Raw genomic sequence first — 57,671 nt, forward strand, 5'->3', positions numbered from 1 at the left:
TAGAGAACTTCTTTTACATATTCATCCTCAAGTTCTGGTGGCAGTTTCATAAAATAATATTATAAATTCATCATATTTTATCGTTTTTTGAGATTTTATGATTATGTTTAATTTCCTTTTAGAAGATTCCATTTACCCGATTTGTATTGATATAGAATATCTAATCTACTAAGCTCTTTCCCGTCAATACCAATAATAACTTTCACATTATAAACATTAGAATATTCACTCACGACAGGAAATATACTCATAATGATGCAGCATATTACAAGGATTGTACGCAATAAAATGGTTTTTAAGTGTTTAGAGGGTCAGATTTCTAAGGGTAATACGATTCGCTTTATAGATCGTTTTTTATACTTTCCAATATTCTGAATCTACAAAATTCATCAAACATTTAGCAAGTAAGCATAAAGGTATTTAAATTTTTGATGATTTATTTTCTTAGTTTTGTTGCCTTGATCCTACGAAAATGGAATCTTTACGATCTATTGTTGGAAAAAATACAATCTAAAAACTGAAATAAAATAATACCTATGAAAAAACAACTTTACTTGATATCATTCGCATTACTGTCTATTTATGGAATGGCACAAGATAATAATGTTGAAAAAAATATTACCGGTGCTCAAATAGGGCTTTTCGGTTTAGATTTTTATAATGAGACAAAGATTGCCAACAGAACAACTTTGCGGCTGGAGGCTAGTTTGTTTCCTGCGATTTGGGGCGGAGATCTTTATGGAAAAACGGGCTTTGCATTCTATCCTTCATTTACTTTACAGCCAAAATACTATTACAATATTTCAAAGCGTGCTGAAAATGGAAGAAATACGAAAAATAATTCTGCTAATTATGTCGGATTACAGATCCGTTACATACCGGATTGGTTTGTGATCTCCAATGCTAACAATGTGAGTCTTTCAAACCAAGTCAATGTGATTCCAACATATGGATTCAGAAGAAATTTTGCCAATAACTTTAATTATGAGTTTAGAGCAGGATTAGGTATTGGTACAGCATTTACAACTAATAACAATGTAACCGAAGCAGTATTTGATTTAAGTTTTAAAATTGGATATGACTTTTAAAAATTAAAAACAAGGTAATCAAGCTGATGTTTTCTAAATAATTGATTTTTTAATTAGTATTTAGAAATTTCAGCTTTGAAAACTTTTATTATCAAAATGAAATATTTTATGCAATATCAAAGCATCGATAAATTACTTATTAGTGCTTGCTTCTTCTTTGCATCCTTCCTGTGCTATTCTCAAAATTATCCTTTGAAATTTGGTATTAAGGCTGGATGGAACTATTCTAATGTAAATGCCATCGATGAAATAGGAGAACGTTCGGGATATCTAAGTAACGGAGGGGAATTATTTGGAGGGATAGCTTTAGAAAAACAAATTTCAAAAAAAACATACATTCAAACCAGTTTTCTGGTTTCGTACACTGATAGAGTCACTTTTTTAGAGTTACCTCTTTATTATAAATACAATTTTTATAAAAAGTTCTCTTTGCTGGCAGGTCCAAAATTAAACTATATTCCAGACGATGAAATAAGTCAGCCATATGATTTTAAGAGAAGAGTAGGAATAAGTGGTGATTTAGGGATAGATTACAAAATATCAAATCATTTTATTATTGAGGGTACCGTTTCTAAAGGCTTTACTAAACAGTATGATGATCTCATTCTAACGTATTATGATGCCAAAAGAAATGTTTACAGATTGGGCGTAGCCTATTATTTTTAGCCCGTTCGAAATTAAAAATTCAATTAAACTTTCCTTTAATAATAAAATTTTAAAAGTGTAGATAAGTAAGATGGTAATTTTAATCTTTATTTTTAAAAATTTAAAGTGTTAAAAAAACCGACAAATAAATACCGAAATGAGAAAAATTGCTACTCTGAAGGTGACATTTGTTTTCGTTCTGATTCATTAAAATTGACAGAGTAAATCCGAATTTAATATAATCCGAATTATGTAAATCATTTAGAAGGTCGTTTTGTAACATTATCTAATGAGAATTCTAATCACCAAATAATAAAGCGTCTGAAATTTCACGACGCTTTTGTTTATTATAAAATGCAGTTCTTTTTTAAAGATTAATCAACCGAAAATTCTGTTCTCCCATCATCTAAGTTATTGTCCTTGATATTTGTTGTGACGTTAATGAGAGCACAGTTAAAATCATTCTCGCCGAGATCTCGGAAAGTTGCCATTGATTCAAAAGAGTAAATTCCCACCCGATTTAATTTGATGCTTATTTCCAGCTCATATGAATCGGTAGCATTATTGTAAACCGGTTTAAATCTTGTGTCGTCCACCTTGTCACCCTTTAGAAAAATGACCGTGTTGCCCTTGAAGAGTTCAGATAAATTGACTAGCAACAGGCCGGAGTTTAGTTTTGTTTCCTCATAAATATCAACTTGTTTTCCACTCATTGAGAGTTTTGACTTGACTGCAAATTTAAAATTTACTGTCTCGCCTTGATCATATTTAATTTTACCGGGCAACAATTCACAAAGATTATCTTCAATGGTATAACGGGTATATGTATCACAGGGACCACCGCGTCCATCTTCACACTGCATCATAAGAGGAACCAAAAAGATGGAGAAAAACACATTTAAAAAGGATAATTTAAGCATATAGTATTTTTAAGTTCGTTCCCGAGTAGTTTTTAATATCATGCAAATTATTTTACTGCTAAAAAATCACTCCGAGTTTGGAGTGATTTTAAAATCAAAGTAAGATGTTATTTTTTGCTAAATTTTGCACTAAAAGTTGATTGTTTCGTTTTTACTTTTATAATGTACGTCGCTGTTTTTAAAAATGATACAGAGATTTCATTTTTTCCTGACCTATCTCTTATTACCAATTTTCCGGATAGATCATAAATTTCAACATCTTCTATATTTTCTTTTGTAAGAATATGTAAGTAATCAGTAGTGGGATTAGGATATACATTGAGGTGATTAACTTGAGAAATTTCTGCTGTCGAAAGATTATCAGCATTTAGGATTTTGATGTTATCAACTGTAAATCCCGAATCGAAATCATCATAAGCAAAATCAATGACTTGGAAACCCGTAGTTGTGGTCAGGAAATTTTTACTGCCAAGTGAAGTGTTATTAAGGAAATATTGTACAGAGTGATTTGTCATATCGACGACCATTTTAAAATTGTACCAGGTATTAGGGGTTACATCAATAGAGGTTTCTATTGCATCATCAATGATACCGTCGTAAATCGCCACATTACCCTGCTCGTAATTGATAACAAAAGCAGCTAATATTGTATTTGAATTATCCCTAACTGCGATAAAATAGTCTGATTCATCAAGAGCGGATATCTTATAGTCAAAGGAAAATTCTGTTTTATTAAAACCAACAACGTTCTTTCTAATTCCGCCATCATCAAAACTGTTTGTTCCCAAAACATTCGCTGAGTTTGTACCCAATGTAGAGGTAGTGTTAATAATCGTTGCTGTGTTGGGGGTAGTGGTTCCGTAATAACTCCAGCCCTGTTGATTGTTGATTTCTCCTAAAGTGTAGCCTTCAGCAGACTCAAAAGAAATGTTTTGGCCGTAAGCAGCTAAACTTAGACCTAGACTCAAAGCAGTAAATAGTAATTTAAATTTCATAAGTTTTGTTTAATTTATAAAAATATATATAGAACAATTGGACACTTAAGATTATGCTCATATTATAATACACAAGAAATTTTGTTCATTTTGGTATTAATATTCCTGTTATACTCCATCTTTGTTAAAACGTTGCTGGACATTCATAAATGAGGAATTTTTTGTAGTACTAAGTGTGTTAATTTTCAGCGATAAAACTAATAAAATATTTCATATTCTAAAGAATATCTTTTTCATCAGATAAGTCACTTGATTGATTGTGAATTATAGTTAATCTTGACGGTGACTCACGGACTTTATGTAGTATTTTACGTGTGGAACATTATTCCTCATATATAAATAAAAGTCATATTTCCATTGAATAGTTGCTGTGATTTTTCATGTAATTTTACTATGATTTCTCTAATAATAAAATTGATCGTTTTTTGAGACTTATTCTATTGAGTATTAAAGTTGTGGCTTTGGCGACATTAACGGAAATAAAGTACAAAATTTCTATTTTGCACAATTGTAAAAATAAGCTATTTACAAAAATGAGAGAAAAAGAAATATTAGATGGTTTAAGCGAAAATATAATTACTGACTATGAATTTATCTGTGGAAGAAATTTTAAAATTGTCTAAACTTTTTAATCTTTCTACAGACCAAATTTTAAATTACGAAAATATTGTTCCCGAAGATATTACCATCGAAGATAAACCCGATTTTGAAAAACTCCATCTAATAAACCAATTGGATGAAGAAGACAGAAGTATGATTTTTAGAATGGTGGAAAAAATGCTGCCGCTTTATAATAAATATTTTTGTGTTTTTTTTGACTTCAAATATTCATAAAATTTCTTCTGATTATCAGCCTCAATAACGCTTAATGTTATTTTGTCTTTTTTAACAAGAATAAAATATTTCTTTTTTTGAAATTTCTTGATATCTAAATATTGTTGATTTATCATATAGCCAATGTTTGATATTTTATAAGAGCCATCTTTTTGTTTTACTACAACCGCATCTTTTGCTTCTCCATATTTAAATTTTAAAAAAAAACTACCATCACAATTATATATTTCTTCTAACATTGAATCATTTTTATTCGAGGATAAATAAAGAGTACAAATTTTTCCCGTTTGGGAAAAAATATTTATACAACTAAATAACAATATCAATAGTATATTTTTCATTTTATTTATTTTCTGTGTATTATTTCACCGTTTTTATAAATTATTTTCATCCATCTTCATCCCATATACCGTCTTTTTTATTATTTTGATTAAAAAATCCACTCCCAATACCATAATTTAATTTTGGTTTTACTGGGATTGTTTTAAAATAAAATATATCATTTTCAATGTCTAGCTTTTCTAATAATGCCGGGTTTTCATTGTATAAAAGATATTTGGAGGCATTTGCAAATTCTATTAAATTGTTTTTGATTAAATCATCATTAATTTCAAAATATTTAATTTTCATGTTTTTGTTTAATTTAATTAAAAACAAAGAAGGTGGTTGTTATCTTTTATTGGGAACGGTCGAAGTTGATTTTCACTTTCCGACAATTACGATCCAGAAAATGGCAAAAATGCCGTTCATTCCTGACCCAAGATATTCAATGGATGAATCCAAATCATTAGAAGTTGCTAGAACTTTACGGGAGGACGTCAGTATGACGCAAAGAAAACCTTATCCGCAGGAACATGAGATTGGTCTGCCCAGAAATAAGTTTTCTGTATAAAGTTAATATTCCCTGATTCTTTATTTTTGTTCTTTTGCTTTTCCTATTCTTTTTACATATTTGTAGATCTCGAACCATAAAACAGAAACCGCTGCAATGATAACGGTCATCCCCAATTCACTTACATTAAGTGCTGTTACTTTAAAGAATAGAGAGATCGGCTTTACATATAATATTGCAAAAAGCAACCCCAAAACCAAGGCAGAAATGCCGATAAGCAAGGGATTACGGTTTCTGAAACTTTCCAGCACACTATAAAAGAATGACCGGTTGACAAAACTCAGTAATATGTTGGCAAAGATCAATGTACTGAATACCATTGCCCTTGTCTTTTCTTCATCACCTCCGTTTTGAACAGCAAACTGATAGGCAAACAAAACTCCGAGAGTGATCACCAATCCCTGAATAATACTGATTCCCAACTCTTTTAGACTTAAAAAAGTATCTCCCATAGCTCTTGGAGGTTGTTTCATTGTATTTTTTTCCATAGGCTCATTCTCATAAACAATAGAACAGGTCGGTCCCATAACCAGCTCGAGGAAAATAACATGAACCGGAGTAAATATGTGCGGAAATATCCATCCTAAAAACAGAGGCAAAGAAACCGTCAGTATAATAGGAATATGAATGGAAATAATATACTGGATCGCCTTTTTAATATTGGTGTAAATTCTTCTACCAGCGGCAATTCCGACAATCAGTTTTTCCAGATCATCATTCGTAATCACCAGCGCAGCAGCTGATTTGGCAATTTCAGTCCCTTTATTTCCCATAGCTACGCCAATATGGGCAGCTTTTAATGCTGGACCGTCGTTTACGCCATCTCCAAGCATCGCTACCACTTCCCCTTTCTTTTTCAGGGCATTTACTACCGCAAGCTTGGCATCAGGAAACATTCTGGTAAATAGAACGGTATTCTCCGAGATCTGCATCAGCTCTTTTTCAGAACTTCCTATAATATCACTTCCATTGATTGCGGGAGTAGTATTGATAATTCCTGCCTGAAGCGCAATGGCATTCGTTGTATCTGCATTATCACCGGTAATGACCTTCACTTTAATACCTGCATCGTAAATACTTTGAAATACCTCTTTGATTCCTTTTTTTGGGGGATCATAAAATACAGTCAGCCCTAAAAATTCAAAATCAAGATCCTGTTGGTTTTTTGGAAAGCTGTTTCCTTCAAAATGAGACTTGGCAACTCCCAAAACACGGTAGCCTTGCTGTCCAAACGTTTTTATAATATCTCTTATCTTTTCTTTTTCAGTCTCTGATAGCTTGGAAACACTCAAAATAGCTTCGGGAGCGCCTTTTGCTGCAATGATCCTGTCTTTATCTGTGTTTTCAAAAAGATGGGTCATCATCGGAGGTTTCCCTTCAAGTGGATATTCGTGAAACATCTGATATTCTTTTCTTACATCATTCTTTTGAGTTTCCTCATATGTTTTGTGCAGAGTTATTTCCATAGGGTCAAAAGGGACTGGCTCACTGCTCCACATTGCATAATTAATCAATTCACTTAAATCATCATTTTTGAATTCCTTTTCTTCATAAATCTTATCGGAAAGGTAATTATATAAATGTTGAAGCTTCATTGAATTTTCAGTAATAGTCCCTGTTTTATCGGTACAGATGACCGTGGTGCTTCCCAAGGTTTCCACAATACTGCTCCGTTTGATAATAATACCTTCACGCATCAGTTTCCAGGCACCCAAAGCCATAAAAGTTGTAAAGGCTACAGGAATTTCTTCGGGAAGTACAGACATCGCGAGTGTTAATCCACTAAGAAGACTCGTTACCAGATCTCCGGTTTTAATATAACTGAAGATGCAAACCATTAGAAAAATAACGATACCAATAACAGCCATCCCTTTTACAAATTTCCGGATCTGGATCTGCAGTGGCGAAATTTCTTCTTTTATATTCAGTATGGATTCTCCAATTTTGCCGACACGCGTTTCTTTGCCTATTTTATTGACTTTAAAAACGGCTAACCCCGAAACCGTTACCGTTCCACTGTAAACAAGATGATCCTCAGATCTGCTATCCTTGAAAACAGAAAAACTTTCGCCGGTAAGCGAAGATTCATTCACGGAAAAATCATTGCTGTGAACAATGACCCCATCAGCATTGATAATCCTTCCTTCCTCGGTAATGCATAGATCACCAACGACAATTTCATAGGTCGGAATTTCTACTGCCTTCGAGTTTCTGATGACCCTACTTAAAGGCTCATTAAGTTTTTCAAGTTCCTCTAAAGCTTTTTTACTTCGGTTATCCTGATAAAAAGAAATCGCCGTCACCGCAACAATTGCCACAAACATAAACGCAGCCTCTCCATAATCCCCCACGATAACATAAATGACCGAGATAATGATAAGCAGGATCAGCATCGGTTCTTTTAAAATACCGATAAGCAGATCAAACCACGTGTTCTTATGGATACCCTCTAACCGGTTATATCCATATTGTTGTCTGGAAGCTGTCACTTCATCGCTGATGAGACCAGTAAGTCCTTCGGGTATATTGTAAGACATATCAAATAAATAAGTTATTTAAAAGTAAGCAATTATTATGTAGAAATTGGATCTCCCTGCCTGAACCATATCAGTTAATCATCTGTATGGATAAAACTGTGATTAGCAATTGGAGCTTTGTTCTAGTGATATTGCATCATTACAGATTCAAAACCAGACCCAAACCGACAGACTTCGATTGAATGACCGGATAGATGAAAGTGACGCCTTTCGATTCGTTATTTTTGAAGATCTTATTGACAATGGGGAATATCCAATAGGCGATCTCGGTGCTCAGGATACCAAATCCAGCCCCTGCAACCACATCGCCTACCCAATGTTTATCATTTAATGTCCTGTAAACACCTGTAAAAATGGCAATGGGATATCCTGAAAGGGCAATCCAAATATTCTCATCCTGATATTCTCTGAAGAGAAAATGTGCGGAAGAAAAAGCAGTCGCTGTATGGCCGGAAGGAAAAGAAAGATGATTGGTACTATCCGGACGTTCCTCTTTTACCAGATGCTTTAAAGGCAAAACAAATGCAGCAGAAATCAGCTGAGAGGTTCCGTAGATAATAGTTCGCTCCTTAAGATTATGCTTTCCTTTTATGCCTGCAAGATTATAACCATAGACCATTGCTGCAGGCAAATATTGGGTGTAGTTATCAAGAGTGATATGCTTGGGTTGATGTTCTCCGATCTCATACTTTGTGGAACTGTTTAGATTTTTGAGCGCATCAGAACTTAGGCTTACTACTCCGAAGCCAATAAACACTGTTGGAATAATGAGTTTTTTGTAGCTTGGTTTGTACACTGAATCACTGTAATTCTCTACATCGAGTTTTTTCAGTCCGGCTGAATCAGATCTAACCTGTCCAAAACAAATGTTTGAACAGGTTAAAACAATGATTATTAATAATTTCATGGTCAGTTATTTAAACATTAAATTTAAAGAAATAATATAAGATTTCAAGGATCCTATGTGATGATTGATCAAGAATGAGTTGAAATTAAATCTGAACATCTATTTGATCCCTTTTTTTGTTTCATAGACCCACTTTTCTATTTCAGCCCGATCAGAAGCAGATAATTTTGCATCCTGATGAATAACCGTGTAAGAAGCAAGCGGCATTTCGCCTTCTTTGACGGTTTCTACGATCTCATCGAGTTTCTTAAGCTTTTTTTCACGGCTGTAAGAATTGAATTCATCAAAGTTCAAATGTCTTTTACCTGAATTCACGTGATCTGCCAACCACCATTTCACAGGCTGTACTTTACTGTACCACGGGTAAGAGGTATTATTGGAATGGCAGTCATAGCAACTTGTTTTCAAAATTGCCTGAACTTTTTCAGGTATTTTATAGTGATTTTCGATAGCGTTGGCAGATTGACTCTGACTGATATTTTTTTTAACATCAATAAACTGAATACCGATAAATAGCAACAACAATATTGTTAAAATATTTTTTAAATTAAAAAATGACTTATTCATAATTTTTTATTTTTTGGATTAATATTTATTGAAGCGGAATTATTCCTCTTCACTCGCTGTATTTTTAAGCTTCATCAAAAGCGTGTACGCATTTTTGGTGACGATTTTTCTGTTCTTAAAATCTTCAATATTTTTGATTTGAATGAAACCGTTTTCAGCTTCTCCCAGCGTTACCGGAATCATTTTATAAGTTTGCTTTTTTTCCTCAACAAAAACATAATCTTTACCTTCAAAATTGACAATACTTTCCTCTGGTAGCGCGTTGGAAAAAGATGTTTCGGTTTCTACTTCGGCGTTCATATACATCCCGGGAGTCAGGTTTTGGTCATACTGTTCAAAATGGCAATGCACATCTGCTGTACCATCTGCATTGATATCTTTGCTGATCAGAATAATTTCTCCGCCATATTTTTTCTCCGGCTGCGTATTGGTATTGGCGGTAAATCTTTGTCCAATTTTCAGCATTTGCAGGTCTTTTTCATAGACTTTTAGGTTCAGGTGAATATCATTAGGATTGATGAGTTCAAACAAAACATCAGACGGATTCACAAACTTTCCGATATTCACATTCACTTTGCTTACAAAACCGTTGATCGTGCTGTAAACCGGAACACTTTTCCTGATATTTCCCGAAGTCAGACTTCCCGCATTGATGTTCACGAGCTGAAGCTGTTCCGCCAAAGTATTCATCATAATTCTCTGGCTGTTCATCTCAGACTGCGCCATCTGCATTACTTTATCACTGCTTGCCTGGCTTTGGTTCAGCTTTTTTTGTCTGTTAAAATCCAGTTCTGCAAAATGAAGTTTTGATTTTGCCATCAGATAATCCTGCTGCAGCTGTATAAATTGAGGATTTTCTATCACGGCGATCACCTGTCCTTTGATTACTCGCATTCCCGGAAGGAGATTGGTGCTTTTCAGATAACCGCCCAAAGGCACACTTACGGAAACCAGATTCTGTGGCGGCACATCTATTTTTCCATTGATCTTGAGCACCGTAGAAATATTTTTCTCAGACAATGGCATTGTTTCGATAGCCGTATTTTTGAGTTGAGCATCAGTAAGCATAACGATACTTTCATCTTTAGGATTTGATGGCTTTATAACAACTTCTTCTTTTTGATTACACTGAACCGAAAAAAAGAGAGCAAATATTAATAAAACCGAATATTTATTTTGAATTGATTTTGACATAATTTATTGATTTAAAGTAATATATTCCAGCTCAACAATGCTTTCATTAAGATTCCAAACGGCATCTGTATAATTATTTTTGATGCTGATCGCCTGATTGGCGAGCATTACAAATTCCAGATAATTAATTTCTCCGTTGATGAACTGTTGTTGAGCGGTTTCCAGAATCGTATCGGCATTTTTCAGTTCATATTTCTCGTACTGGGAAACAATTTCCAGGTTCTTCTGCTGAATCTCTGCTAGTTTTTTATATTGATTTTTTAAGGTAAACTCCGCATTCTGAAAATCATTTTCACTTACAGATTCTGCAATTTTTGAAGCTTCAATCCTTGCTTTTTGTCCGCCAGAAAATATAGGAACCGAAACGCCAACCTGAACCGAATGAAATTGTGGTGAAGCATTGTACACCTTATCATCTGCACCCATTCCACGGAAACTGTTAAGATTATAAGCGAATTGTAAACCCGGCAATAATTTGGATTTTTCCAAAGCCGTTTGTTGTGCTGCAATGGTTTTTTGCTGTTCCAATATTTTTAACGAAGGATTACCGGAAACATCATTTTGCAGATTGGAAAGAGAAAAAATACGCACTCCATCAGGAATGATTTCTGTTTCTGAATTCAAAAGCCATTGCAATTGCAACTGCAAAGTTCTGAGTTCCTGTTTCACCTGTTTGATCTGGATTTCAATAGCTGATTTTTGGTTGGAAGCAGTTGCTTTTTCCAAAATATTGCTCTCACCACTTTTTAATCTTAAAGTTGCCTTATCCAGAAATTGAGCATAAAAATCCAAAAATTCATTCAGAATTCTTTCCTTTTCCTGCCAATACAAAATGTTGTAGAAAGTCAGCGTGACGCCTTTTTTCAGCTGATATTCTTTCAATGAAATATTCAACTTGCTTTTTTTCCATTCTTCTGTGTACAGATTTTTCTGTCTTTTGTAAACATTGGGAAATGCAATATTCTGGGAAACCCCGAATTTCATATCACTGTAAGCGCTGTTGATTTGCCCGTAGTCCGCAGAAATGCCTGTCTGAGGAATGTCAGAAGACGTCTTGATGAGTGCTTTTGCATATTCTGATTTCAATTTCTCATTTTTCAGACCTCTGTTGTTTTTCAATGCGATGGCAACCGCTTCATTTAAAGTGATCTTGGTTTGAGAATTCATCATATTTCCTGTTAAAACAAAGAAAATAATGAGAACAGGCGTTATTAAATTTTTTCGGTTATTTTTCATTTTTAATCCTTTTTCAATAGTTACGTAAAGCAGCGGAAGCACAAAAAGTGTGAGTAATGTGGCAATTAAAAGTCCGCCGATGACAACGGTTGCCAATGGTCTTTGGACTTCTGCACCAGCACCGTTACTCACTGCCATCGGGATAAAGCCTAATGAAGCCACAAAAGCGGTCATCAACACAGGTCTTAATCTGGCTTCTCCGCCGTCTACCACAATTCTTACAATATTTTTAATTCCTCCTTTATACAATCTGTTGAATTCCGAAATCAGAACGATTCCATTAAGGACAGCTACTCCGAAAAGCGCGATGAATCCAACACCAGCACTGATGCTGAAGGGCATTCCCCTTGCAGCCAGTAACAGCATACCTCCAATAATGGAAAGCGGAATCGCCGTATAAATCAAAAGACTTTCTTTCACAGAATTAAACGCCAGAAACAACAGTACAAAAATCAAAACCAGAGCAATCGGTACTGCAATCATCAGTCTGTTTTTAGCATTTTTAAGGTTTTCAAATGAACCTCCGTAAGTGACGTAATATCCGGTAGGAAGCTTTAATTGTTTGTCTACCTTAGTCTGAAGTTCTTCTACAATTCCCTGAACATCGCGATTTTTGATGTTAAAGCCTACCACAATTCTTCGCTGTCCGTTCTCACGCTGTATTTGGTTCGGACCATCTTTAATCTCAACATTAGCAAGCTGAGAAAGCGGAATCTGATTACCTGATGGCGTGGGAACCAGTAAATTCCTGACATCATCCAGATTCTTACGGTCATTGCTGTTTAATCTAACCACCATATCAAAACGTTTTTCACCCTCGAAAACCAGACCTGTACTTTGTCCTGCAAAAGCGGTATTGATCACTCTGTTGATATCTCCAATCGATAAATGATATTGCGCAATCACCGGTCTGTTGTATTGGATAATCACCTGAGGAAGACCAGAAATAGGCTCAATATAAAGGTTTTGAGTTCCCTTCACCGTATTGATTATTTTCCCGAGCTGACTGGCATTTTTCGCCAAGATTTCCAGATCTTCTCCGAATATCTTCAAAACAACATCCTGTCTTGCACCGGTCATCAATTCATTAAAACGCATCTGAACAGGATACTGAAAACCAACCGTAATTCCCGGAACGTCTTCTAAGGCTTTGCTCATTTTCTCGGAAAGCTCCGGAAAGGTTTTGGCAGAAGTCCATTCGCTTTTATCTTTCAAAATTACCATCATATCAGAAGCATCCATCGGCATTGGATCTGTGGGAACTTCTCCGCTTCCTATTTTGGTAACTACTTTCTGAACTTCCGGAAAGCGGGTTTTCAGAATATGGGCTGCTTTCTGCGTGCTTTCAATCGTAGTTTTAAGGTTGCTTCCGGGCAAAACTCTGGTATCAACAGCAAAATCTCCTTCTTCTAATGACGGGATAAATTCGCCTCCCATTCTGCTTAGAACCACAACGGAAAGGATAAAAAGAACAATGACAATACTGAAAATGGTTTTTGGTATTCTTAAAACTTTTAGTAAAGTTTTTCGGTAAAGATTTTCAGCCTTCGCCATTAACCGGTCTGAAAAGTTCATTTTGTGGCATATTTTCTTGCTTAAAATAATAGAACTCATCATCGGAATATAAGTCAGAGAAAGCAGAAATGCTCCCAATAAAGCGAAGGCAACGGTTTGTGCCATTGGTTTGAACATTTTACCTTCAATTCCTTGTAATGTTAAAATTGGCAGATACACAATGAGGATGATGATCTGTCCGAAGACCGCACTGTTCATCATCTTTCCTGCGGAATCTATGACAATGGTGTCCATTTCCTGTTTTGAAACTGACAGCGCTTTCCGGAATTTTGAATTGTGGGTAAACTGATGCATTACAGATTCTACAATAATCACAGCACCGTCTATAATCAGCCCGAAATCCAGCGCACCCAGACTCATCAGATTTCCGCTGACGCCGAAGAGATTCATCATACAAACCGCAAAAAGCATTGCCAAAGGAATGACGGACGCGACCAACAAGCCTGCACGGAAATTCCCCAGAAATAAAACCAGTACAAAAACGACAATCAATGCGCCTTCCATCAGGTTTTTTTCAACAGTACCAATGGCGTTGTTCACCATTTTGGTTCGGTCTAAAAATGGTTCTATCACAATACCTTCCGGCAAGGTTTTTCGGATTTGCTCGATTTTGGCTTTTACATTTTTGATTACCTCGCTGCTATTTTCACCTTTCAACATCATCACAATCGCACCCGAAACTTCGCCGGTGTCATTGTAAGTCATTGCCCCAAATCTTGTTGCATAACCGTAACGCACCTTTGCAATATCTCTTATAAACAGAGGAACATCATTGTTTTTGGTGGCGATAGCAATATTTTTAATATCATCCAGATTCCCGACCAATCCTTCACTTCTTATGTATAGAACGGTAGGTCCTTTTTCGATATAAGAACCGCCTGTATTCTGGTTATTGGTTTTCAATGCATCGAAAACATCTGTAATGGTAATTCCGTAAGCATTGAGTTTATCGGGATTGACGGAAATTTCATATTGTTTCAGTTTTCCGCCAAAACTGCTGACTTCCGCAACGCCTTTTACACCAAGCAATTGTCTTCTGACAATCCAATCCTGAAGTGTTCTGAGTTCTGTAATATCATATTTGCTTTCATATCCTTTTTTCGGACGGACAACATATTGATAAATTTCTCCAAGTCCTGTAGAAATAGGTCCTAAAGCAGGCGTTCCCACATCCTGTGGAATCTGATTCTGAACTTGTTGCAGTCTCTCTGCAACCTGTTGTCTAGCCCAGTAAATATCAACACCGTCATCAAAAACGATGGTAACCAGTGAAAGTCCAAACCTTGAAAAACTTCGGATTTCCTTCAGTCCTGAAATATTACTGTTGGCCTGTTCTATTGGAAAAGTGACTAATCTTTCTATATCTGTCGCCCCAAATGATGGCGCAGTTGTGATCACCTGAACCTGATTATTGGTAATATCAGGGACTGCATCTATCGGTAATTGGGTCACCTGATAAGCGCCAACGCCTATCAACCCGAATACCAATAATGCTATAATGAGTTTATTCTTCACAGAAAACTCAATGATTTTTGTTAGCATAAATAATTCTGTTAAATTTTTTTTGAAATTGAATACGTTTTTAGCTGACAAGAAAATAGTCAGCACGATCATATCGTGAAATACAGTAGCTAATCTTGGTTTTGAATATCACTAAGAATACCATCAACAGAAATGTTCACAATAAGATTGACGTCATAAAAACGTAAAGTAAAAACGAAAAGATTTTAACAGTTTTTCGGCGGTTGCCAGATAGAATTTGAATCATCTTTATCATAGAAAAGATTACCAAAGGAAACAATTTTCTTATGATGATCTGTTATGATTGGTTTTTTGACTTCAACAGTCAAATTTGGATTTACAGTGAAAACAAGCACAAGATGAGACGAATGGGTTACGAAAGGCAACTTCTGATCTGTCTGATAGTCAGCATCTTTCACAGGATGATCATAATGCATTTTAAGAAAAGAAATCAGTGTCATCTCAGGATTATCTCCACTATGCTCAATAAAGTGCTCTATCAGTGTTGGGATTTTCAATAGCTGATACAGTTCAGTTGTCGAAACCAAATAAAAGGAAAGTAACAGTATGGAAATCCATTTTTTCACGTATCAAAATTATGAAATGTTTCATTAAGAATGATTATAAATATATATGCTTATCTCTAAATGCAAACAATATAAACAGGAATATCAATGAACTATAATTAAAGAAAAGGATACGTTCACCAATATCAGGTTAAATAAAATAATATCGATGACGATAGATTTATTATAACTCAGACCCTATTTAATTGTACACAAAAAAAGCAGATAAAATAAATTTTTATTGCATTAAAAAATCCTCAAACAGATGTTTGAGGATAATTGATCGTTTTATAAGAAATTTAAAAATTACTCATTACTATTTATTTCTTTAATGGTATTAGAGCTTGTTTAAATTAGTTTGATAACATTTATTTAATTCTATTGAGAATAATCTTACAATTTTGCCATAATATCCAATATTGGTGACTTTGGGTTGTTTTTTCATGATCTTTATCCAGCCTTCTAAAGAAATTTAATGTTCAAATTTATTAAGCATAAAATTAAGTCTCATCAAAGTACCATCGCTTCCCCATTTACGGAAATAGTAATAAACACTTTCCCATTTCGGGAAATTTTCTGGAAGATTACGCCATTGACTACCTGTTCGTAAAACCCAAAGAACTCCATCAATTATGTTGCGCAAACTATAGCAACCTCTCGTTTTTATGGGTAAAATATTTTCCATAACTTGCCACTGCTGATCAGTGAGTCGATCATACTTCGATTTCATGAACTCTGTTTTTGTAGTGAATTACAAAGTTCTTACTGATCAGCTTTTTTTGCAAAAAATAATTGAGTTTTTTTATTTAAACAAGCTCTTAGTGATGTGCTTCGCAGTTGCTTTTCCATTTCTAGTTTACCAATCTTCTGATAAAGCTCGTAAACACTTTGCTCATTACTTTCTTTCAGGGGTTTCTTTTCAAAAACCTGTGCTGATTTTTCTATAAACTCTTGCTTCCATTGAGAGATTTGATTCGGGTGTAACTCATATTTTAGAGCTAATTGTTGCAGAGTTTCACGTTCTTTTAATGCTTCAAGAGCTACCTTTGCCTTAAAGCTTGAATCGAATTTACGTCTTCCTGTTTTCATAATTTTGGAATTGTTTAAAGTTAATATTTTTCAACTTAACTAATGGTCCAGTTTTGTAGGGGTATTATATAGTCACTCCTTAACTACACAGCCTTTTCAATTTATTTTTAAAAATTGGATATACTAATTTAGCGTCCAGTAGAAGTTAAGCATAAAACCTTAATTTTAATATATGAAACGAGAGAGAAAAATCTATGATCCAGCTTTTAAGACAAAAGCCGTTCAATTGAGCAACGAGAGAACCAATATCTCAGAATTAGCCCGAGAACTAGGCATAAAAGTTACGTTGCTTTATAAATGGCGCAAAGAATATGAAGAATTTGGCGAGGGAAGTTTCCCTGGAAATGGAAATCTCAAACTAACTCCGGAGCAGGAAAAAATCCACCAATTAGAAAAAAAACTAAAGGATGCAGAGCTAGAGCGCGATATATTAAAAAAAGCAATCGTCATTTTTTCCAAGAGCGGTCGATGAAATATGGATTCATTAAAAATCATGAATACCTTTTTCCGATTGAAAAAATGTGCCGTATTTTAGAAGTGAGTTCCAGCGGTTATTACAAATGGAAAAGTAGTCCAATTTGCAATAGATTGCTTTTGAAAGAAAAAATAAAACAACAGATAACTTCGATTTATTTTGTGTCAAAATAGCGTTATGGAAGTCCGAGGATAACATTTGAATTAAATGCTTTGGGCTATAAAATATCAAGAGTAACGGTTGCGAAATATATGAAGGAGCTTGGTTTGAGAAGTAAATTAAGTAAGAAATTTAAAATTACAACCAACTCAAAACACAATTATTTGGTAGTGGAAAATGTGTTGGATAGGAAATTTATTGTTGAAAATTCCTCAAAAGTTTGGGTTTCCGACATTACATATATTCAAACTAAAGAAGGGTTTTTGTACCTCACAACGATTATTGATTTATATGACCGAAAGATAATTGGTTGGAGTTTAAGGAATGGAATGAGCACAGAGGAAACAAGTTTAGCAGCGTGGAAAATGGCAATCAAAAATAGAAAGATTCGAGAGGGATTAATTTTTCATAGCGACCGAGGCGTTCAGTATGCAAGCAATAAATTTGTAAAAACCATTGAGTCTTACGGCGTAATTAGAAGTATGAGTCGTAAAGGAAATTGTTGGGACAATGCTGTGGCAGAGATCTTTTTTAAATCCTTAAGAACAGAATTGATTTATGGCAATAAACTCATAACAAAAGAAAAAATGGAATTGGAAGTCTTTGAATACATTGAAATTTGGTATAATAAAATAAGACGACACGGCACCCTAAATTACCAAACAATAGAAGAGTTTAATAGTCAAAAAATACATCAAAATGCAGCTTAACTAATACTGGAATTTTTATTTGCATATCCAATCCTTGTCTCTTTTTAAATAAACATTTAATTTTCCGTTTTTATCCAATGTTGAATATGATAAAATCGAAACGTTTTTGGCTTCAATATCATAAGCAATAAACTTAAAATCATTAAGTTTAATTTCTTGTGCATTCAACATTAAATTTAGTATTAAGGTCAAAAATAACAATAAATTTTTCATTTTTTGAAATATTAATGAGTAATTTTTTTTAAAGGGATTTTTTTTATCTCACTTTGTTCCAAGCTATCATAAAAATAGATACTATCGTCTTCTATTTTTATTAAATCAATTATCTGGTACATTTCTGATATTATGAGAAGCTCTAAACTGGAAGTATTTATTTTAGTCAAATAAAATCCAGAGTTGAACCATTTTCTTTTAAAACAAGGAACATAAATAAATCCATTTTCATATAATAAAGGACCTCCGAATACTTCTTTCTTTATTATATTTCCACCAATAGATAATTTTCCGACTTCTGGACAGCCTTGGCATATTTCATACATGCTTATATATGAAATCTCCATTTTATTTGGAAGGATCATATTGATATTATAGTTTAAGGGATTATCTGTTTTCATTATCTTGGTATCGTTTTCGTCGCTTTATTTATAACACTATTTGAATTAGTTATAAATTGTAAAGAGCCTCCTGTGTAAAAACCTCCTGCTTGTGGCCCAATTATTCCTACTTTAATTGGAGTTCCTTTAGGAATTATTCCACTTGTATATTGCGTGAGCGGATTCCATTCAGGTTTTATAGCTGCAGCTGTTCTATTTGCGAATTCACTTGTTCCAATGCGTAAACCCCAAAATTGTGTTCTACCATCTGTAGCTATATTTCCGAACCTTTGAGTAGGAATATTAATAGGAGCATTCATATTAACTCCACCAAATAAAAATCCGTCAGATGTTGTTGCTATTTTTGCTAATACTCCTAAAGCTTTTGAAGTACCTATTTCCATTGCCGCACCTTGTAAACCATATAGTCCTGCAACAGCCAATTGTCCTGAGGGATTTCCCATTGCAACTTCTGGAGAATTAGAGGCTGGGGTTTCTCTTACAGTTGGAGCGTTCGGATCTCCGAAAGCCATATAACTCATCGCTGGTCCAGCATCTCCTGCGTGGATTAAAGGGTCTAAATTATTCATTATCCCAAATCCTCCAAGCAAAGAATTATTGGTATAAGAACCATCCGAGTGTAATGCTGTTGTAGAGTCGCTTTCTGTTGTATATGTTCCGGAAGTTCCTAAATAGGTTTCGTTTGCTCCAGCTGTTGCTTGACTTGTAGCATTCTCATTCCAATAAACACTATTAGATTCTGTGTTATAAACCCAGTCTTCTAATAATCCTGTTGGATCGGTTGCATTAATTGGATTATTAAAACTATAACGATAGGGTGTCATTTCTGGATGCTTTTCCGCTAGTGGATCTACGACACCCCATCTTCCAATATCCGGCATATACATTCTTGCGCCATAATCATACATCCCCGTCTCTTGCAACTCCTTGCCGTTGTACTTATAGTTCTACAACTCCGCTCAACTTTTTGGGATTTGCCTACTCAGCTTTTTCTTGCGCGAGGCTTTTCACTGTGAACGTCTGCTCTTGCTCGATTTCCCAAAGATAATTTTTTTCTTTCAATTGAAAAAATAAAACAAGTTCCGCAGTTTTTTCCCTTTTTGCAAAAAAAAGAAGGTCTTTGATGCCCAAAACTTGGTTTCTTTGGATTATCTCGTAGGTTCTACAGATGTCCTTTTGGAAAAAAGTATTGTTGCTAAAATCCTCGACATCCAAAAACTAAAAGAGAACGACAGGCAACACGTCTTCGCTCTCCTTGATGCTTTCCTCAAAAAAACTAAATTGCAAAGCATTATGTAAAACAACAAAGCCACTCAATGAGTGGCTTTGTTTATTAATCTTTCCCTTAATAACTGTGTAATTAAAAAAGCGACAACAGCAACTATAAAAATATTTCTCTGCCGCTCATATATAATAGCCCAATATATAAAAGGCAAACATATTATTGCCCATTCTAATAATAGTTTCAATTTAAGATTACTCTGATTAGGTATTATTATGATTAAATCAAAAATAATAAGCGCCAATATAAAGCCTATCCAAAAAAGTACACCATATAAAAGAAGAAAAAATACAGCCCCAAATATTGATTGTAGAAAGGTTCTTGTAATGCTATCATCAATAAAAAAATTATAAATAATAGAATATAGCAAAACACATATAAAAACCCCTAATATATTTATCCAATTTGTTTTTAATATTTTCATTGTATTTTCTAATTATTTATCTTACCATTTCAAAAGCCGTAGTCCCAGGTTCTGGAATTGGAATTCGTTCAACAGCTGGTTGTGATTCAAACATTTTATTCCAATCTCCTACAGAATAAGTTTTATTTCCTGCTTGAACACCTGTAAATACACCATTTTCATCCATTGTAACAGTAAAATTATTACTCATCATTGCATTATTGTTTCCTTCTCCAAATAAATGAGTGAAAGGAGTTCCAACGGCTGTACTTACACCTATCATTAATTGATTTCCACCCGTATCCCCAATCATTGTTTCTGATGAAGGAAAACCATCTCCAGTTTGAGTTACGCTTACCCCCAAAGTTCCAGCTGCTTTATTCTCTGTTAAACTAAAGTTAGTTTTCACATCAATATCAGGAGAACCTGCTACTAAAGGATTATGTCCTGCCATTGTAGCAGTCCAAGAGGTTGTGGTACTTCCATCTTTGTTGGTACTATATACAGCATTTGAAATCGTTCCTCGGTCATCTGGTGCAGTAGCAGTTCCTAAATAAGGATGAGAAGAAGGGCTTGAACTTGCACCATAGTTAGTATAAGTGTGATTATCAGTATTCATTACATAACTATGAGATAGTCTGGATGTTACCGAAGAAGAAGTAGAAAACCCTCTATTATCCCCTGCAAAACCACCACCAAAGCTAGCAAACGGAGCAAAAGAGCGTGTAGTGACAGGATATGGCCACATCCCATCCGGATCAATAAATCTTATCGGATTATCTAATGCATATGTATATGGTGACCATCTTCTACCTATTTCCGCCAGCGGATCCACAACACCCCATCTACCAATATCGGGCATATACATTCTTGCTCCGTAATCATACATTCCCGTCTCTTGGAGTTCTTTGCCGTTGTACTTATAGTTACTATAACTTCCTAGGTTACCCTTATTACCTCCAATATGGTTTAATCCAAATGGATAATATCATTGGTATCTAATATCTCAAGATTGTTATCGCTATTTTGGCCTTTAAGGAAATAGTTTATATATGTCGTTTCTTTTTACGAATCGGGCTAATTCTATAGTATTTTCAGCTTTATAAAATCCCAATCTATAATCTCCTAATCTAAATCGATACGCTGTAGAATAACCTTTTAATTTTTTGACATTGTGGATTTCATCAATATTTTCAGCAATTTCAATCTCCATTATAAACTCTCTGATTTTATTTTTCAATTTTATATCATTCAGTTTTTTAATGTCTGTCAGAAAACTTCTTAAAAAAATAACTTCCATTAGTTTAAAGCGTTCATTATTTCGTCACGACTTACTACTTCTTTTCTGTCTGCTTGTTGCATAAGCAATAGTAATCCTAAATCTTCTTTATCTTCTTGGGACAATGATTTTAACCGCTCTTTCTCTTGGTATTCCACGTAAAATGAAACCGCTTTTTCCATAACAGATTTTACACTTATATCTTCAAAAACAGATAGAATTTTTAGCTTTGTAAGAAGGCTTTCTTCAATATCAATATTTTTACGCATTTTTAAAAATTTATACAAATATACAAAATATACATTATGTATAGATTGTGTCTGTTATTTCCTTACTCCCATCTTTTTTATTTCATCATCCGAATGATTGTCTAGAATTTTGGAGTAACGGTAAAATGTTGCTCTTGTTAATCCAAAGGGTTTATAAATTTCTTCAGGTCGTTTTGTTAAATCTTTGTAAACCGAACGAAGAATGAGTAGCTTGGAAATTGTTTCCTCTGTATAACCTTTTGGTCTCCCTCCTAGCCTGCCCCTTGCTCTTGCAGATTGTAAACCAGCATTCGTTCTTTCTCTTATCAATTCTCTTTCATATTCTGCCAAAGAAGCCATAAGGTTTAGAAAAAGTCTGCCATTCATTGTTGATGTGTCTACTCCATCTGTTATCCCTTTTATAATGATGCCTTTTTCATTTAAGCTTAAAACCATATCTATAATATGTTTCAGACTTCTTCCCAATCTATCCAATCGCCAAACATAAAGTTCGTCACCTTCTCTGAAGTGCTCTAACATTTTATCTAGTTCAGGACGATTTTTTGTAGAGCCTGAAATTTTCTCTTGATAAATTTTCTCACACCCTGCTTTTTCTAAAGCTTCAATTTGCAAATCTAGATTTTGATCTTTAGTTGAAACTCTTGCATATCCTATTTTCATAATTTTGTTACATTAAACTCATTCATGGTAAATTTATAAAACATTGTTTTATGATACGAGAATTTGAGAAAATATTTTGAAAAAATAAGGTGCGAATCTCCACATCTTATAAAATCTCACAATACCACCGTTTTTATGTAAAAATAATATGACTCGTTGAAATAAAAAGATCAGGTAAGAAGTCTTACCTGATCTAAAATTAGACGGTTAATTCTCCGCCTCGATTCCCATTTTAAATGATTCATATTCGATGAATCCCTTAAATTTTCTCTTTGCGAGAATTCCAACTGTGAACAGGACAAATAATCCTATCACTACTACGATACTAAATGTACTAATCATATATAAAAAATTAATTTATTTTTCTTTATTATAAATGTTCAGGTTTACTCAAAAAAGTAATTCTTCGTATGTTTTTTTGTATACTATACAAAGGTAACATCACATTTATCCTTTTGCCGTTTTGCTTAATTTATCACTCACCCCTTTTAAATGACATTTGAAGTAAAGATAAATTTTGCTCAACTCTTCTTTTCTGCAAGTTTATGACTTGTCTTTATAATCGTTTGTTACACTAAAAAAGTTAGATCTATATTTTCAAATATAATATCCCTTAATACACTTTGCCGTTTTGCTTAACTTCCTCCGGTACAAATAGAGAAAAACATTTAATTTCTTGAAAGGAGACATTTTCCAACTTTCCGAAAACCTGTAATTACGGTCTTGCAAGTATATTGATTGAGTGACATTATAATTGTGACGCAACTTTTTGTTTAAATTGCTGGCAATTTTTCATCGCGGTTTTCTGCATATTTTTTAAAGAAGATTTTATGCAGCCACGGTGTTTCACTCATACATCATTAGACGAAAGTCGAAGTTATCCGATAGACAAAAGTAGGATCAGAAAAATAGAGGTTGAAGAGGATTTAAGTAGAAAAAAAATTAGTCATCCCGGAGTGCTCTCTCTAAAAATCCCGCAATGTCTTGGTTTGACAACGGGGAGCTGCATATATTATTAAAGAAAAGAGAGAGGAACGAAATCCCAAAGCAAATTGCTGAATACATAAGAAGTGGGCGCAGGACGGAAGTGTCGGGAGGGTAAAATGCATAAATAAGCCCATTTGCATAGAAATAACAGCATAAAATTTTATTTTTTCAGGATTTTTTGGCTTTTTAGGGTTCTTTCCCTTTATCTGTCATTCTTATTAAAGATTTGAAATATTTAAGATTACTTAAATGCAGTTATAAAAACTTGTCATTTCCATATGTCACCTACCCAAACTAAAACTTCAGTATTTTCTATCTTTTATCTCTATTATTAGAAATTAGAATTATTTATAGCACAAATTACTCAAATTACGTTATCCCACATATTTATTCCATTAATCTTAGCTACTTTTGTTTTTCACATTTAAATGAAATGGCCCAAAATAAAAACGCACAGATTAGATATAAAGCACTTGATACATGTTTTTCAAATGCGTACAAGTTATTCTACATCGATGACCTAATAGAGTTTTGTTCAGAAGTCCTTACTGCACATTACATTAAGGATACTACTGTTTCAAGAAGACAGATCTTCATAGATATCGATTTTATGAAAAGTGAAGCAGGATTTAATGCTCCTATAGAAAATTATAAAAAAGGTAGGAAAGTTCATTACCAATACTCAGATCCTGAGTTTTCAATTTTAAAAAGTCCTCTAAATCCCTCAGAATTAAGTTCACTCAATGAAGCGCTGGAAACATTATCGAGAATAAACAATCTTCCCGGCTTTGATTGGGTAAATACTATGCAGGCGAAACTTAATTCTGGTATTCATCAATCTCAGAGTCAAAGACAAATCATCAGTTTTGAAGATAATGAATTTTTAAAAGGTATAGAATTGCTTAATCCACTATATCATCATATTGCAAACTCGCAAGTTATAGACGTAATATACCGCGGATTCGCTTCTGACAAAGAAAGCACTTTCTGCATCTCGCCTTACTATTTGAAACAATATAACAACCGTTGGTTTTTATTTGGTTACAATCACGAGTTCGAAAAAATTCAAAATTTAGCTTTAGATCGCATTGTCAAGATTCAAGTAACGAAACTAAAATTTAAAAATTGTGAAATTGATTTCAAAGAATATTTCGAAGATATCATCGGAGTAAGTAATGATGAATTAAAAGAAGCTGTGAATATAAAAATTGAGCTTTCACAAAATATTATTCCTTACATCAGTTCAAAACCACTTCACGGATCGCAAAAAATCAAAGATAATATACTTCATCTTCAGGTTAAATTAAATTATGAACTTGAGGCTTTAATTCTTTCTTACGGCGAAAATATGTGTGTGCTGGAGCCACCAGAGCTTGCTCATAAGATAAAAGAAAGAATTGCGAAAATAAAATCAATATATTAGTGCAGCTGGACTGCATAGATGGTATTTAAATTTGAAAAAAAATTACTTCGATGAGTGAATTTATTAAAATCTTACAAACGAGAATGTATAGTTTTCACACAGGTCAACCTTTATGGAAATACAACATTTCAGATTTTGAATTTGAACAATTAAAAATACGTTTTCAAACTGTTGAAAGATCTTCGCAACTTGATCCCAGGACTTGTGCATTGTATTACGCAGAGTGGTGGAAACGAAAGTATAATGGTGGTTATCCTTCTAAACTAGAGATTTACGAATCTATTGGCGGAAAAAATTTATGTTTCGATGATGAAGTATTTTTCAAGTTGGCAAAAAAGGGTGGTAATTTTCTAAACTTTAACTGGATTAGAATTCAAAACACTCTATATCTTAAGACGTTATTATTGCAAGGTGGCTTACCCATAAATCATATTAAAAATAATAAAGGAAAATATCGTGACTTTCTTCTTAAAATTATTCATTTAAACCCCAATGCTATTGAAGATTTTTCCTCAGATTGTGAAATTACTGGCCTCTTGCCAAAGTCAAGTCAGAATGATATTATTTATTCGAGCTGTCTAGAAATTGTAAGAGCTGTTTTAGATAATGACGAGTCCATATTGACTTCTTTCAAACAAAACAATGATTTGACTGAAATTACAAATGATTTAATTAAAGAAAGAGACAAGGTTGTAAGGAAAGGAAACTCCCTGAAATTCAAATGGTTTTATGACAGCAGGAAAAATACATTCTTTTTAAATACTTTATTAATTTCAAAATTAAGTATTACAGATTTGCAATATTTATTAAACGGGCACCAAAGTGAACTCCTAAGTGAATACAGATTATTTGTTGATAGCGATCTAATAGCAAAATTAGTTAAAAGGAATGATGATACTTATAAAGTAATTCAGGTAACAAATGCAATTAAATTTGATGGAAAATTAGATCCTGAAATATATTTTATTGATGCACTTGATAAAACTTATACTGCTAATCATTTGTTACACCACAAGTTGAATTTAGAAATGCCTTCGCTGTGGAACAGCAGTGATGATTCCATTTATTACTTAGACAAATCACGATATACACGGAACAATTCAGCATTCGTTTTGTGTGTAGGTTCTTATTCTTGGCGAGGCGATGTGGAATTAGAGGAAAAGTTAATCATAAATGATAACGTTTATTATTTTGTTAAATTCAAGCATCAATTAGTTGTAAAAAAAGATAATGAAAATGGTTTTAAATTTAAAACTAATGCAGAAAACATCTTTGATTGGACAATATTATCTGAGCGACCTAAGTGGATTTTGAAATCGAATTTAGAAATTATTAGAGATCAACTCCGTTTGTTAGTTTATGACAAAAATGGACAAAGAATTTCAAATCCCATTATTCAATGGAAAAGTGCAGACAGGTTTGAATGGAATTCTACAAATATTCCGCTTTCCAAAGGCGTTATAGACATTAAAATTTCGCATGCCGAAATTGAAGAGTTTGATAGAGTTTTTAATATTTCAGATTTGGATCTTACAGTGCTTTCACAAGATCATCATTTTATTTTTAGAAATAGTCAAAATTTTACTACAGAAATTTATCCCTCAGACCTTTATCATTTCTCTATAGATGGCTATACTACTAAATTTAATATTATTGAACATAGTTCGTTTCCAACATCTGTAAAAACAAGATTTAGTGTACAAACTCAATCAGCAGGTCTAATTGCTGAGATTACTTCGCCTTTTCAAGGATTATGCATTGTTGACCAGAACAACCAAAAAGTTGATGATGAAATTCTTTATCTTGATAACATTAGAGGTTGGAGACTTGTTTCTAATTTACATGAAAAAGAATTTGAAATTTCATTTAAGAACCATAAAAATGATCAAATCAACATCAATAAATCAATTGACCTAAAAATAATTCCTCTTATTGAATTTTATGACACACTCAAATCATTATTTCAGTTGTATAATGTTATAGATGAAGAAAATTATATTGACGTTATAATTTCTGAGATCCTTCCAAATTCCAAAACTAGAAAAATTAAAAATTATGTTATAAAACAATTTTCTAAAACTGTTCTGTGGGAAGTGACTGAGCATAATAAAATTCAGTTTATTGATGATGATATTAATTTTGCAGATTCAGTGTTTGCATTGCCTTTAGACTGTGAGCTTGATGATATAGATAAAATAGAGCTTATAAAAGAAGAAAGCTCTTTCTCACTACAGAAAGGCAATATTGAGAAATTCATTTTGTTTTCGGCCAAAAATTCATTTCCTAAAATAAAACCAGTGTTCATAAGTGTAAATCCTGAAAACAAATTCACAACTGATGATGATAGAAACTCCAGGATGGTAGATTTTGCATCTCAACTTTTAGAACAGGACTTTTCGGGAATTATTTGGAATAAACTCTGGATATATTACATTTTATGTAAAGAAAATGATCTGCCTTTTGCAACCTTCGATATCATAAAGTCTATTACAATTTCCTCTAAATTAGCAGCAAAAGCCTTTGTGTTTTTATCTAAAAAATTTGATAATGGCCAATTTGCTTTCTCCGGGAGTGATTTTGCTGAACTTGAAAATGATTTGGGCTTTTCTTTTCATTGGGTGAAGCTAGAACATTGGTACAATCACTTACAAATGAGTAAAGAAATTGCTACAATGTTGGGACATCATTTCCCTGAGCTTAAAGTTTGTTTACTTCAAAACAAATCGAAAAAAGACTTTGTTTTTCTCGCAGAACTGAATGGAGCAAGGGAACGATTAGGAAATCGTGTTCTCAGCCAATTGCCTCAATATGATTTATCAACAGACCGAAATTCTTATATAAAACCAATTCCCAATCAACAGTGGAATGATCAAGTAAATATTTTGGTGATTGCACCATTGGCTGTTGCTTCCTCCATAAAAAAAGAAAATGCCGGACTGTGGCATACCAACGGCGATAGCTATCGTAGAATGATAAAATATGTCGAAAATATTGATAAAAAATGGTATGAAGATTCACTTATCTACTATCTAAACTAATCACAACAAAATATTTAAACAAAAAAACTAGTAATTATGAGTAAACTTATATTTAATAAAATTTACAAAGAAATTCAAGACAGGCTTAAAGATTCTATACTTTCTTTATGGGCAACAGGTGATGCACAATTTCAGAATTATCTGGAAGAATTACTGAATAAAGAAAAACTTTTAGCTGAACCCGTCTTTCAAAATACCTTTCCTTGGACTCCGGCATCAGAGACATTTGGAGACCTGACCCATCTTTTTGACAGCAATCTTATCAAAAGATTAGATAAAATAAAAGGAGAATACGAGTTTCCAAAAAATAGAAATCCGTATGTACATCAAGTGACAAGCTGGGAGAAACTTCTCTCTGGCAAAAAATCTATTGCAGTAACAACAGGTACAGGTTCTGGTAAAACAGAATGTTTTATGTTACCGGTCTTACAAGACTTATATCAAAACTGTAAAAACGAATCTGGCGTAAGAGCGATTTTTCTTTATCCTCTAAATGCATTAATTGGCAGTCAGAAAAAACGTATTGATACTTGGGTAAAAGCAATCGGAGGATTAACCTATGCTGTATATAATGGAAATACTGACGAAAATGCAACAGCGGCTCATGCAAAAAATGCTCTTCCTGAGCTTATATCACGAAAACAAATAAGAGATACTCCGCCTCAAATACTTTTTACAAATCCATCGATGCTGGAGTATTTGTTGGTAAGGGATAGGGATGTTCCGCTCCTCGAAAATTCTAAAGGGAAATTAAGATGGATCTTGTTAGATGAAGCACATACTTTGGTGGGATCTGCTGCGACAGAAATGGCGTTATTAATTAGAAGAGTAGTTGATGCCTTTGAAGTCGATGTTAAAGATTTACGTTTTGCTATTACTTCAGCAACGGTAGGATCAGGGGAAGAAAGTGACAGAAAATTAAAGGATTTCATGGCAAATCTTTGTGGCATTGATAGCAGCCAAATAGAGGTTATTACTGGAAATCGCGAATTTACTCCTCTGCAAGATGATTTTGAAATTGAAAACAAACAAGGAATTGAGCAACTGAGGACCAGAACCTACACATCTGCGGCGATTAAACTTTCTGAAATGACTAACGGCTTTGTAGGTAATAATAGTTCTACTGAAGATAAACTCGATTGGCTGGATCATATTGTTGAGAAAAAAGATCAGCTTGATAATTCTATTTTACCACTAAGAATGCATATGTTTTCCCGCGGAATCGGAGGCGTATATGCCTGTTCAAATTCGGAATGTGACAAACATCAAAATTTTGAAAACATAAGTAACATGGGGAATTTGACAACGTATACAGAGAAAACTTGTTCTCATTGTACTTTTCCGATGTTTGAGTTGGTTGCCTGTAGATCCTGCGGTAACGAACTACTAAAAGCAGAAAAAGAAATAAACAAACAAGGTGTTGAAACGCTTCAACTTTCAACATCTCTCAATCAGGATAATTTTGTATTAGACGATATTGATAATGATGAAGATTCTGAAGACAAACTTCCTACGCTTTCTTTTTTCTTTACAAGGAAAAATCCTCACAAAAGATTTGTCTTGGGAACAAATGAATTTGGTATTGATGGTACCGGTAAGATAGATAGAAATCGAAATGAATTCGTAGAAGCAGATAATAACAATGGTGAATGTGTATGTCCCCATTGCGCAACATCATTAGAAAACCCTTTGCATTTTAGAATTTCTTCTTCGTACATGAACAGAAATTTATCCGACATTTTTCTTGAAAACACACCAGAGGCGGGTGAAATCAGACAAGAAACTTTATGGAACGGTCATAAATATATCTCATTTACAGATAGTCGTCAGGGAACGGCCAAAATATCTGCGCTTATTAATATTGATAATGAAAGCAATTGGATTCGTTCGCAGGTCTTTCATAAACTTTCATTAGAAAATTCGGTTGACGCGACACCAGATCCTGTTCGTAGTTTTTTAGAAGAACAAATAGAAAACACAATAAATCCTGTTGTGAAAAGAGAATTCGAAAGACAATTAGCTGCATTACCAATTCCTCCAACTAACTCAGTAAGACTAAGCTGGAAACAGATTTATGACTTTGTAAATCCAAAAACAGATTTAAAGACATTATTTAGAAATAACAATCCTCGGGAAGAAGATATCGTAAACATTGAAAAATATTCACGGGCGCTTTTATTCGATAATTTTTCAAGAAGATTACCCAGAGAGCGTTCATTGGAAAATTTGGGGTTGGTAAGTTTGGTATATCCGGATTTAGATAATGTACAATTGCCATCAATTGCAGAACGCTGCAATATTTCTTTAGCGGAATGGAAAAGTCTTTTAAAAATTGGTTTAGATTATATTATCAGATATAAATTTAATTTTTTTGTTGATCCCGTAATTTATCCTTACTCAACTTCTTTCTTAAGAAGTTCTCTGATTCATAATCCCAATTCAAATATTGTTGGTGCAATAGAATGGCCAAAGTTCGAAAAGAGTAATCTTAGGCCCAATAGACTTGCTCTACTAATTTGTGTTGGTTTAGGATATTCTGAAAGAGATGAAATTACCAACGAAATTGAGGAAGACATTAATGAATTACTGAAAAATATTTGGTTACATATCCGAAATATTTTAACGGAAGATGGAAATCAAGCTTACAAATTAAACTTGGAAGAGAAAACGAGATTTCAATTGACCAATGAACTTTGGCTTTGTCCTGTAAAAAAACGTCTGATTGATGCTCATTTCAAAGGTGTATCTCCTTGGATCAATGGAACTTTCACAGAAGAAAACGTTCGTCATTACAGAATCGAAAATACACAACCCATTAGATTTCCTGAACTCAAATTGAAAATGGGAGATAATAATGTAATGCAAACAGTAAAAGACTGGATCGCCGTAAACTCAACAGAATGGAAACAACAAGGTATTTGGAATGACATCCACGAAAAAGTAATTCTAAATAGACCTATTTATTTATCTGGGGAACATTCTGCTCAACAAAATGAGAAACGTTTAAAGCAGCTTGAGACTAAATTTGAAAACTCAGAAATCAATATTCTTAATTGTTCCACAACTATGGAAATGGGTGTGGATATCGGCGGGATTTCTACGGTTGTAATGAACAATGTTCCTCCAGGCCCTGCAAATTATTTACAGAGAGCAGGCCGTGCAGGCCGCCGTAAAGAATCAAAATCTTTGGCATTTACCGTATGTGCTCCAAACCCTGTCGGTTTAAATGCATTCAATACACCTACGTGGGCTTTGACTCATAAAATTGCGCCACCTTTTATCTCTTTCAATAGTCAGCAGGTTATTGAAAGACATATTAATGCATTCTTTCTAGGAAAATTTGTTCAGACTGAGCAAGTGGGAGGTATGAGAGTAACTGATAAGATTAGCGACTTTTTCTTTGCTGAAATAAATCCTATTGCTACAAGATTCATAAGTTGGTTACTCAATGACGAAATTTCTTCCTTAGATGGCAGGTTGAAGAGCATTACTAAAAACACAAGTTTTTCAGACAAGAATTTTAATTTTATAATTAATAAGGTATTTTCAAATTTCAATAGAATAGTACACTTTACACAAGCTAAAAAACAAGGATTTGAGAGAAAACTGGCAGAGTTTGAGAATGAATTTGGCCAAAATTCTCCTGCCTATAAAGCTGTAAACATTCAGTATATACAGTTTATAGAAAAAAACGCACTTTCTTTTTTAGCACAGGAAGGATTTCTTCCAACAGCAGGGCTTCCAACCGGAATTGTAGAGTTCGAAACCACAAATATTGAAAACCTAAACAGAAGGCAAAAAAAGGAAAATCCTTCCTATTTTATCACCAGAGCACTGACAGAATTTGCTCCGGGCAACCATGTTGTCATTGACGGGATGAATTACAAATCTGCAGGAATTATTCTAGATAATAATCGCGGTTCTCAGGCCAGCAAAGAAATTATCCAGTTGTGTAATAGTTGTGGTTACCAAAGAATTGTGGAAATAGCAGATAATCAAACTATCGATTCTAGCTGTCCACATTGTAATAATCAAAGTTTTAGAGGTTTGATTTTCGATGATGAAGGCAGTCGGGGAAGTTTCACCGAAATGATTCAACCTGCTGGTTTTGCAGTAGATGTCTATCAAACTCCTAATAGGAAGATATCTGAAACTTCAAGAACACAGTATGTTGATCCATTATTGATTAATGTTAAACCATGGGAACAAAATACAACGAATATCATTGATATAAGAGAAAGTGAGGATAATGGGGAGATCTTATATTACAATGTTGGTAACGGAAATGGGTTTCATGTTTGTCTAAATTGTGGTAAAACAGGGGTTTCTTTAGAAGAATTAGAAGATCACAGACGTTTGAGAGGTGGGAAAGACGACCAGAATGGTGCAATTTGTCAGGGCAATTTTACACCTACATCTATTCGTCCCAATGTTATTTTAGGTGGACGTTTTAAAACCAATTTTTGTGAGATTAGAATTAAGGACAACGATAGATATTCTACAGATGAAACGCTTTTATATTCCCTAGCTTCTGTTTTTGCAAAAGAATTGGCATCGTATCTTGCTGTAGAAGCTGCAGAAATCGACTTTGGTATAAAAAAATATGATCATTACAGCACAATTTTTATTTTTGATACAACAAAAGGAGGTGCCGGATATTCTACAAAGTTCTTTTTGTACGCCGACGAAATATTAAAAGCAGCTAAAGAAAAATTAGAATGTAATTGCACAGGAGCTTGTACAAAATGTTTAATCGACCGAAAAACCCAATGGCACATTAATCTTTTAGATCGTAATAAAGCTCTGGATTGGTTGCAAAATATTGAAGAATTGAACATTCCGGAAGAGATAGAAAACAGTTACCCAAATCCAAAAAGAATATTAGGTGGTATAAGAGCAGATATTGTTAAAGTTTCTTACACCAATCAAATTGATGAAATCTGGTTAAAAGTTGATCATGAAATTTCTAATTGGGATTTAGAGAATATAATGTTCTTAGAAAATCTCAAAAAACAGTCAGAGATTAATTTAGTTTTTGAAACGAAACCGATATTATCGAATCCTCAAAATGTAATGACATTAATTCAAGTTTCTTCTTGGGCAAAAGTATGGCTTCAGAACGATAACGATAATTATAATGACCATATCAAAGCTATTGCCTCAATCAAGTTATCTGATGTAGATTACTGTTCATATCTGGTTAATGGCCAAGTAAGCCTCGGCTTAAATCAGTATTGGGGAGATACTGATAACGGTGAATTGTATAGAGTCAATCAATTGGTGAAAATCGATTGTGATCCACTTGATGTTATGGATTATCTTAATTTTAATCAAATCTTTGAAGTGTATATCAATCCTACCGAAAATATTTCTTCAAAAAGTCTCGCTTCCATTTTAATTATGGGATTGAAAAATAAATGTGACCTGCAATCATTAATGAATGGACAAAAATTCGATGTCTCATACTATGATCGTTATTTAAAAACACCTTTTGGATGCTTTTTGATGTTACAGTTCATTGATCAACTAAAAACAGAGCTCAATTTTGAATTGCAAGACTTTAGTTTTTATGGACAGGATTTTAGCACCGAAAAATACTCTACAAGAGTATTTCACGATTTTCGAAATCAAAACTACCGAAAATCGTTTATGGAATTTTATAGATATGATCTAGACGCAGAAAATATGGATATTCTAAGCGATCAAATTCCGCACTATCGTTATTTTGAATTTTCAAATGATCAATACAAAATTATCATCAGGCCAGATGCAGGAATAGAGCATGGTTGGATCCTGGTAAATGGAAGTACTACGATTGAAGATTTAGCCAGCTTGGGTAATTCTATTGATATTTTAAAGAGAAACAATCTTCCTATTTTATATACTGTAAGTATTGAATCATTACAGAATTGATCATTACTATACACTTTAATCTTGATTAATCATTAATTTTCCAACTATGCACATCCGCTGCATAGTTGGATTTTACTTTTGCCTCATTAACATAGACAACAGTAACTATTATGAAAAATTCAACTACAATCGCTTGCCCTAAATGCGGAGAATCAATTGATGTAAATGATGTACTGAAGCACCAAATTGAAGACAGCATGAGACACGAATTTCAGGAGAAAGCCAAACGGCAGGAAGAAAAGATAGCCATTGACAAAAAGCAGTTTGAAAAAGAAAAACTTGAGTTCGAAAAAAAGAAAAAAGAAGAAAATGAGCTTTTTGCTGAACGATTAGAAAAAGCTAAAAAACAGTCTGAAAAAGAGATTTCGGAAAAACTGAAAAAATCTATTGAAGAAGAAAACAGAGAAAGCATTGATCTGCTTCAGAAAGAGCTTGCTGAAAAATCAGAAAAGGTGAAGACTCTCAATAAACTGGAGGTTCAAGTTTCAACACTCGAAAGAGAAAAATCTGAAATGAGAGATGCAATCAAAGCAGAAACTGAAAAAGAACTAAACATCAAAATTATTGAAGAAAAAGAAAAAATAAGAAAACAACTGGAAGACGATAACGAACTGAAACTGGCGACACTCAGAAAACAGTTGGAAGACCAAAAGAAACTGACCGAAGAAATGAAGCGCAAACAGGAACAAGGCTCCATGCAATTACAGGGTGAAGTTTTAGAATTGGCTTTGCAAGATTTTCTTCAGGAAAACTTCAGATGGGACAAGATTGATGAAGTGCAGAAAGGAACTTTGGGAGCAGATGTTTTACAGACGGTAAACAACGACATGCTTCAAAATTGTGGTAAAATCATCTACGAAACAAAACGCACCAAAAATTTCGACCAGAAATGGCTCGACAAATTGAAACAGGATCAGCTGAATGCCAAAGCCGAAATCGCAGTGCTGGTTACGGAAACATTACCCAAAAACATCGATAAGTTTGATGTGGTCAATGGAATTTGGATCTGTTCCTATCAAGAAGTAAAATCTTTGGTAGTCGTTCTTCGCCAGATTTTAATAGAAACTCAAAAAATAAAAATAGCCAACGAAAACCGTGGCGATAAAATGGAAATTCTGTACAACTATTTCACCAGTGGCGAGTTTTCTCAAAAAACAAAACGCATTTTAGAAATTTACGACGGTATGCTTACACAGCTCGATGCTGAAAAAAAAGTAACCCAGAAGCTATGGGCAAAACGCGAAAAAGACATCAGTATTATGAAAGAAAATCTATCCATCGTTTCTGGAGATATTGCGGGGATCACCGGCAAGGAAGTTAATCTTTTGGAAGAGTATGATTCCATACTGCTGAAATAAGAATCAGAAAAAAACTTCGTCAGCTTATTTACATGAACAGCTTTTCATTACAACTTTTGTTGGAAGGCTGTTTCTTAATCCTTATTTTTACCCATTACAATTATAATCAATGATCACAGGCGAATTAAAATCCCAAATCGACAAAATATGGAACGACTTCTGGACAGGAGGAATTTCAAATCCACTCACTGTTATAGAACAGTTTACCTATCTTATTTTCCTTAAACAGTTAGATAACAAACAGATTCTCATCGAAAAAGAGAAAAACCAGTTAGGTTCTTCGCTTAAAGAAGATATCTATACGGAAAATCAAAAAGAACTGCGTTGGAGCCATTTCAAAGATAAAGATCCGGAAACGATGTTTCTGCTTTTCACGCGCCCACAAGTGCATATTGATAATCTTACCGCTTTCGATTTTATGAAAACGATTGGTGCAGACGGTGGCAAGTTTTCAGAATATATGAAAGGAGCTACTTTTATGGTTCCTACGCCAAAAGTTTTGGATAAAGTAGTACAGCAGATTGATAAACTGCCGTTGGATAAAAAAGATACAAAAGGTGATCTGTACGAATATATGCTGAGCAAAATTGCAGAAGCAGGTACGAACGGACAGTTCCGTACGCCAAGACATATTATCAGGATGATGGTGGAGCTTATGGAACCTCAAAAAGATGATGTAATATGCGATCCTTCGCTGGGAACTGCCGGTTTTTTGGTAGCAGCAAGTGAATATATCAGAGAAACACAAAATGATTGGTTTTTAGAAAAAGATTTTCGTGAACACTTTAACCAAAAAATGTTCAACGGAATAGAGATCGATCCTTCTATGATGCGGATTGCAGCAATGAATTTACAGCTTCACGGGATAGAAACTCCCAACCTCATAGGAGGAAGTGCTTTAGCAGAAAGCAACAGCATCACCAGTAAATATTCTTTGGTACTGGCAAATCCACCGTTCAAAGGGGCTTTGGATTATGATGAAGTGGAGAAAAGTCTACTTCAGACGACTAAGACTAAAAAAACAGAACTTTTATTCCTGTCATTGATTTTAAGAAACCTTAAACTTGGTGGTCGTGCAGCAGTGATTGTTCCGGATGGTGTGCTGTTCGGAAGTTCGGGCGCACACAAAAGCATACGTAAAGAATTGGTAGAAAACCAGCAATTGCAGGGTGTGATTTCTATGCCAAGTGGTGTTTTTAAACCTTATGCAGGCGTAAGTACCGCTATTTTACTGTTTACCAAAACCAATTCCGGAGGTACAGGAGATGTATGGTTTTATGATATGAAAGCCGACGGTTACAGTCTGGATGATAAACGAAATCTCCTGATCTCAGAAGATGCACTAGAGCAATGTTTTACAGAGCCCGAAAATATTTTAATGGAAACCACAGGGAAATGTGATATCCCGAACATACTTTTGGATTGGAACACCATCAACCAAAAACAGTTAACCGACAACTATACAGATAGAACGCAGCAATCTTTTATGGTTCCAAAAACAGACATTATTGCCAATGATTATGATCTGAGCATCAACCGATACAAAGAAACCGTTTACGCAGAAGTGCATCACGAAAAACCAAGCACCCTGATTGCTGACATCAAAAACATAGATATTAAAAGACAGATTGCCATTACAGAACTTGAAAAATTGTTGGGATAATGGAGAAAGTTAGATTAAGTGAATTATGCAAAATGCAAAGTGGAGGAACTCCTTCGAGAAGTAATTCGCAGTTTTGGGATAATGGCAATATTCCTTGGGCAAAAATTAGTGATTTGGAAACTTCAGATGATGGTTTTATTTATGATACTGAAGAAGTAATAACGGAAGAAGGCTTGAGATCAATCAATAATAGATTTTTTAAAAAAGATACTCTGCTGTTAGCTATGTATGGTTCAGTTGGAAAAACAGCTATAACAAAAATAGATTTAACAACCAATCAAGCAATTTTAGGTATTAATGTAGTGGATGAAAGTAGGTTGTTTCTTAAATTTTTAAAATATTGGTTTTCAACTATTAAAGAGCAGTTATTAAAACGGGCAGTTGGTGTAGCATTACAAAATATTTCATTAGGAATTGTGAAAGATTTAGAAATCCCACTTCCCACACTTCCCATCCAAAAAGCCATCGCTGCAAAGCTAGACAAAGCACAGGAGATTATCTCGTACAACAAACAGCTCCTAGAAAAATACGACCAGCTGACCCAATCGCTTTTTATCGATATGTTCGGCGATCCGGTGAGGAATGAGAAGGGGTGGGAGAAGGATGTTATGAAAAATGTCTCTTTAAAAATTGGAAGTGGGGCTACGCCAAGAGGCGGAAGAGAAAGTTATCAATTGGAGGGGATTGCATTAATTAGGAGTATGAATATATATGATAATAAATTTTATTATAAAGATTTAGCATTTATAACTGATAAGCAAGCTGAAAAATTGAAAAATGTTGTTGTTAAAGAAAATGATGTTTTGTTTAATATAACAGGAGCTTCGGTGTGCAGAAGCACAGTTGTACCAAAAAATATTTTACCTGCGAGAGTAAATCAACACGTTTCTATTTTAAGACCAAGACCTGAAATTCTCCATTACAAGTTTTTAAGTCAATTATTGATTTCGAAAATTGTTAAAAATCAATTATTAAAAATTGGAGCTGGAGGCGGAGCTGTGATGGAGGCAATCACTAAGGAGCAACTTGAAAAGTTTCAAATCATACTTCCGCCAATCTCTCTCCAAAACCAATTCGCAGAACGAATTGAAAAAATAGAAGCCCAAAAACAAATGGCACAGGAAAGTCTGGCAAAAAGTGAGGCACTTTTTCAGAGTTTGTTGCAGGAATCTTTTAAATAAAACCAATGACAGAAGAATTATTAAAATCCATCCTAAACGAACTGGTGAGTCTCAACAAAAAAATCGATAATATAGAAGAAGTGGTAGAAGTCATTTCCAGCAAAATGAACGATACAGAAGAACAGGCGGAGAGGCTAATAGCAACAGCAAAAGTCATTGAGAAAAGTACAGATGGTGTACGTAGCGATATTTCAGAACTCCAGTCTAAGGTACTTTACAATATGCCAAACCTTGCCAGTTTAGAGTACACCGCAGAAAGCATAGACTTCAAGGCCATTACAGAGAGTTTGAAGCAGATTGCTAAGAATACGCAGTAACTGAAGCGCAATAGATTTTCTAAAGTCTTAAAAAGAAAGCATTAAATAATAGTTATAGAAATATTGAATTTTCGTTTATTTCGTTTATTTCAAATATTTCGTTTATATTTGTGTCTATAAATTAAAGATTATGGAAGCCTTAGATATATTAAAAAAACCAACCAAAGTTGAGCAGAAATCTGCCCAGCTTTCTTATGCCGCATTGGCAGCAGCACTGGAGCATATCGACAAAGAAGAAACCGAAATTGAGATTGAAGAAACTCAGGATAAAATCGTTTTGCCTTCCCGCGCCTTACAATTGTTAGGCGACATTTTGAAGGCAATGAGCGAAGGAAAACCTATTTCTATTGTTCCTGTAGCAACCGAAGTAACCACTCAAAAAGCTGCTGAGATTTTAGGATGTTCAAGACCGCATTTGGTAAAACTACTGGAAGAAGGATCTATTGCATTCACAAAAGTTGGCAAACACCGAAGAATAAAATTTGAAGATGTCATCCGCTATCAAAATCAAATGAAAAAGGAACAGAAGAAACATCTGATCGATATGATGAACGCAGACGAAGAAGACGGTTTGTATGATACATAGTGTAAAATTTAAAGCAATCTTAGACACCAATGTAATTTATCCCATCATCATCCGGGATTTGTTACTTTGGTTTGCCCATTATGATCTATATACCCCAAAATGGAGTGAAGGTATCTTCAGCGAGTGGAAAAGAGTAATGTTGGAAAAAGATATTGATGAAAAGGAAGCCGAAAAACGAATTAGACGTGTGAATTCAGCTTTTCCTGATGCGTTGGTACAAAACTATGAGCCATTGATCGAGAATTTGGAAATGAAAGATGTGGATGACCGTCACGTTCTGGCAGCAGCAATAAAAAGTAACGCCAATGTTATCGTGACCAATAATTTGAAAGATTTTCCGGCAGAATATTTATCAACATTCGGACTTTCTGCAAAGTCTGCAGATGATTTCTTAACCGATATTATCGATTTGAATCAGGATGTCGCCATTAAAGCATTTAAAGAAATGGTTCTCCACAAAAAAAATCCTGCAATGGATGAGTATCAGGTTCTGGAAAGCATGAGAAAAGTAGGTTTGGAAGATACTGCAAATTACCTGCACGCAATGCTTTAATGAGCTTGTACAGCCCAAATTTTATCAGTAATTTTATTTTTTTCACACAGATAAGATATGACCAACTTTACATTTCTTCAAAAAGAATTTCCCTCGCTCTATGAAGAGATTACTGAGGCAGAGCTTCACACCTTTACGGCACCACGATATGCCGCTTTGTTATGTAGAAGCACCTTGGAAAAAACATTATTTTGGTTATACAAAAATGATGAAAATCTGGAGTTTCCCTACGATACGAAACTGGCATCTCTACTTTTGAATGATGTTTTCAAAGGAATTATAAAACAAGGTATGTCGGCAGAGCTCGACATCGTTCGCCGATTTGGAAATGATGCGGCACACGGAAAAAAAATCAGAGCTTTGGAAGCATTGCAGTGCCTAAAAAACACGTTTCGTTTTCTCTCTTGGGTCAGCAAATATTATAGTGAAGATAATCCTGATATTCCGGAATTCCGAGAAGGATTAATTCCTTATGGTGATATTGAAGATAAATCTACCAGACAACTGGAGGAGCTTTCTGCTAAATTTGAGCAGCAAAGAAAAGATGCTGAAAAAGCAGCGAAGGAGCAGGAGTTTTTACTGGAAGAAAACAACAGGTTAAAAGCTCAGGTAGAAGAACATCTGCGCAATGTAGCAGAAAGAAAGGAACAGAGAATTCAGGAATATCAAAATCAGGAGCCTGTTCCAGAACTCACTTCTGAACTCCAAACCAGAAAAATTCTCATTGATTTACTGTTAAGAGAAGCAGGCTGGGAACATTTTGAACCAGGGGTCAATATTGAATATAAATTACACGGAATGCCGATCTCTACCAATCCATCTGGAATTGGATATGCAGATTATGTTTTATGGGATGACAGCGGAAAGCCCCTCGCGGTGGTGGAAGCTAAGAAAACATTGAGTGATGCTACTAAAGGGAGACATCAAGCTTCCTTATACGCAGACTGTCTGGAAAATAAATTTGGACAAAGACCACTCATCTTCTATACCAATGGATTCAACACTTATCTTTGGGACGATACATTCAACATCCCGAGAAAAGTATATGGCTTTTACAAAAAAGAAGAGCTTCAATCCTTGATCAGGCGTAGAGAAGAAAGATTGGATCTTCGTTCTTTTCAGGTGAATACCGACATTGTAGGTAGGCCTTATCAGTTGCAGGCCATTCAAAGAGTTGCCGAAGCAATGGTTACTGAAAAAAATAACAATTTACTAGGTAAAAACCGAAAAGCCTTATTAGTGATGGCTACCGGAAGCGGAAAAACAAGAACAGCTGCTGCCATTGTAGATATGATGACCAAGTGCAACTGGGCAAAAAGGATTCTGTTTCTCGCAGACCGCAATGCATTGGTAACACAAGCCAAAAATGCTTTTAAAGAGCATTTGCCTCATTTGTCTGCGATAGATTTAACTAAGGAAAAAGAAGATCTGCACGCCCGTGTGGTGTTTTCCACCTATCCTACGATTCTGAACCGGATTGATGCATCAAAAGTAGATGAGCAAAAAATGTATGGCGTAGGACATTTTGATTTAATTATTATTGATGAAGCGCACCGGTCTGTGTATCAAAAATACCAGGCAATATTTGATTATTTTGATTCTATCTTGATCGGTTTAACGGCCACCCCGAAGAAAGATATCGACATCAATACCTACCATCTTTTTGAGATTGAAGATGATAATCCCACGTTTTCTTATGAGCTAGATGATGCAGTAAACAGCAATTATTTGGTGCCACCAAAAGCGTTTACAGTACCCGTAAAATTCCCCCGAGAAGGTGTAAAGTATAAAGAACTTAGCGATAAAGACAAAAAGCATTTTGATGATCTCTTCGGTATTGATGCTGCTTCCGAAGAGGATGATGATAATCCGATAATTGGAAAAAGCAAAATCAATAGTTTCCTTTTCAATACGGACACAGTAGATTTGGTATTAGATTATCTGATGACAAACGGTCTTCATGTAGAGGAAGGTGACAAATTAGGAAAAACGATTATTTTCGCTAAAAATCATAGACACGCACTTTTCATTGAAGACAGATTCAATAAAAACTATCCTGAATACAACGGAAAATTTTTACGGGTTATTGACAATTATGAAGACAAAGCCCAGGATCTTTTAGAAAAATTTTGTTTCGATAAAGGCGATGATAAAGATCCGCAAATTGCTGTTTCTGTAGATATGATGGACACGGGTGTTGATGCTCCAAGAGTTGTCAATTTAGTTTTCTTCAAAGAAGTAAAATCCTATTCAAAATACTGGCAAATGATTGGTCGGGGGACACGTCTTTGCCCAGACCTGTTTGGCACAGGAAGAGACAAAGAATTTTTTCTGATCTTCGACATCTGTGCTAATTTCGAATTTTTTGATGAATTCCCGGAAGGTACGGTTGCGACAAGATCAAAATCTTTGCAACAACAGCTTTTTATAGCGCAGTTAGAAGTTGTTCAAAGTATCAGAACGAATCCCGAATCAAACCAAGAAGATTCAGATTTTGCCAATCTTTATGCCAATGAGCTACATCAGAAAATCCTGAATCTTGATGAGAGTCGTTTTGAAGTGCGAAAGCACTGGGAATTTGTAATGAAATATAAAGACAAAAAAGCCTGGGAGCATCTTACGAATACATCTATCATTGAAATTGAAAACCATCTTTCGCATTTGGTTTCGTACACCGAAGATAAAGACGAGCTGGCTAAGAAATTTGATCTCATCATTTATCAGCTTCAGTTAGCGATTTTAAACGCTTCTAAAAAGCAAATCAATCTTATTCAAAACATTAGAGGAGTTGGAGAATTACTTCAAAAGAAAAAAAACATCATATCAGTTAAAGCCAAAGAAAACACTATAAACGCAATCATTTCGGAAGAATTTTGGAGTACAGTTAATCTTAAGAAATTAGAAAAAATACGGGAAGATCTTCGTGGCTTGATTCATTTGTTAAAAGATGATCAAAAAGAGCCGATTGTTTACTCAAACTTCAAAGATGAATTAAACCCTGAATTTATAAAAGAGCGCGATCTTCTGGAAAACTATACCACACTCCAAAGCTATAAAGATCGAGTAGAGAATTTTATCCGAAAGAATAAAAATCACTTGGTTATTGATAAAATATACAGAAATATTCCTATTTCACCAAACGATTTGACAGCATTGGAAGAGTTTATGACCTACGAAAAATTTTATACTCAAGAGATTGAGAAAGAATATGGAACTAAATCCCTGGGAATTTTTGTACGCCGCGTTTTGGGATTAGACATCGAAGCTGCAAACCGTCATTTCGCAAATTTCATACAGGAAGAAAATCTTAATGCCAATCAAATTTTATTTGTGCAGAAAATAGTAGATTATCTCAATAAAAATGGTGTTTTGGAAAAACATATGCTTACACAATCTCCTTTTACAGATTTCGATGACCAAGGTGTTTTCGGAGTTTTTGAAGAAAATCAGAAATCTGCCAGAATTATAAAATTGGTCGATGAAATTTATCAAAGTGCTGAAATTGCATAAGCTCCAAAAAACAAGGTAAAATAATTAATCTATGCACTTGTGTTGCACAGAAGTGTTTTAGTTTTGCACTATAAAACAAGAAAGAAGTTCTTTGAAAAGCCTGTTTTAAGATTTTGATTTTGCCTGCTGTTGGAAGTTTTCCCAAAAATCGGCAGGTGTTCCGGAGATGTAAATCTTCGGAATAAAGGTTTGGTGATCATTTATTGTAGATTTTTCTTCAGTTGAGATTTATTTATTTATTATTTCAATAGGAATTTTATTATTATTTATTTCGATGGGGCGCTACGCACAACAACTGATCTCAGTAAAAACCCTCACTTATTTTTTTATAATTGAATAGATAAAGAAAACAAAAACAGGCTTCGAAGAATGACACAAATAACATGGTTACAAAAGAAATTACAATAGAGCAGAAAAAAATAATCTCTGATACTTTCAGATGGGTAAAAAATGTGTCAGACTTTTGTCTCGTTTTGAATTACTGTCAAAGTATTGTGTATCCTCAGACCTATTTCGATATTTCGGAATATCTATTGAAAACATTAGCCCATCCAAATTCAAAAAATCGTTACAAAACTTTTAAGATAAAGAAAAAAAATGGAGGCACTAGAACCATTCACTCGCCTAAACCTGAGCTCAAGATTCTTTTGAGATGTATTAACTTAATTTTACAATGTACATACACTGTTCATCAAAACGCTTATGGTTTTGTTGAAGGTAAATCTGTGGTAGATAATGCCAAGTTGCATTGCAATAACAATTACGTTTTTAATATCGATTTAAAAGACTTTTTCCCAAGCATAGAAATAGGAAGAGTTTTGAACCGTTTAAGTTTTCCACCTTTTAATTTGAAAAAAGAAAATGGGAATGAAAAAATCGGCAATTATATTGCTTGGCTAGCTTGCGAAAACATATTGGTAGAGCGGGAATTAAATGGGAAAATCATAAAAACAGTGAAAAGAGTTCTTCCACAAGGTTCACCTATATCTCCAATTCTTACCAATATTATTTGTGAAAGATTAGACCGTAGATTAACGGGTCTTGCCAATAGATTTGGGGTGAGATATAGTCGGTATGCAGATGATATTACTTTTAGTTCGATGCACAATGTATATCAAAAAGATGGTGAGTTTCGTAAAGAAATGGAGCGCATTATATCTGAGCAGTACTTTACCATTAACCAAAGTAAAGTTCGTTTACAGAAATCTACAGTAAGACAAGAAGTGACAGGGATTACAGTAAATAAACAGGTCAATGTTTCACAGAAGTACATCAAACAGCTAAGAATGTGGTTGTACTTCTGTGAAACTTATGGTACAAACAAAGGACTATCATTGTTTTTGAAATCTTACATAAAAGACAAAACGCATGTAAAAAAAGCTATTCCCACACCGGAATTTATGGAAGCAGTCATTGTGGGTAAGCTAAATTATCTTTCTATGGTAAAAGGAGTAGAAAATTCGACTTATTTGAAGTTGAAAGAACGTTTTGATAATTTATCCTCAACTTATGTTGATGTAGAAAATATACTGGCAGTCTGGGAAGAAAATGGGATTGATGAAGCGATGGATTTATATTCAAAAATCGTATAAAAATGGCAAAAGATAAATACGACTTTATCCAAGAATTATTGGAAAATAAAAAATTAAAACCCGCTCAACGAGAGCGGATTTTGATGCTTACAAAAGAGGAAATAAAAAAAGATGGCGTCTTTGGAAAAGAACTAGAGGAAAGGGTGAAGAAGTTGGAGGAGAGCATTGGGGGCGAGACCAGTATTTATAATAAAGATAAACAGACTGAAATTTTCATAAATAAACATGATCCTAAATCCATGGTAAGTTTCCTTAATGAATTTAGTAAAAATGATGATCTAAAATGGTTTACACATAAGCCAGATCAAAATCAAGAGTTTAATTATCAGGATTATTTACATTATGCGAAGGAACTGTTACCAAAAAATGCAAAACTTAACATTAATTTTTTGACATATTCCAATATTAGAAATTTTTTGTTTTTGACAGAAGACAATAATGGTAAGAGATATCCATGCTGGAAAAATTACAATGAAAACATAAATTACACTTGGTCTGATATAAAAAGTTGGTGCGAAATTCATCCAAACATTCATCCTTATACTGCTGAGATTAATGGAGAATCATTCAATATATTTATCGATCAGTTTAAAAATGTTATAGAATTTAGAACTGATGTGAGTGACTTTAATTTTTTCAACAGGATTAAAGAATTAATTAAAACCAGATTATCAAAAGATGTAAAGCCAAAGTATTTGGATGGATTTAGAAATATGGGACAAACTTTAAATACTTATATCGATACTAACTTGTTTTTTCATGCTATAATACAAATTATAGAGTGGATTAATATAAATAAAGCGAAATCGAATGAGGTAACTTTTGACTTAGTGGATAAAGATGGTTTTTATCAATTTGAAATTTTCCATAAAGATAGTTATATGTCATATGCCCCAGATAGTCTCAAAATTATGGGTCAGCAAGGAGATTTTGATAAAACCAAAAAAAATTTATTTTGTGTAGCTGATTGGGAAATTGAAACAGAATTGGATAATAAAAAGAATTACCGAATCACGTGTTTAGATGAAAATACCGTGATCGAAATTAAAAATAAACAAAATGTAATTTCTAGAAATATTATTTCAGAATTAGATTATAAAATTGGAGGATTAAAACATATTCTAAAATTATACAAAAATATATAGAATGATTTATTTATTTGAAGATAGAAAAGGTCGAATGCTTCAATACATTAGTGAAGGTATAAATAATCCAGTTCTAAAAGAAGCAATTTTTGATTGTTCGGATGAAAATATTGATCAATATATTGACGATAATTTCAAGGATGCTACTTGTATTCTTTTTCACAAATCTTACAACTTTCCAAATAGAAGGATTACAAGTGATTTGGTAAAAGAGAATTTTTTGAGAAAAAAAATACCTTTTGTTTATTTTAGTGGAGGTCTTAAGAATAATTTATTGATCGATAAACAAGTGTACACAGGTAATGTAGATAGCGGGGATATGTATAATAACTTAAGTCTATTTTTAGAGCAAAATAACAAAAATAAATCTATTAATATTCCTCTTTTAATTTACGGAAAACGTTATTTATTAAATTCATTATTAGAATTACAAAATAGAATAATAAAATATCTTTTTGATAAACCCGACAATCAAACACTTGATGATGATGATTTAGACGAAATTGAAGATATAATTTACACCAGAATAAATGAACCAGAACTTGCTGTCGATAAAAGTAAATTAATGAAATGGATTAAAAATAAAATTGGAAAAGAAGAAATTAAAGTAGAGATTTTAAAATCTCAAATAGAAAAATTAATAGGAAAATATTAAAGTATGAATACTATTTATTTTCATCAGAAGTCAGGATTTGAAGATAGATTTGAAATTGCCTTACTTAAAAGTATGAGCAACGAAGAATCAATCAAAATACACACATTTAGCAAAGAACAGATTGAAAAACATTTGCCTTCCAAATTTGAATATGATGCTGATTCTTTTGATGTTCTGTTAATTCCTACTGTTTTTGATTCTTCCAATTATATGAGTTACGACGGGATAGAGTTTGCCCTCTTTTGGTACTTCCATTTAATAAAAAAAGATAAGCCATTTGCAATAGTACTTCTCGGAACTGAATCAACTTCATCATTTTTTCAGCATTGTGATTATTCGAATTTTTTTAAATGCCCCAATGTGCATTATGTAGATTTTAATTATGAAATGATAAGCACATTTTTAAAGAAGTTGGATTTAAAAGATTTCTCGTCGAGAGATTATCTTAATGCTTTGAAAAATGTAAATCTGAAACCTTCTACAAGCTACAAAACTCATCATTCCATCGCTAATGAATGGGCAATTTATCGCTGGGCTAATACGATAGGCGCTACAGATAAAGATATTGACCAGATTGAAAACAAAGTTGAGAATCAATTGTACTTTAAATATTTACAAACTATTTTTCCTGTAAGTGATCTTCCTAAAATTGAAGAAAATGAACTCAAAATTAGAAACTTAAAGGATTCAAAAATTCTATATATTGACGACGAAGCAGATAAAGGTTGGTATGAGATCTTTTGTAAAATTTTAGTTGACATAAACGAAGTACAGGAATTTGATTATTTGGGTGATGAGCTAAAAGATAAATCTCAAGAAGAAATCATTAATCTTTCATTGGATAAAATAAAAGAACAAGATACAGACATTGTAATTCTTGATTTCCGTTTACATGAAAATGATTTTACTGATGATGTTTCAGAAGTTACAGGTCTGAAAATTTTAAAAGAAATAAAGAAAATCAATCCAGGAATTCAGGTAATTATCTTTTCAGCAACCAATAAAATCTGGAATTTACAAGCTTTACAAAAGGCTGGTACAGACGGATTTATTGTTAAGGAATCACCAGAAAATAGCGTTGAATCAAAATTTACAGAAGAAATTATTAGGTCTTTCACCTATGAGTTAGATATAGCAAATAAGAAAAAATTTCTAAAAAATGTATTTGTTTCACTAGATAAAATAAATAATAACGTCTGTAAGACTGATTATATTGACGACACGAGCTTTGAAACTTTCTTGCACTTGTTATCTTCCCAAACTAATATTATAAAATCTGCCGCTAAAAAAATTGATATAAATGATAAATCTACATTAGATATAGTTTTCCTTAATTGTTTCAATTTTCTAGAAAACTTTAAAAATGAGTACTATTTGAATTATCGAAACTACTCCTATTCTCTTGGTATAAATGAAATTAGTATGAATAGATATTCCTATAATACTGAATTTTCTATTGAAAATAAAGGTCTTTTTTCACCGAATAATCAAAGTGACAAACCCACATTTTTTATAACTACTGCCAACATAATGATAAATTATCTTGAGCTGTGTAATCATAACGATATTATAATCACAAAACTTGGCAAAGTCACAAAATACCGAAATGATTTTATACATGGTACTAAACATCATTTTGAAGAAAATGAAATTATTTTAATTTTAGAAATATTAGTGCTTATAACTAGTGATTTGAAAGAATGATAAAATAGTTCTATGCACCTCCATTGCACAATAAATAAACATCTTTGTTCCAGTAACAAATCTTCATAAAATCTGGTAATTTAAAAGCATAAAAGTATGTCATATCTAAACCTAGAAATTAACCGGCCATTAAATGGTCAAGAGAAGAAAATATCAGCTCCAACCCTAAAAACTGGAGATCGATTTGTTTTGCAGGGAGATGAAAACCTTTGGTTCAAATTAGATATTGTTTCAACTAATAATCAATATCTCTGTTCAAATGAGGAAGGGAAGACAAAGCTACTTGATGGTGATCTTAAAGTGACCAGAATAAATGGTATCTGTGGCTCACTTAATTTTCATTCAAAAGAAATAGTCAAATATTTTTTGGAAAACCATTAAATTTAGATTAACATGCAAATCAGATCTTTTTTTCAAATTACGCTTAATACCGATCAGGAAAACATCATCCAAAATTTAGAAGATTTTTTGGAAAGCAATGACTCTGTATTTTTATTAAAGGGTTATGCTGGAACTGGAAAAACGACTTTGGTAAAAGGAATTATTGATGCCTTAAATGCAGAGAAAAAGAGATTTTTGGTTTGCGCACCAACAGGTAGAGCAGCCAAGATATTGAGAAATAAAACAGGATATGGTAAAACTATCCATTCAACTATTTATGATTTCGATAATTTACAGACCATTAATTCTGATAAAGAAGATCTTGCAGAACATTCCTTTCAATATTATTTTCCAGTAGTCAAGTTAGAACTAAACACCATCATTATTGTAGATGAAGCTTCTATGATCTCTTCCAGAGAAAACAAAAATGAACTTTTTACATTTGGCTCCAACATTTTACTGAACGATTTGCTAACGTTTGCTCAGCTTCATAATAACACTAATAACAAAATAATTTTCATCGGTGATCCCGCCCAGTTGGCTCCAGTTGGAGATAACAATTCTTGGGCTTTAGAAACTTCTTTTTTTGCTGAAAAGAAAATTGGAGTAAGAGAAGTGTTTCTTACTCAAGTAATGAGACAAAAAGATAATTTGATTTTAGAAAACGCAATGTCTATACGAAACTGCATAGATCATCCCACTAAGCGAGAATTGAAGTTTAAGTTTGATGAAGAATCTTGTCACAATTTCAACAGCAAAAATATTGTAGAAAAATATTGCGCACTTTTTCCTAAACCAAATTTTGACAATGGGGTGATTATTAATTACTCTAACGCGCAAAACTATTGGTATAACAAGGAAATTAGAGAAAAATATTTTCCAGATTCACCAAATATTGCCGTAGGAGATTTGGTACAAATCATAAATAACAATTATCATAAATACAAAACCGAAATTTACAACGGAGAATTTGCAATTGTTGTGAATGTTGGTGACATTATAAAACAATCTGCTCCCGTTTTTGTAGATGTAAATGGAGAGAAAAAGAAAAAAGTAATAGAACTTACTTATAGAAAAGTAACTTTGAGATTGCCTGATTTTGATGAAGACGTTGAAGCTTACATTAATGAAACACTGTTACAATCTACGAGTAGAGATTTAAAAATAGATGAAATGAAAGCGGTTTACATCAATACGCTCATGAGATTTCGAGATGTAAATCCAAATTCAAAAATTAATTCTGAGCAATTTAAAAATTTTCTGAAAAACGATGATTTCTACAATGCAATTCGGATTAAGTATGGTTACTCTATCACAGGTCATAAAGCACAAGGTGGAGAATGGAAGCAAGTCTTTGTAGATTATTCTGGAAGAGCAAGTTTATCAAAAGACGCTTTGCGATGGTCTTATACTTCAACAACAAGAGCTTCTGAAATTTTATATGCAATTAATTTTCCTGATTTTGGACAATTTTATAAACTGAAATTTTCAAATGTGGAAAGTATCTCATCGGTGCCAAATAACGCTTTAAATTTTGAAAAAGTACCGACGTCACCATTTCATCAAGTTACAGCCCACAAATGTAAAAGTTGGTTGTATTGGAATGTTTTAGAAAAACTTGAAGATTCAGATTTTATCATCGAAAGTATTATTTCTGAAGAATACTGTGAGAAATATACTTTCAGATATTTTGACGAATTAGTATCTGCGCAAATATTTCATAAGTTATCTGGATTTTACGAGAAAGACTTCATCCTTACAGCCGGAAATGATGAACCGTTTCAAAAATTACAAGAAGTCCTGATAAAACCGAATCAAGTGCAATTTCCATCTGCATACAAAGCTTCAGAAGCTTTCTTAGAAGATATCTATTCTATTATTTCAGCTGCTTGTACAGATTTGGGAATACAGATTTACAATGTTGTCGAAAATTTAGAAAATTATAACGTGGCCTATTATTTTGAAACCTTTAACAAATTATCTTACATTCAATTCTGTTTCAAAAAATCCAAAGAATTTACAACCGCAATAGTAAAAACTTCCGGTCATCTACAAGATGAAAAATTGATAAAATTAATAGAAAAAATTACAGAATATGCTACAATCTCAACAAATTAAAGAACTTAGACAGTCTGGTAAACTTCAAGAGGCTTTAGAATTGGCTACGGTAGATTTAGAGCAAAATCAAGATAATATTTACGCTAAAAGAAACATCAGTTGGGTATATTGGATGTTTTTAAAAGACCATGCTGAAAAATCAGATATTAAGAATTTTATTTTATACCTTATTAAAGTTAAAGAGTTAAATCTTCCCGAAAATGAAACAATGCTTTTTGATACAATTTCTTGGAAAATAGGAACTTTTCTTTTTCAATTATTAAAACTTCAGAATATTCCATTCTCTGAGGTTTTCAATATTATTGACATTGCAAAAAACTTTCATTATTCTAAGCCGTCAGATAGTTATAGCTTTCTTTTGAAAGCGGCACATAAAGCTCTCAAAACCAATAGAGATAAGTATATCTCTTTTATAAATTGGTGGAATCTTGAAAATTTAAGACCCGAAGATTTTGAAAAAGAAGTTTTGCCCAATGGTAGAATGATTATGTCTATTGCAGAGCAGGTTTATACTGCATATTACAAAGCACTGATACCCAATCAAGAAAATCAAATAGAAAAAAATGTTGTGCTGGCAAATGTGCAAAAGATTGATGACATTGTAGAAGAGCATTCTGATTATATCTACCTAATATATTTCAAAGCTCAAATGCTTTTAGCAATTGGAGAAAAAGAAGAGTTGAAGAAAAGTTATCTGCCATTTGCTCAAAAAAAAGCTACCGAATTTTGGGTTTGGGATTTAATGAGTCAAATTGTAGATTCCGAAGAAGAAAAATTATCTTGCCTTTGCCAAGCTTGTAAATCGGGAAGAGGAGTAGAACAAATGAAAACTGGATTATATCTTAGAATGGCAAACTATTTTTTAAGCAAAAATATGCTTCCAGAAGCCAAATGCGAATTGCTGAAGATAAAAAAAATAAAAGAAGAATATCAACAAAAAGTGCCCGCAGAAGTAACTAATCTATTGCTTTCTGAAAGACTCAGTTCAATTGTAGAAACTATTTCAAATAATTCTTTCTACAATAGCAAAACCTCTGAAGTAGACACCATTTTATTTTCGAATCTTCCATCACAAAACATATTTGTATCACATATTAACCATGATAAAAATATTATCAATTTTATCACAGCAGATGATAAAACAAGTCACTTCAAACACGAAAGAATAAATCCGAAGTTAAAAATATTTGTTGGTGATGTGTTAAATGTTCGGTTTTCACAATTTTCTGTAGAAAATATTTCAAGATTAAATACTCTCAAAAAAGGAACTGATGATTCAATGAAACATAAAAATTTAAAATCAATTACTGGAATTTTGAAAATTAATCCTAAAGGTTTTGGCTTTCTAGAAGATGTTTATTTCCCTAAAACTTTAATTGAAAAAAATAATTTTAAAGACGGTGAAAACATAGACTTTGTAGCCATTAGAAAATACAACAAAGAAAAAGAAACTTTAGGTTGGAATTTTTTAAAACTTCAATGATCGCCATCTAAATCTTTAATCAAATAATTGACCTATCCCTTTAGTTAAAAATCATTTTGTAAGAATGAGAAGCTGTTTTAATATTGTGAAAAATCTTAGGACGCCCATTTAAGTGGTCATCTTACGACTAACCTACAATCTATTTTTGTAGAAAATTTAAAGTATGAACATTGCAATAGTAGGCGGTCGAGATTTTGACGACTATGATCTTTTGAAAAAAACGCTTAATAATTTCATTGAAAATAAATCATTTCTAAATGCTATTGTTTCGGGTGGAGCGAAGGGCGCGGATACTCTAGCGGAAAAGTATGCTGCAGAACTCCAAGTTGATATGATTATTTACAAACCCAATCATAAAAAGCATGGTAGACTTGCGGCCTTACATCGAAATACAGAAATTATTGAAACTTCCGATATTGTTTTTGCATTTTGGAATGGCAAATCTAGAGGAACATTAGACTCAATTACAAAGGCTAAAAACTTGGAAAAAAAATTATTTATCATCAACTATTAAATGACAAAAACAGTTCAATTAACTTTAATCGAACTGTTTTTATTTGGTATACCTTGCCTTTAATTATCGCTATTCACTACCGTTCAAAGCATTAAAGCAATGAATAATTTTCAATACATATTCTAAAACCTGTCTATCATCTTGAAAGTTTGACTGTCCAAAATTTGGGAACTCATGTTTAAATAATGCCCAATCATCTGTTTTCCAATCTACATTTTTAAATCCAAAACTGTTTATCAAAATATCTAATTTATCATTTGAGGTCCCATCTTTGTTTAAGCCTATTAAAAACAGAGGGTTTCTTAAGTTTTTAATTCTAAATTGAATTCTAATTTCATTCTTATAATCGATTTCTAGAACATCTAAATCATTCTTTTCATAAACTTTAGCATTAATATCAAACTGAGAATTCTTTATCATCTCTTCATTAAACTTTTTAGATGTAAAATTTAAAAGCTCTAACTGTTTAAGACTTAAGGCTTCTAAAAAGTTACTGTAAATCTCCCGTGAAGCTTCAAAATTTTCAGATATAATTTTAATAACTTTTTCTTTCATTTCGTTGTTTGTTGTTTGATGAGTTAATTTTTTTATTAAGTTTAAATACTGTTGCAGAGTTTCTCTGACAATTGGTTTGTTAAAAGACAATTTTGTACACTCTTCAATCCAATTTTTAATATCATTTTTATAAGAAATAGACATATATTCTATGCCATTTGAACTGATCTGCTTACTGCTTTCTCCAAATAAAGTAAGATATAATAAACTTGCATCTGGATATTTGTTTTTATATCTCAACAGCTGATTTAACTGTTCTCCTGCGTAAATTTTATTTTCAATGACAAAACCATGGTTATTGAAATCTTTTAAAACAATATCCAATCTACCACCAAAAGTTTGATCCTCATTTCTAAAACCAATATGCTCTTCCTTTGCGCAAATCACTTCATCCAATTTTAATGTAAATTGTTCTTGAAGAACAATCGTGTAAAATGCATTTAGAAAATCACCTCCCATTCCATGACTTCCTTTTGGATTTAAGAGTTCAGCTATCAATGCAGAATGTGTAAAAACTTCATTGGACTCCATGCTCATAATGGAAAAAATATTAAAATTCTCTCCCGATAAAATCGCCTTTTCTTTATTAAAATCAATAAGTTGCTTTATTTGTTTTAAAAAAGTAAAATCATTCTGAGCTGAAATTTTGTTATGACTATCAATAATTTCTCTTCCCATTCTTCTTTTTTTATAATAAATTTTCTATTCCTTTCTTTAAAAAATTAACGTACTCGTTTCTTACATTTTGGGGTTCAATCTTTATCAGTCTTTCTGCGTGTGTGGCTAATTCTTGGTAAAAGTCGTAGGTGGGAACCAGCCGTAACTGAATCTTAAAATTGTTTTCATCATCAACCAATATTTTTTGAGAATGATGAATAGGAAGCGATTTTACGAACTTTCTTTGCCCTGTAATAAAAGAAAGTTCAATTTTTAATGGCTCAACATCTACTGTAGAAACAATCCCAAATGAATTAACAAACATCTTTTCAATATCATATTCTTGCTTGTGAAATTGTGCATGGTGTATTTCTAAATTGGTGATTCGATCTAGTCCAAAAATTCTTAATTCAAAATCAGATTTTTGAGTATCAACGGCCAATAAATACCAGCGGTTTCTAAATTCTTTCAGAGCATACGGTTCAACCACTTTTCTGTTTCCAGTTTTTTCCCAATGCCGAACATATTCAAACGAAATTTTTTTTAAATTTTGAATCGCATGAACAAATTCATCAAAATTATAAAGTCCGGAAGCTTGTCTTTTTTCAAATATAATTACATCTTGGTGATTACCAATTTGCTTGTAGGCGTTAATCAGAATAAAGGTATCCAACAATGTAGAATTAGTTTCATCCGAATCAGGATCAAGTGCATGAAACTTTTTATTTGAGTTTTTAAACTGAATATTGACATTGTAAACTTCTTTGATTACTTTCCTGTCCCGCTGAAAAGTTTTTTCACTAAATGGAAGTTGCTCTTCTCCTTCTCTGTAGGCTCGTTCTTCCAAATATTTAGCTATTTCATAATAATCAGCTCCATCTTTTTTTGATTGTAAAAAATTCACAATGTACGTCAACCTTAAAAGCGTATCTTGTCTATTGGCCATGGTTTAATTTTACCTAAAGATAATTTTTAAGTCGGTCAAAAAATGACCTTTAAAAAAACTATTTTTCTTTTTTTTGAAATTTTTGAAAATTTTTAAGGAGTGATTCTATATTCAATTTGCCAACAGGATTTTGGCTATGAACAAAAAAACATGGAAGATCAAGCTGCTTTTCCAAACAATACTCAACTAAAAATTTAGCACAATCGTATCCTGTCTTTCCTAACCCCAAGTCGTGATCAAAAGAAATAAAATTTGGGAATCCCCTATGTCGAATGAAGTTAACAAATTCATCATAAGAGGTAACTAAAAGAAAATTTTTTGGACATGCTCTTACATCGTCTAAATATAAATTTACCATTATTAAGATTGAATTTTTATAACGTATTTCTTTCCATCATTCATTGCTTCTTCAAACAAAGAAAGTTCAATTAAAATATCCGGCTCTGAAGGACTTCGATGAGACTTATGATAAAGAGATAAGCTTTCTAATTTTTTGAAATGAGTTGCATCTAGCTCCCAATCAAAGTCCGGCAAAAAACTATGGAGTTTCTCAAAAAATAATTTTTCATTGATCTTCAATTTAGCGTCCGCTTTATTTTCATCATCAACAATAAATAAAGACTTAATAAAACCTGATTGAATTTTGAATTTATTACTATTTAGAATCTCCATTTTTTTAATTTGGAAAACAAATTTATCAGTTAAGTCAGACAAAATGTGACCACTCTTTTTATTTTTTAATACCCCTTCCCCACATCCAAAACCTTTCCAACTGCAGATCTAGTAATTTTATAAACCATCTGCAGCGGGGATTTTGGAACACTTAGTGGAATTCTAAATCCTAATTCCTTGCTAACTCCATTCATGATATTGAGTTTGCTTAATTCCTGGATTCCTGAATTTTTTAAAATCTCCTGTTTGATGGGTGAAGTAATTTGTGAAACGAGCGTTTTACTGGTTGCCTTTACTTTAGAACTCAAAATTGCCTTCCTCTCCTTCTTCTGTTGATTAAATTTCTCATAAGATCTGGTTCTCTGAAAATGAAATTTCTGATCAAAACTCTGTTCAGATTTTTTGAAGAAATTATCCCTATTAAATCCTACTGCAATATTTTTATTAGCAACTGTTCCGGCTCGGTGATTAGATAATGGAGAAATAGATTTTCGGTGCCTTTTGTTGGGACAATTATCATATCTTGATACAATCACATGAACATGATACTGTTGTCCGCCTTTTCGCATCCCTTCTCTAATAACCTGCCCGGTTACTTTATCTTTAAACAATTGTTTTTGAAGATCTTCTACTTCTTTTTTTACATCTTCACGAGTCGAATAGCTAAGTTCATTAATTCTTTTTTGAATTTTTCGGTTAGCCATCACCCAATTGTCATTTCCTTTGTACGTTCTTTTTTCTTCAACTTTTGCAAACCAAACCAAATCATTTTCATCCATTTTTCGTACGGAAAAGTCTTTGCCAATATCCTTTGCTTTCTGCTCACGCAACTTCTGATATTTTTCAGCAAACGAAGAGTCATTTGGAGAAATTCCCTTTGAGAATAATTCTTGCTTGGCTGAGTGGTTAATTTCTTTTTCTTCTTTTTGGCTGGGTAATTTGTCCGGATTAGCGTAAACAGTACGATCAAAATTTTCAGCATAATTTTTCATCACATCTCTCGTATATTCCCGAAGTGACTGATGTATTAAATCATTTTTTATCAGATTCAAATATCTACTTCCCTCTTCTGTTTTGCTCAAAATTTCCTGTTCTTTTTCACCAATTCCTTTAGACTTCAATTCGAGATTCACAACTTCATTCAGATGTTCAATTTCATCTTTTCCGGGCGAAATATTAAGCATGAAAAATTTGCTTTCATTCTCTTTAGAACGATAACTTAAGTTGTCATCAATTTTATCGGAAGCTTGATCCTTTGTTAAAAATTTTTCCTCATTATTTTCAACATTGGTAAAAAACAAATTTTGATTTTCTATCTGCTGATCATAGTTCGAAAGTTCTAAATCTTCGCTTTCTTTTAAATCTTCAAACTCAGATTCTCTTCCAATATTTTCCTTATCAAGATACTCTAAAATGCCTTTTGAGCTGGTCGAAATTCTAGGATCGTGTTTTGTGAAAGAAATATGCATTAGCCAAAAATATTATCAAATTCACCTTTACTTAAACTCGCTTCAAACTTACTTGAAAAAGGATTTTTATTAGACTGAAATTTCGACTGAAGTAAATTAATTCTTTGCTGTAGCTTTTCGTTTTCAAGCTCTAAAATTTCATGAGAAGCGGTTAGTTTTTCAAAGTCTTTTTGAAGTTTTAGATCAACAATATTTTCAGTTTTTTGTTTTGTCTCAACATCAGATATTATTTTCGTCTCTATCACTTTTTCTGGTTTATGTAATAATTTAAAAAGCTCATCCATCTTGTCATTCACATCAATGATTTTACCAAAATACAAATCATTGTACTTGCCCAATCTTTTGTAAACACCATCAATCCTAGCATCCAGTTTGCCCTTAAAATCGACCATATCTTTTTTCAAAGAGTCATTATCAAATCCAAACTTTTTACTGTCATTGTTTCTATAGCTAATTAACTCATTTATTAGCCTGTCCATTGACGTGATCTTATATATCTTCTTCAGATTTGTAAGATTAATATGGGTCATCTCTGAAACCACGATCTTTTTAAAAATTTCACTATTTTTTTCCATAAATAAAATTATAATTACCTATTTATCAATTTATTAAAAATTTTCATACCTTAAATTTTGGCATTATATAAATTATGATTAAATTTAATCAACTATATATCAGTACGATGGCTATAAAAGCCTCGTTCCCTCTTGCTTTCCAAATTATACGTTTAAATTTAGCAATAAATTTACAATTAAGGGGACAATAATTGCCAAAATTATACCTATTTCCATGTTTCTTTTTCTGCGGATTTTGCCTAAAATCCGCAGAAAAAGA

The 57,671-nt window shown here is 33.2% G+C and carries 48 protein-coding genes and 3 pseudogenes; 24 read left to right on the forward strand and 27 right to left on the reverse strand.

Annotated features, from left to right (window positions below; translation table 11 throughout):
- Positions 1-107: 107 nt before the first annotated feature.
- Positions 108-251 (reverse strand): hypothetical protein, encoded by a 144-nt coding sequence (locus B5X64_RS22845; protein WP_157969138.1) that lies wholly within the window; start codon positions 249-251, stop codon positions 108-110.
- Between the two features lie 285 nt (positions 252-536).
- Here B5X64_RS22845 and B5X64_RS15195 point away from each other — a divergent pair, with 285 nt between their 5' ends.
- Both B5X64_RS15195 and B5X64_RS15200 read left to right on the forward strand, forming a co-directional pair.
- Positions 537-1,088, forward strand: a complete 552-nt coding sequence (locus B5X64_RS15195) for a hypothetical protein (protein ID WP_034751588.1) — start codon at positions 537-539, stop codon at positions 1,086-1,088.
- Positions 1,089-1,196: 108 nt separating this feature from the next.
- A complete protein-coding gene (locus B5X64_RS15200; protein WP_164463485.1) occupies positions 1,197-1,754 on the forward strand; it encodes a porin family protein in 558 nt (185 codons plus the stop codon).
- Between the two features lie 353 nt (positions 1,755-2,107).
- On the opposite strand, the gene B5X64_RS15205 is transcribed toward B5X64_RS15200, so the two are convergent.
- Together B5X64_RS15205 and B5X64_RS15210 are read right to left on the reverse strand one after the other, a co-directional pair.
- Positions 2,108-2,653, reverse strand: coding sequence for a hypothetical protein (locus B5X64_RS15205; protein ID WP_123873363.1), 546 nt, complete (start codon positions 2,651-2,653; stop codon positions 2,108-2,110).
- 107 nt (positions 2,654-2,760) lie between these two features.
- The gene (locus tag B5X64_RS15210; RefSeq protein WP_034751596.1) at positions 2,761-3,648 is read right to left on the reverse strand and encodes a T9SS type A sorting domain-containing protein; all 888 of its coding nucleotides are present in this window, start codon (positions 3,646-3,648) and stop codon (positions 2,761-2,763) included.
- A gap of 585 nt (positions 3,649-4,233) precedes the next feature.
- On the opposite strand from B5X64_RS15210, the gene B5X64_RS15215 reads away from it, so the two are divergent.
- Entirely contained in the window at positions 4,234-4,482 is a 249-nt protein-coding gene (locus tag B5X64_RS15215; protein WP_079466042.1) for a hypothetical protein, read from the forward strand.
- Here B5X64_RS15215 and B5X64_RS15220 read toward each other — a convergent pair.
- The gene (locus tag B5X64_RS15220; RefSeq protein WP_123921093.1) at positions 4,437-4,823 is read right to left on the reverse strand and encodes a hypothetical protein; all 387 of its coding nucleotides are present in this window, start codon (positions 4,821-4,823) and stop codon (positions 4,437-4,439) included. The genes B5X64_RS15215 and B5X64_RS15220 overlap by 46 nt on opposite strands.
- 46 nt (positions 4,824-4,869) lie before the next feature.
- A complete protein-coding gene (locus B5X64_RS15225) occupies positions 4,870-5,112 on the reverse strand; it encodes a hypothetical protein (protein WP_079466044.1) in 243 nt (80 codons plus the stop codon).
- A gap of 31 nt (positions 5,113-5,143) precedes the next feature.
- Between B5X64_RS15225 and B5X64_RS15230 the strand changes: the two are divergent.
- A pseudogene (locus tag B5X64_RS15230) lies at positions 5,144-5,374 on the forward strand (hypothetical protein); the annotation flags it as partial.
- A 20-nt stretch (positions 5,375-5,394) separates the two neighbouring features.
- Here B5X64_RS15230 and B5X64_RS15235 read toward each other — a convergent pair.
- The 8 genes from B5X64_RS15235 to B5X64_RS15270 form a co-directional block, all read right to left on the reverse strand.
- The gene (locus tag B5X64_RS15235; protein WP_079466045.1) at positions 5,395-7,911 is read right to left on the reverse strand and encodes a cation-translocating P-type ATPase; all 2,517 of its coding nucleotides are present in this window, start codon (positions 7,909-7,911) and stop codon (positions 5,395-5,397) included.
- A gap of 139 nt (positions 7,912-8,050) precedes the next feature.
- On the reverse strand, positions 8,051-8,818 hold the full coding sequence (locus B5X64_RS15240; RefSeq protein WP_079466046.1) for a phosphatase PAP2 family protein: 768 nt from the start codon (positions 8,816-8,818) through the stop codon (positions 8,051-8,053).
- A gap of 99 nt (positions 8,819-8,917) precedes the next feature.
- Positions 8,918-9,385 carry a heme-binding domain-containing protein gene (locus B5X64_RS15245; RefSeq protein ID WP_079466047.1) on the reverse strand — a complete coding sequence of 156 codons (468 nt, stop codon included), beginning with the start codon at positions 9,383-9,385 and terminating at the stop codon, positions 8,918-8,920.
- Positions 9,386-9,424: 39 nt separating this feature from the next.
- Positions 9,425-10,582 carry an efflux RND transporter periplasmic adaptor subunit gene (locus B5X64_RS15250; protein WP_079466048.1) on the reverse strand — a complete coding sequence of 386 codons (1,158 nt, stop codon included), beginning with the start codon at positions 10,580-10,582 and terminating at the stop codon, positions 9,425-9,427.
- Positions 10,583-14,932 (reverse strand): CusA/CzcA family heavy metal efflux RND transporter, encoded by a 4,350-nt coding sequence (locus tag B5X64_RS15255; RefSeq protein WP_079466130.1) that lies wholly within the window; start codon positions 14,930-14,932, stop codon positions 10,583-10,585.
- 185 nt (positions 14,933-15,117) lie between these two features.
- Complete coding sequence (locus tag B5X64_RS15260) at positions 15,118-15,498, reverse strand: hypothetical protein (protein ID WP_079466049.1); 381 nt, start codon at positions 15,496-15,498, stop codon at positions 15,118-15,120.
- 451 nt (positions 15,499-15,949) lie between these two features.
- On the reverse strand, positions 15,950-16,207 hold the full coding sequence (locus tag B5X64_RS23195) for a transposase (protein ID WP_079466050.1): 258 nt from the start codon (positions 16,205-16,207) through the stop codon (positions 15,950-15,952).
- Between the two features lie 32 nt (positions 16,208-16,239).
- Positions 16,240-16,566 carry a transposase gene (locus B5X64_RS15270; RefSeq protein ID WP_079466051.1) on the reverse strand — a complete coding sequence of 109 codons (327 nt, stop codon included), beginning with the start codon at positions 16,564-16,566 and terminating at the stop codon, positions 16,240-16,242.
- A gap of 172 nt (positions 16,567-16,738) precedes the next feature.
- On the opposite strand from B5X64_RS15270, the gene B5X64_RS23350 reads away from it, so the two are divergent.
- Together B5X64_RS23350 and B5X64_RS23355 are read left to right on the forward strand one after the other, a co-directional pair.
- Complete coding sequence (locus B5X64_RS23350) at positions 16,739-17,038, forward strand: transposase (protein ID WP_079466052.1); 300 nt, start codon at positions 16,739-16,741, stop codon at positions 17,036-17,038.
- Between the two features lie 215 nt (positions 17,039-17,253).
- Positions 17,254-17,910, forward strand: coding sequence for an IS3 family transposase (locus B5X64_RS23355; RefSeq protein ID WP_420808115.1), 657 nt, complete (start codon positions 17,254-17,256; stop codon positions 17,908-17,910).
- Positions 17,911-17,925: 15 nt separating this feature from the next.
- On the opposite strand, the gene B5X64_RS22610 is transcribed toward B5X64_RS23355, so the two are convergent.
- From B5X64_RS22610 to B5X64_RS15315, 8 genes and pseudogenes are all read right to left on the reverse strand, one after another.
- A complete protein-coding gene (locus tag B5X64_RS22610; RefSeq protein WP_123921091.1) occupies positions 17,926-18,123 on the reverse strand; it encodes a hypothetical protein in 198 nt (65 codons plus the stop codon).
- Positions 18,124-18,134: 11 nt separating this feature from the next.
- Complete coding sequence (locus B5X64_RS15285) at positions 18,135-18,524, reverse strand: hypothetical protein (protein ID WP_079466053.1); 390 nt, start codon at positions 18,522-18,524, stop codon at positions 18,135-18,137.
- Positions 18,525-19,285: 761 nt separating this feature from the next.
- Positions 19,286-19,468, reverse strand: a pseudogene (locus B5X64_RS22615) (RHS repeat-associated core domain-containing protein); the annotation flags it as partial.
- 369 nt (positions 19,469-19,837) lie between these two features.
- Positions 19,838-20,230, reverse strand: a complete 393-nt coding sequence (locus B5X64_RS15295; protein WP_079466055.1) for a hypothetical protein — start codon at positions 20,228-20,230, stop codon at positions 19,838-19,840.
- 727 nt (positions 20,231-20,957) lie between these two features.
- Positions 20,958-21,197: pseudogene (locus tag B5X64_RS23060) on the reverse strand (RHS repeat-associated core domain-containing protein); the annotation flags it as partial.
- A 45-nt stretch (positions 21,198-21,242) separates the two neighbouring features.
- Positions 21,243-21,509, reverse strand: a complete 267-nt coding sequence (locus B5X64_RS15305; RefSeq protein WP_079466057.1) for a type II toxin-antitoxin system RelE family toxin — start codon at positions 21,507-21,509, stop codon at positions 21,243-21,245.
- Positions 21,509-21,757 (reverse strand): hypothetical protein, encoded by a 249-nt coding sequence (locus B5X64_RS15310; RefSeq protein WP_079466058.1) that lies wholly within the window; start codon positions 21,755-21,757, stop codon positions 21,509-21,511. Before B5X64_RS15310 ends, B5X64_RS15305 begins: the two co-directional genes overlap by 1 nt.
- Before the next feature lie 54 nt (positions 21,758-21,811).
- The gene (locus B5X64_RS15315; RefSeq protein WP_079466059.1) at positions 21,812-22,417 is read right to left on the reverse strand and encodes a recombinase family protein; all 606 of its coding nucleotides are present in this window, start codon (positions 22,415-22,417) and stop codon (positions 21,812-21,814) included.
- A 1,420-nt stretch (positions 22,418-23,837) separates the two neighbouring features.
- On the opposite strand from B5X64_RS15315, the gene B5X64_RS15320 reads away from it, so the two are divergent.
- The 18 genes from B5X64_RS15320 (at position 23,838) to B5X64_RS15405 (ending at position 52,538) form a co-directional block, all read left to right on the forward strand.
- Positions 23,838-24,827 carry a helix-turn-helix transcriptional regulator gene (locus tag B5X64_RS15320; RefSeq protein ID WP_079466060.1) on the forward strand — a complete coding sequence of 330 codons (990 nt, stop codon included), beginning with the start codon at positions 23,838-23,840 and terminating at the stop codon, positions 24,825-24,827.
- Between the two features lie 50 nt (positions 24,828-24,877).
- A complete protein-coding gene (locus B5X64_RS15325; RefSeq protein ID WP_079466061.1) occupies positions 24,878-27,865 on the forward strand; it encodes a hypothetical protein in 2,988 nt (995 codons plus the stop codon).
- Between the two features lie 36 nt (positions 27,866-27,901).
- A complete protein-coding gene (locus B5X64_RS15330; protein ID WP_079466062.1) occupies positions 27,902-33,778 on the forward strand; it encodes a DEAD/DEAH box helicase in 5,877 nt (1,958 codons plus the stop codon).
- 110 nt (positions 33,779-33,888) lie between these two features.
- Entirely contained in the window at positions 33,889-35,136 is a 1,248-nt protein-coding gene (locus B5X64_RS15335; RefSeq protein ID WP_079466063.1) for a DUF2130 domain-containing protein, read from the forward strand.
- A gap of 109 nt (positions 35,137-35,245) precedes the next feature.
- On the forward strand, positions 35,246-36,799 hold the full coding sequence (locus tag B5X64_RS15340; RefSeq protein ID WP_079466064.1) for a class I SAM-dependent DNA methyltransferase: 1,554 nt from the start codon (positions 35,246-35,248) through the stop codon (positions 36,797-36,799).
- A complete protein-coding gene (locus B5X64_RS15345; RefSeq protein ID WP_079466065.1) occupies positions 36,799-37,980 on the forward strand; it encodes a restriction endonuclease subunit S in 1,182 nt (393 codons plus the stop codon). Before B5X64_RS15340 ends, B5X64_RS15345 begins: the two co-directional genes overlap by 1 nt.
- Positions 37,981-37,985: 5 nt before the next feature.
- The gene (locus B5X64_RS15350) at positions 37,986-38,297 is read left to right on the forward strand and encodes a hypothetical protein (RefSeq protein ID WP_079466066.1); all 312 of its coding nucleotides are present in this window, start codon (positions 37,986-37,988) and stop codon (positions 38,295-38,297) included.
- 130 nt (positions 38,298-38,427) lie between these two features.
- On the forward strand, positions 38,428-38,883 hold the full coding sequence (locus tag B5X64_RS15355) for a helix-turn-helix domain-containing protein (protein WP_079466067.1): 456 nt from the start codon (positions 38,428-38,430) through the stop codon (positions 38,881-38,883).
- On the forward strand, positions 38,873-39,436 hold the full coding sequence (locus B5X64_RS15360; protein WP_079466068.1) for a PIN domain-containing protein: 564 nt from the start codon (positions 38,873-38,875) through the stop codon (positions 39,434-39,436). The genes B5X64_RS15355 and B5X64_RS15360 overlap by 11 nt, the downstream gene beginning before the upstream one ends.
- Before the next feature lie 57 nt (positions 39,437-39,493).
- On the forward strand, positions 39,494-42,946 hold the full coding sequence (locus B5X64_RS15365) for a DEAD/DEAH box helicase family protein (RefSeq protein WP_079466069.1): 3,453 nt from the start codon (positions 39,494-39,496) through the stop codon (positions 42,944-42,946).
- 383 nt (positions 42,947-43,329) lie between these two features.
- Positions 43,330-44,538 (forward strand): reverse transcriptase domain-containing protein, encoded by a 1,209-nt coding sequence (locus B5X64_RS15370; RefSeq protein ID WP_079466070.1) that lies wholly within the window; start codon positions 43,330-43,332, stop codon positions 44,536-44,538.
- Between the two features lie 2 nt (positions 44,539-44,540).
- Positions 44,541-45,683 (forward strand): hypothetical protein, encoded by a 1,143-nt coding sequence (locus tag B5X64_RS15375; RefSeq protein ID WP_079466071.1) that lies wholly within the window; start codon positions 44,541-44,543, stop codon positions 45,681-45,683.
- A 1-nt stretch (position 45,684) separates the two neighbouring features.
- Positions 45,685-46,338 (forward strand): hypothetical protein, encoded by a 654-nt coding sequence (locus B5X64_RS15380; protein ID WP_079466072.1) that lies wholly within the window; start codon positions 45,685-45,687, stop codon positions 46,336-46,338.
- Between the two features lie 3 nt (positions 46,339-46,341).
- Positions 46,342-48,042, forward strand: coding sequence for a response regulator (locus B5X64_RS15385; RefSeq protein WP_079466073.1), 1,701 nt, complete (start codon positions 46,342-46,344; stop codon positions 48,040-48,042).
- A gap of 96 nt (positions 48,043-48,138) precedes the next feature.
- Positions 48,139-48,423 carry a hypothetical protein gene (locus B5X64_RS15390; RefSeq protein WP_079466074.1) on the forward strand — a complete coding sequence of 95 codons (285 nt, stop codon included), beginning with the start codon at positions 48,139-48,141 and terminating at the stop codon, positions 48,421-48,423.
- Positions 48,424-48,435: 12 nt separating this feature from the next.
- A complete protein-coding gene (locus B5X64_RS15395) occupies positions 48,436-50,541 on the forward strand; it encodes an ATP-dependent DNA helicase (RefSeq protein WP_079466075.1) in 2,106 nt (701 codons plus the stop codon).
- Complete coding sequence (locus B5X64_RS15400; RefSeq protein ID WP_079466076.1) at positions 50,519-52,024, forward strand: DUF7017 domain-containing protein; 1,506 nt, start codon at positions 50,519-50,521, stop codon at positions 52,022-52,024. The genes B5X64_RS15395 and B5X64_RS15400 overlap by 23 nt, the downstream gene beginning before the upstream one ends.
- Positions 52,025-52,187: 163 nt before the next feature.
- The gene (locus tag B5X64_RS15405) at positions 52,188-52,538 is read left to right on the forward strand and encodes a DUF2493 domain-containing protein (RefSeq protein WP_079466077.1); all 351 of its coding nucleotides are present in this window, start codon (positions 52,188-52,190) and stop codon (positions 52,536-52,538) included.
- Between the two features lie 69 nt (positions 52,539-52,607).
- Here B5X64_RS15405 and B5X64_RS15410 read toward each other — a convergent pair whose 3' ends face one another.
- From B5X64_RS15410 to B5X64_RS15435, 6 genes are all read right to left on the reverse strand, one after another.
- Entirely contained in the window at positions 52,608-53,771 is a 1,164-nt protein-coding gene (locus B5X64_RS15410; protein WP_079466078.1) for a PDDEXK-like family protein, read from the reverse strand.
- 10 nt (positions 53,772-53,781) lie between these two features.
- Positions 53,782-54,696, reverse strand: a complete 915-nt coding sequence (locus tag B5X64_RS15415; RefSeq protein WP_079466079.1) for a helix-turn-helix transcriptional regulator — start codon at positions 54,694-54,696, stop codon at positions 53,782-53,784.
- Between the two features lie 58 nt (positions 54,697-54,754).
- The gene (locus B5X64_RS15420) at positions 54,755-55,054 is read right to left on the reverse strand and encodes a cyclic-phosphate processing receiver domain-containing protein (protein WP_079466080.1); all 300 of its coding nucleotides are present in this window, start codon (positions 55,052-55,054) and stop codon (positions 54,755-54,757) included.
- Between the two features lie 2 nt (positions 55,055-55,056).
- Complete coding sequence (locus B5X64_RS15425) at positions 55,057-55,368, reverse strand: hypothetical protein (RefSeq protein WP_079466081.1); 312 nt, start codon at positions 55,366-55,368, stop codon at positions 55,057-55,059.
- A gap of 65 nt (positions 55,369-55,433) precedes the next feature.
- Positions 55,434-56,837 carry a DUF5712 family protein gene (locus B5X64_RS15430; RefSeq protein WP_079466082.1) on the reverse strand — a complete coding sequence of 468 codons (1,404 nt, stop codon included), beginning with the start codon at positions 56,835-56,837 and terminating at the stop codon, positions 55,434-55,436.
- A complete protein-coding gene (locus tag B5X64_RS15435; RefSeq protein ID WP_079466083.1) occupies positions 56,837-57,412 on the reverse strand; it encodes a hypothetical protein in 576 nt (191 codons plus the stop codon). The genes B5X64_RS15430 and B5X64_RS15435 overlap by 1 nt, the downstream gene beginning before the upstream one ends.
- Positions 57,413-57,671 lie beyond the last annotated feature (259 nt).

The organism is Chryseobacterium balustinum, from assembly GCF_900168205.1.
Classification (GTDB): domain Bacteria; phylum Bacteroidota; class Bacteroidia; order Flavobacteriales; family Weeksellaceae; genus Chryseobacterium; species Chryseobacterium balustinum.

Bases quoted from the DNA above. Each gene is read 5' to 3' on its own strand.
- B5X64_RS22845 (WP_157969138.1), bottom strand. From the start codon at position 251: ATGAGTATATTTCCTGTCGTGAGTGAATATTCTAATGTTTATAATGTG.
- B5X64_RS15195 (WP_034751588.1), top strand. From the start codon at position 537: ATGAAAAAACAACTTTACTTGATATCATTCGCATTACTGTCTATTTAT.
- B5X64_RS15200 (WP_164463485.1), top strand. From the start codon at position 1,197: ATGCAATATCAAAGCATCGATAAATTACTTATTAGTGCTTGCTTCTTC.
- B5X64_RS15205 (WP_123873363.1), bottom strand. From the start codon at position 2,653: ATGCTTAAATTATCCTTTTTAAATGTGTTTTTCTCCATCTTTTTGGTT.
- B5X64_RS15210 (WP_034751596.1), bottom strand. From the start codon at position 3,648: ATGAAATTTAAATTACTATTTACTGCTTTGAGTCTAGGTCTAAGTTTA.
- B5X64_RS15215 (WP_079466042.1), top strand. From the start codon at position 4,234: ATGAATTTATCTGTGGAAGAAATTTTAAAATTGTCTAAACTTTTTAAT.
- B5X64_RS15220 (WP_123921093.1), bottom strand. From the start codon at position 4,823: ATGAAAAATATACTATTGATATTGTTATTTAGTTGTATAAATATTTTT.
- B5X64_RS15225 (WP_079466044.1), bottom strand. From the start codon at position 5,112: ATGAAAATTAAATATTTTGAAATTAATGATGATTTAATCAAAAACAAT.
- B5X64_RS15235 (WP_079466045.1), bottom strand. From the start codon at position 7,911: ATGTCTTACAATATACCCGAAGGACTTACTGGTCTCATCAGCGATGAA.
- B5X64_RS15240 (WP_079466046.1), bottom strand. From the start codon at position 8,818: ATGAAATTATTAATAATCATTGTTTTAACCTGTTCAAACATTTGTTTT.
- B5X64_RS15245 (WP_079466047.1), bottom strand. From the start codon at position 9,385: ATGAATAAGTCATTTTTTAATTTAAAAAATATTTTAACAATATTGTTG.
- B5X64_RS15255 (WP_079466130.1), bottom strand. From the start codon at position 14,932: ATGCTAACAAAAATCATTGAGTTTTCTGTGAAGAATAAACTCATTATA.
- B5X64_RS23195 (WP_079466050.1), bottom strand. From the start codon at position 16,207: ATGAAATCGAAGTATGATCGACTCACTGATCAGCAGTGGCAAGTTATG.
- B5X64_RS15270 (WP_079466051.1), bottom strand. From the start codon at position 16,566: ATGAAAACAGGAAGACGTAAATTCGATTCAAGCTTTAAGGCAAAGGTA.
- B5X64_RS23350 (WP_079466052.1), top strand. From the start codon at position 16,739: ATGAAACGAGAGAGAAAAATCTATGATCCAGCTTTTAAGACAAAAGCC.
- B5X64_RS22610 (WP_123921091.1), bottom strand. From the start codon at position 18,123: ATGAAAAATTTATTGTTATTTTTGACCTTAATACTAAATTTAATGTTG.
- B5X64_RS15285 (WP_079466053.1), bottom strand. From the start codon at position 18,524: ATGAAAACAGATAATCCCTTAAACTATAATATCAATATGATCCTTCCA.
- B5X64_RS15295 (WP_079466055.1), bottom strand. From the start codon at position 20,230: ATGAAAATATTAAAAACAAATTGGATAAATATATTAGGGGTTTTTATA.
- B5X64_RS15305 (WP_079466057.1), bottom strand. From the start codon at position 21,509: ATGGAAGTTATTTTTTTAAGAAGTTTTCTGACAGACATTAAAAAACTG.
- B5X64_RS15310 (WP_079466058.1), bottom strand. From the start codon at position 21,757: ATGCGTAAAAATATTGATATTGAAGAAAGCCTTCTTACAAAGCTAAAA.
- B5X64_RS15315 (WP_079466059.1), bottom strand. From the start codon at position 22,417: ATGAAAATAGGATATGCAAGAGTTTCAACTAAAGATCAAAATCTAGAT.
- B5X64_RS15320 (WP_079466060.1), top strand. From the start codon at position 23,838: ATGGCCCAAAATAAAAACGCACAGATTAGATATAAAGCACTTGATACA.
- B5X64_RS15325 (WP_079466061.1), top strand. From the start codon at position 24,878: ATGAGTGAATTTATTAAAATCTTACAAACGAGAATGTATAGTTTTCAC.
- B5X64_RS15330 (WP_079466062.1), top strand. From the start codon at position 27,902: ATGAGTAAACTTATATTTAATAAAATTTACAAAGAAATTCAAGACAGG.
- B5X64_RS15335 (WP_079466063.1), top strand. From the start codon at position 33,889: ATGAAAAATTCAACTACAATCGCTTGCCCTAAATGCGGAGAATCAATT.
- B5X64_RS15340 (WP_079466064.1), top strand. From the start codon at position 35,246: ATGATCACAGGCGAATTAAAATCCCAAATCGACAAAATATGGAACGAC.
- B5X64_RS15345 (WP_079466065.1), top strand. From the start codon at position 36,799: ATGGAGAAAGTTAGATTAAGTGAATTATGCAAAATGCAAAGTGGAGGA.
- B5X64_RS15350 (WP_079466066.1), top strand. From the start codon at position 37,986: ATGACAGAAGAATTATTAAAATCCATCCTAAACGAACTGGTGAGTCTC.
- B5X64_RS15355 (WP_079466067.1), top strand. From the start codon at position 38,428: ATGGAAGCCTTAGATATATTAAAAAAACCAACCAAAGTTGAGCAGAAA.
- B5X64_RS15360 (WP_079466068.1), top strand. From the start codon at position 38,873: ATGATACATAGTGTAAAATTTAAAGCAATCTTAGACACCAATGTAATT.
- B5X64_RS15365 (WP_079466069.1), top strand. From the start codon at position 39,494: ATGACCAACTTTACATTTCTTCAAAAAGAATTTCCCTCGCTCTATGAA.
- B5X64_RS15370 (WP_079466070.1), top strand. From the start codon at position 43,330: ATGGTTACAAAAGAAATTACAATAGAGCAGAAAAAAATAATCTCTGAT.
- B5X64_RS15375 (WP_079466071.1), top strand. From the start codon at position 44,541: ATGGCAAAAGATAAATACGACTTTATCCAAGAATTATTGGAAAATAAA.
- B5X64_RS15380 (WP_079466072.1), top strand. From the start codon at position 45,685: ATGATTTATTTATTTGAAGATAGAAAAGGTCGAATGCTTCAATACATT.
- B5X64_RS15385 (WP_079466073.1), top strand. From the start codon at position 46,342: ATGAATACTATTTATTTTCATCAGAAGTCAGGATTTGAAGATAGATTT.
- B5X64_RS15390 (WP_079466074.1), top strand. From the start codon at position 48,139: ATGTCATATCTAAACCTAGAAATTAACCGGCCATTAAATGGTCAAGAG.
- B5X64_RS15395 (WP_079466075.1), top strand. From the start codon at position 48,436: ATGCAAATCAGATCTTTTTTTCAAATTACGCTTAATACCGATCAGGAA.
- B5X64_RS15400 (WP_079466076.1), top strand. From the start codon at position 50,519: ATGCTACAATCTCAACAAATTAAAGAACTTAGACAGTCTGGTAAACTT.
- B5X64_RS15405 (WP_079466077.1), top strand. From the start codon at position 52,188: ATGAACATTGCAATAGTAGGCGGTCGAGATTTTGACGACTATGATCTT.
- B5X64_RS15410 (WP_079466078.1), bottom strand. From the start codon at position 53,771: ATGGGAAGAGAAATTATTGATAGTCATAACAAAATTTCAGCTCAGAAT.
- B5X64_RS15415 (WP_079466079.1), bottom strand. From the start codon at position 54,696: ATGGCCAATAGACAAGATACGCTTTTAAGGTTGACGTACATTGTGAAT.
- B5X64_RS15420 (WP_079466080.1), bottom strand. From the start codon at position 55,054: ATGGTAAATTTATATTTAGACGATGTAAGAGCATGTCCAAAAAATTTT.
- B5X64_RS15425 (WP_079466081.1), bottom strand. From the start codon at position 55,368: ATGGAGATTCTAAATAGTAATAAATTCAAAATTCAATCAGGTTTTATT.
- B5X64_RS15430 (WP_079466082.1), bottom strand. From the start codon at position 56,837: ATGCATATTTCTTTCACAAAACACGATCCTAGAATTTCGACCAGCTCA.
- B5X64_RS15435 (WP_079466083.1), bottom strand. From the start codon at position 57,412: ATGGAAAAAAATAGTGAAATTTTTAAAAAGATCGTGGTTTCAGAGATG.